Annotated in this window: 54 protein-coding genes and 1 pseudogene (1 of these 55 cut by a window edge); 35 read left to right on the plus strand and 20 right to left on the minus strand. The window is 59.5% G+C overall.

Going from position 1 to position 56,659, the window contains the following annotated elements; all coding sequences use genetic code 11:
• A pseudogene (locus FGW20_RS08840) lies at positions 1-226 on the plus strand (hypothetical protein); the annotation flags it as partial.
• On the opposite strand, the gene FGW20_RS08845 reads toward FGW20_RS08840, so the two are convergent.
• Together FGW20_RS08845 and FGW20_RS08850 are read right to left on the minus strand one after the other, a co-directional pair.
• Positions 117-890, minus strand: coding sequence for a site-specific DNA-methyltransferase (locus tag FGW20_RS08845; RefSeq protein ID WP_301677723.1), 774 nt, complete (start codon positions 888-890; stop codon positions 117-119). The pseudogene FGW20_RS08840 and the gene FGW20_RS08845 overlap by 110 nt on opposite strands.
• A gap of 238 nt (positions 891-1,128) precedes the next feature.
• Entirely contained in the window at positions 1,129-2,280 is a 1,152-nt protein-coding gene (locus tag FGW20_RS08850; protein ID WP_301677724.1) for a type II restriction enzyme NmeDI-related protein, read from the minus strand.
• A 192-nt stretch (positions 2,281-2,472) separates the two neighbouring features.
• Here FGW20_RS08850 and FGW20_RS08855 point away from each other — a divergent pair, with 192 nt between their 5' ends.
• The 4 genes from FGW20_RS08855 to FGW20_RS08870 all read left to right on the plus strand — a co-directional run bounded on the left by FGW20_RS08855 (position 2,473) and on the right by FGW20_RS08870 (position 7,504).
• Positions 2,473-3,318, plus strand: a complete 846-nt coding sequence (locus FGW20_RS08855) for a M48 family metalloprotease (RefSeq protein ID WP_301677725.1) — start codon at positions 2,473-2,475, stop codon at positions 3,316-3,318.
• A 1,345-nt stretch (positions 3,319-4,663) separates the two neighbouring features.
• A complete protein-coding gene (locus FGW20_RS08860; RefSeq protein WP_301677726.1) occupies positions 4,664-5,149 on the plus strand; it encodes a hypothetical protein in 486 nt (161 codons plus the stop codon).
• A gap of 96 nt (positions 5,150-5,245) precedes the next feature.
• Positions 5,246-6,577, plus strand: a complete 1,332-nt coding sequence (locus tag FGW20_RS08865; protein ID WP_301677727.1) for a DnaJ domain-containing protein — start codon at positions 5,246-5,248, stop codon at positions 6,575-6,577.
• A gap of 288 nt (positions 6,578-6,865) precedes the next feature.
• The gene (locus FGW20_RS08870; protein ID WP_301677728.1) at positions 6,866-7,504 is read left to right on the plus strand and encodes a hypothetical protein; all 639 of its coding nucleotides are present in this window, start codon (positions 6,866-6,868) and stop codon (positions 7,502-7,504) included.
• 12 nt (positions 7,505-7,516) lie between these two features.
• On the opposite strand, the gene FGW20_RS08875 is transcribed toward FGW20_RS08870, so the two are convergent.
• Positions 7,517-8,017 carry a shikimate kinase gene (locus FGW20_RS08875; RefSeq protein ID WP_301677729.1) on the minus strand — a complete coding sequence of 167 codons (501 nt, stop codon included), beginning with the start codon at positions 8,015-8,017 and terminating at the stop codon, positions 7,517-7,519.
• Positions 8,018-8,225: 208 nt separating this feature from the next.
• Here FGW20_RS08875 and FGW20_RS08880 point away from each other — a divergent pair, with 208 nt between their 5' ends.
• Positions 8,226-8,456 (plus strand): hypothetical protein, encoded by a 231-nt coding sequence (locus tag FGW20_RS08880; protein ID WP_301677730.1) that lies wholly within the window; start codon positions 8,226-8,228, stop codon positions 8,454-8,456.
• Positions 8,457-8,573: 117 nt separating this feature from the next.
• Here the strand turns inward: FGW20_RS08880 and FGW20_RS08885 are convergent, their stop codons facing one another.
• Complete coding sequence (locus FGW20_RS08885; RefSeq protein WP_301677731.1) at positions 8,574-9,824, minus strand: cation diffusion facilitator family transporter; 1,251 nt, start codon at positions 9,822-9,824, stop codon at positions 8,574-8,576.
• A gap of 736 nt (positions 9,825-10,560) precedes the next feature.
• On the opposite strand from FGW20_RS08885, the gene mgtE reads away from it, so the two are divergent.
• Complete coding sequence (gene mgtE, locus FGW20_RS08890; protein WP_301677732.1) at positions 10,561-11,898, plus strand: magnesium transporter; 1,338 nt, start codon at positions 10,561-10,563, stop codon at positions 11,896-11,898.
• 108 nt (positions 11,899-12,006) lie between these two features.
• Positions 12,007-12,819, plus strand: coding sequence for a flavodoxin family protein (locus FGW20_RS08895; protein ID WP_301677733.1), 813 nt, complete (start codon positions 12,007-12,009; stop codon positions 12,817-12,819).
• Positions 12,820-12,876: 57 nt separating this feature from the next.
• Here FGW20_RS08895 and FGW20_RS08900 read toward each other — a convergent pair whose 3' ends face one another.
• The gene (locus tag FGW20_RS08900; protein WP_301677734.1) at positions 12,877-13,368 is read right to left on the minus strand and encodes a putative immunity protein; all 492 of its coding nucleotides are present in this window, start codon (positions 13,366-13,368) and stop codon (positions 12,877-12,879) included.
• 236 nt (positions 13,369-13,604) lie between these two features.
• Here FGW20_RS08900 and FGW20_RS08905 point away from each other — a divergent pair, with 236 nt between their 5' ends.
• The 6 genes from FGW20_RS08905 (at position 13,605) to FGW20_RS08930 (ending at position 17,073) form a co-directional block, all read left to right on the plus strand.
• Positions 13,605-13,796: a hypothetical protein gene (locus FGW20_RS08905; RefSeq protein WP_301677735.1), complete on the plus strand. Its 192-nt coding sequence runs from the start codon at positions 13,605-13,607 to the stop codon at positions 13,794-13,796.
• Positions 13,797-13,813: 17 nt separating this feature from the next.
• Positions 13,814-14,119 (plus strand): type II toxin-antitoxin system PemK/MazF family toxin, encoded by a 306-nt coding sequence (locus FGW20_RS08910; protein ID WP_301677829.1) that lies wholly within the window; start codon positions 13,814-13,816, stop codon positions 14,117-14,119.
• Positions 14,120-14,399: 280 nt separating this feature from the next.
• Positions 14,400-14,810, plus strand: coding sequence for a VOC family protein (locus tag FGW20_RS08915; protein WP_301677736.1), 411 nt, complete (start codon positions 14,400-14,402; stop codon positions 14,808-14,810).
• A gap of 119 nt (positions 14,811-14,929) precedes the next feature.
• Positions 14,930-15,202 carry an ACT domain-containing protein gene (locus FGW20_RS08920; RefSeq protein WP_301677737.1) on the plus strand — a complete coding sequence of 91 codons (273 nt, stop codon included), beginning with the start codon at positions 14,930-14,932 and terminating at the stop codon, positions 15,200-15,202.
• Between the two features lie 8 nt (positions 15,203-15,210).
• A complete protein-coding gene (locus FGW20_RS08925) occupies positions 15,211-16,575 on the plus strand; it encodes a PFL family protein (protein WP_301677738.1) in 1,365 nt (454 codons plus the stop codon).
• Between the two features lie 105 nt (positions 16,576-16,680).
• The gene (locus FGW20_RS08930; RefSeq protein WP_301677739.1) at positions 16,681-17,073 is read left to right on the plus strand and encodes a VOC family protein; all 393 of its coding nucleotides are present in this window, start codon (positions 16,681-16,683) and stop codon (positions 17,071-17,073) included.
• A 31-nt stretch (positions 17,074-17,104) separates the two neighbouring features.
• On the opposite strand, the gene FGW20_RS08935 is transcribed toward FGW20_RS08930, so the two are convergent.
• Entirely contained in the window at positions 17,105-17,698 is a 594-nt protein-coding gene (locus FGW20_RS08935) for a flavodoxin family protein (RefSeq protein WP_301677740.1), read from the minus strand.
• 111 nt (positions 17,699-17,809) lie between these two features.
• Between FGW20_RS08935 and FGW20_RS08940 the strand changes: the two genes are divergently transcribed.
• The 7 genes from FGW20_RS08940 to FGW20_RS08970 all read left to right on the plus strand — a co-directional run bounded on the left by FGW20_RS08940 (position 17,810) and on the right by FGW20_RS08970 (position 25,636).
• A complete protein-coding gene (locus FGW20_RS08940; protein ID WP_301677741.1) occupies positions 17,810-18,814 on the plus strand; it encodes a YbgA family protein in 1,005 nt (334 codons plus the stop codon).
• 57 nt (positions 18,815-18,871) lie between these two features.
• The gene (locus tag FGW20_RS08945) at positions 18,872-19,720 is read left to right on the plus strand and encodes a class I SAM-dependent methyltransferase (protein WP_301677743.1); all 849 of its coding nucleotides are present in this window, start codon (positions 18,872-18,874) and stop codon (positions 19,718-19,720) included.
• A gap of 122 nt (positions 19,721-19,842) precedes the next feature.
• Complete coding sequence (locus FGW20_RS08950) at positions 19,843-20,700, plus strand: phosphate ABC transporter substrate-binding protein (RefSeq protein WP_301677745.1); 858 nt, start codon at positions 19,843-19,845, stop codon at positions 20,698-20,700.
• Between the two features lie 32 nt (positions 20,701-20,732).
• Complete coding sequence (gene pstA, locus FGW20_RS08955; RefSeq protein WP_301677746.1) at positions 20,733-22,625, plus strand: phosphate ABC transporter permease PstA; 1,893 nt, start codon at positions 20,733-20,735, stop codon at positions 22,623-22,625.
• 1 nt (position 22,626) lies between these two features.
• Positions 22,627-23,388 (plus strand): phosphate ABC transporter ATP-binding protein PstB, encoded by a 762-nt coding sequence (pstB, locus tag FGW20_RS08960; RefSeq protein WP_301677747.1) that lies wholly within the window; start codon positions 22,627-22,629, stop codon positions 23,386-23,388.
• 9 nt (positions 23,389-23,397) lie between these two features.
• Positions 23,398-24,048 carry a phosphate signaling complex protein PhoU gene (gene phoU, locus FGW20_RS08965; RefSeq protein WP_301677748.1) on the plus strand — a complete coding sequence of 217 codons (651 nt, stop codon included), beginning with the start codon at positions 23,398-23,400 and terminating at the stop codon, positions 24,046-24,048.
• 118 nt (positions 24,049-24,166) lie between these two features.
• The gene (locus FGW20_RS08970; protein ID WP_301677749.1) at positions 24,167-25,636 is read left to right on the plus strand and encodes an RNB domain-containing ribonuclease; all 1,470 of its coding nucleotides are present in this window, start codon (positions 24,167-24,169) and stop codon (positions 25,634-25,636) included.
• 197 nt (positions 25,637-25,833) lie between these two features.
• Here the strand turns inward: FGW20_RS08970 and FGW20_RS08975 are convergent, their stop codons facing one another.
• The 3 genes from FGW20_RS08975 to FGW20_RS08985 all read right to left on the minus strand — a co-directional run bounded on the left by FGW20_RS08975 (position 25,834) and on the right by FGW20_RS08985 (position 28,302).
• Positions 25,834-26,157 carry a hypothetical protein gene (locus FGW20_RS08975; protein WP_301677750.1) on the minus strand — a complete coding sequence of 108 codons (324 nt, stop codon included), beginning with the start codon at positions 26,155-26,157 and terminating at the stop codon, positions 25,834-25,836.
• A 392-nt stretch (positions 26,158-26,549) separates the two neighbouring features.
• Entirely contained in the window at positions 26,550-27,371 is an 822-nt protein-coding gene (locus FGW20_RS08980; RefSeq protein ID WP_301677751.1) for a mechanosensitive ion channel family protein, read from the minus strand.
• 238 nt (positions 27,372-27,609) lie between these two features.
• Entirely contained in the window at positions 27,610-28,302 is a 693-nt protein-coding gene (locus tag FGW20_RS08985) for a lactate utilization protein (RefSeq protein ID WP_301677752.1), read from the minus strand.
• Positions 28,303-28,463: 161 nt separating this feature from the next.
• On the opposite strand from FGW20_RS08985, the gene FGW20_RS08990 reads away from it, so the two are divergent.
• On the plus strand, positions 28,464-28,952 hold the full coding sequence (locus tag FGW20_RS08990; RefSeq protein ID WP_301677753.1) for a cache domain-containing protein: 489 nt from the start codon (positions 28,464-28,466) through the stop codon (positions 28,950-28,952).
• 24 nt (positions 28,953-28,976) lie between these two features.
• Here the strand turns inward: FGW20_RS08990 and FGW20_RS08995 are convergent, their stop codons facing one another.
• The 3 genes from FGW20_RS08995 to FGW20_RS09005 all read right to left on the minus strand — a co-directional run bounded on the left by FGW20_RS08995 (position 28,977) and on the right by FGW20_RS09005 (position 32,126).
• On the minus strand, positions 28,977-29,270 hold the full coding sequence (locus FGW20_RS08995; RefSeq protein ID WP_301677754.1) for a hypothetical protein: 294 nt from the start codon (positions 29,268-29,270) through the stop codon (positions 28,977-28,979).
• A gap of 192 nt (positions 29,271-29,462) precedes the next feature.
• On the minus strand, positions 29,463-30,968 hold the full coding sequence (locus FGW20_RS09000; RefSeq protein WP_301677755.1) for a glutamine synthetase family protein: 1,506 nt from the start codon (positions 30,966-30,968) through the stop codon (positions 29,463-29,465).
• A gap of 198 nt (positions 30,969-31,166) precedes the next feature.
• The gene (locus FGW20_RS09005; RefSeq protein WP_301677756.1) at positions 31,167-32,126 is read right to left on the minus strand and encodes a M28 family metallopeptidase; all 960 of its coding nucleotides are present in this window, start codon (positions 32,124-32,126) and stop codon (positions 31,167-31,169) included.
• Positions 32,127-32,405: 279 nt separating this feature from the next.
• Here FGW20_RS09005 and FGW20_RS09010 point away from each other — a divergent pair, with 279 nt between their 5' ends.
• The gene (locus tag FGW20_RS09010; RefSeq protein ID WP_301677757.1) at positions 32,406-32,837 is read left to right on the plus strand and encodes a DUF61 family protein; all 432 of its coding nucleotides are present in this window, start codon (positions 32,406-32,408) and stop codon (positions 32,835-32,837) included.
• Positions 32,838-33,235: 398 nt separating this feature from the next.
• Here FGW20_RS09010 and FGW20_RS09015 read toward each other — a convergent pair whose 3' ends face one another.
• Complete coding sequence (locus FGW20_RS09015; protein WP_301677758.1) at positions 33,236-33,817, minus strand: MerR family transcriptional regulator; 582 nt, start codon at positions 33,815-33,817, stop codon at positions 33,236-33,238.
• Between the two features lie 122 nt (positions 33,818-33,939).
• Between FGW20_RS09015 and FGW20_RS09020 the strand changes: the two genes are divergently transcribed.
• Positions 33,940-34,623 (plus strand): M48 family metallopeptidase, encoded by a 684-nt coding sequence (locus FGW20_RS09020; protein ID WP_301677759.1) that lies wholly within the window; start codon positions 33,940-33,942, stop codon positions 34,621-34,623.
• 7 nt (positions 34,624-34,630) lie between these two features.
• Here FGW20_RS09020 and FGW20_RS09025 read toward each other — a convergent pair whose 3' ends face one another.
• The 6 genes from FGW20_RS09025 to FGW20_RS09050 all read right to left on the minus strand — a co-directional run bounded on the left by FGW20_RS09025 (position 34,631) and on the right by FGW20_RS09050 (position 40,528).
• On the minus strand, positions 34,631-36,187 hold the full coding sequence (locus tag FGW20_RS09025) for a PAS domain-containing protein (protein ID WP_301677760.1): 1,557 nt from the start codon (positions 36,185-36,187) through the stop codon (positions 34,631-34,633).
• Between the two features lie 162 nt (positions 36,188-36,349).
• Positions 36,350-37,024 carry a small multi-drug export protein gene (locus tag FGW20_RS09030; protein WP_301677761.1) on the minus strand — a complete coding sequence of 225 codons (675 nt, stop codon included), beginning with the start codon at positions 37,022-37,024 and terminating at the stop codon, positions 36,350-36,352.
• Positions 36,996-37,520 carry an FAD synthase family protein gene (locus tag FGW20_RS09035; protein WP_301677762.1) on the minus strand — a complete coding sequence of 175 codons (525 nt, stop codon included), beginning with the start codon at positions 37,518-37,520 and terminating at the stop codon, positions 36,996-36,998. The genes FGW20_RS09030 and FGW20_RS09035 overlap by 29 nt, the downstream gene beginning before the upstream one ends.
• Positions 37,517-37,888 (minus strand): Mov34/MPN/PAD-1 family protein, encoded by a 372-nt coding sequence (locus FGW20_RS09040; RefSeq protein ID WP_301677763.1) that lies wholly within the window; start codon positions 37,886-37,888, stop codon positions 37,517-37,519. Before FGW20_RS09040 ends, FGW20_RS09035 begins: the two co-directional genes overlap by 4 nt.
• 93 nt (positions 37,889-37,981) lie before the next feature.
• Positions 37,982-38,899, minus strand: coding sequence for a fasciclin domain-containing protein (locus FGW20_RS09045; protein WP_301677764.1), 918 nt, complete (start codon positions 38,897-38,899; stop codon positions 37,982-37,984).
• A gap of 204 nt (positions 38,900-39,103) precedes the next feature.
• A complete protein-coding gene (locus tag FGW20_RS09050) occupies positions 39,104-40,528 on the minus strand; it encodes a DUF4346 domain-containing protein (RefSeq protein WP_301677765.1) in 1,425 nt (474 codons plus the stop codon).
• A gap of 43 nt (positions 40,529-40,571) precedes the next feature.
• On the opposite strand from FGW20_RS09050, the gene FGW20_RS09055 reads away from it, so the two are divergent.
• From FGW20_RS09055 to FGW20_RS09095, 9 genes are all read left to right on the plus strand, one after another.
• Positions 40,572-41,237 (plus strand): CehA/McbA family metallohydrolase, encoded by a 666-nt coding sequence (locus tag FGW20_RS09055; protein ID WP_301677766.1) that lies wholly within the window; start codon positions 40,572-40,574, stop codon positions 41,235-41,237.
• Positions 41,234-42,046 (plus strand): tRNA pseudouridine(38-40) synthase TruA, encoded by an 813-nt coding sequence (truA, locus tag FGW20_RS09060; RefSeq protein WP_301677767.1) that lies wholly within the window; start codon positions 41,234-41,236, stop codon positions 42,044-42,046. The genes FGW20_RS09055 and truA overlap by 4 nt, the downstream gene beginning before the upstream one ends.
• A 418-nt stretch (positions 42,047-42,464) precedes the next feature.
• Positions 42,465-43,619 (plus strand): glycosyltransferase family 2 protein, encoded by a 1,155-nt coding sequence (locus tag FGW20_RS09065; RefSeq protein ID WP_301677768.1) that lies wholly within the window; start codon positions 42,465-42,467, stop codon positions 43,617-43,619.
• A gap of 37 nt (positions 43,620-43,656) precedes the next feature.
• Positions 43,657-44,736 carry a non-hydrolyzing UDP-N-acetylglucosamine 2-epimerase gene (gene wecB, locus FGW20_RS09070; protein ID WP_301677769.1) on the plus strand — a complete coding sequence of 360 codons (1,080 nt, stop codon included), beginning with the start codon at positions 43,657-43,659 and terminating at the stop codon, positions 44,734-44,736.
• Positions 44,737-44,755: 19 nt separating this feature from the next.
• On the plus strand, positions 44,756-46,129 hold the full coding sequence (locus FGW20_RS09075; protein WP_301677770.1) for a nucleotide sugar dehydrogenase: 1,374 nt from the start codon (positions 44,756-44,758) through the stop codon (positions 46,127-46,129).
• A 79-nt stretch (positions 46,130-46,208) separates the two neighbouring features.
• On the plus strand, positions 46,209-47,417 hold the full coding sequence (locus tag FGW20_RS09080; protein ID WP_301677771.1) for a glycosyltransferase family 4 protein: 1,209 nt from the start codon (positions 46,209-46,211) through the stop codon (positions 47,415-47,417).
• Positions 47,402-48,592 carry a prenyltransferase/squalene oxidase repeat-containing protein gene (locus FGW20_RS09085; RefSeq protein ID WP_301677772.1) on the plus strand — a complete coding sequence of 397 codons (1,191 nt, stop codon included), beginning with the start codon at positions 47,402-47,404 and terminating at the stop codon, positions 48,590-48,592. Before FGW20_RS09080 ends, FGW20_RS09085 begins: the two co-directional genes overlap by 16 nt.
• Positions 48,589-50,736 carry a bi-domain-containing oxidoreductase gene (locus FGW20_RS09090; RefSeq protein ID WP_301677773.1) on the plus strand — a complete coding sequence of 716 codons (2,148 nt, stop codon included), beginning with the start codon at positions 48,589-48,591 and terminating at the stop codon, positions 50,734-50,736. The genes FGW20_RS09085 and FGW20_RS09090 overlap by 4 nt, the downstream gene beginning before the upstream one ends.
• 638 nt (positions 50,737-51,374) lie before the next feature.
• The gene (locus tag FGW20_RS09095) at positions 51,375-51,758 is read left to right on the plus strand and encodes an HNH endonuclease signature motif containing protein (RefSeq protein ID WP_301677774.1); all 384 of its coding nucleotides are present in this window, start codon (positions 51,375-51,377) and stop codon (positions 51,756-51,758) included.
• Positions 51,759-52,287: 529 nt separating this feature from the next.
• Here FGW20_RS09095 and FGW20_RS09100 read toward each other — a convergent pair.
• The gene (locus tag FGW20_RS09100; protein WP_301677775.1) at positions 52,288-53,475 is read right to left on the minus strand and encodes an archaeosine biosynthesis radical SAM protein RaSEA; all 1,188 of its coding nucleotides are present in this window, start codon (positions 53,473-53,475) and stop codon (positions 52,288-52,290) included.
• A 441-nt stretch (positions 53,476-53,916) separates the two neighbouring features.
• Between FGW20_RS09100 and FGW20_RS09105 the strand changes: the two genes are divergently transcribed.
• The gene (locus tag FGW20_RS09105) at positions 53,917-55,380 is read left to right on the plus strand and encodes a phenylacetate--CoA ligase family protein (protein ID WP_437178576.1); all 1,464 of its coding nucleotides are present in this window, start codon (positions 53,917-53,919) and stop codon (positions 55,378-55,380) included.
• A 10-nt stretch (positions 55,381-55,390) separates the two neighbouring features.
• Positions 55,391-56,659, plus strand: the 5' portion of a protein-coding gene (locus FGW20_RS09110; protein WP_301677776.1) for a phenylacetate--CoA ligase family protein. It continues 126 nt past the right edge of the window; the window shows 1,269 of its 1,395 coding nt (coding positions 1-1,269); the start codon lies at positions 55,391-55,393; its stop codon lies off the right edge, out of view.

Here is a 56,659-nt window from a genome sequence, read left to right on the forward strand (position 1 = left end):
GGAACTAAAGGCACGAAAATACTGGTACCAGGTCAAAGAGATCAAGATCAAAGTGATCCTCCATAACCTAACGAAGGCAGTACAAACAGTCGTGATTGTCGTTGTCTGGAAGGAATTCAACAGAGCCGAAGGAACTGTTTATCTTTCGCATAGACAAGCATGTATTCGTGTCCGACTGAAAAGAATTTTGCGTCATTTTTCCTATTTCGATCCCACACAAGGGTAGCTATCCAATTCTCTTCGCCCATTATTTCGTTTAACATTCGCCGTAAATTATAGAACTCAGTATCATCGATACTTACAACAATGAATCCATCTACTCGTAGAAGTTGTCTAGCTACGAACAATCTCGGATACATCATTGACAGCCATGCAGAGTGATACCTTCCGCTGGTCTCCGGGTTGCTTGTCAGAAGATTTCCTTCGCTGTCGGTCTGATTGGTGAACTTCAGATAGGATTCAAGAGGGTCTGTAAAATTATCAGTATAGATGAACTCTTTTCCTGTGTTGTATGGCGGATCAATGTAGATCATCTTCACCCGCCCGGCATATGACTTATAGAGGAGCTTCAAAACCTCCAGGTTTTCACCTTCAATGAAGACATTTCCTGTCGTCTCCCAGTCTACCGACTCTTCAGGGCATGGTTTGAGCGTGGCACGGCTTGGGACTTGAAGAAGGCGGATGGCGTCGCGTTTCCCCGCCCATGTGAAAGAGTAGCGTTCGGCGTGATCGTCCACGATCTCACCGAGCATCGTTTTCAGCATCTCGAAGTCTACCTTCCCCTCTGATACAACTTCGGGGAAGAGGTCCTTCAGTCGATCAATCTGTTTGGCAATGATATCCGGCGAGGTCTGCTCAACACTTTCTGTCTTCCGTCCCCAGGCAGCCATCTTTCACTCATCCTCTCCATAGAATATGTGGGAAATTGTTCGCCCTGTACATCCCCCGGTGAGATAGGACAAGGAAAACAATTTATTACACACATTATCGTATGATGTGATTTATAGATATCAATTTGGAAAAGATGCTGTCGAAAAGGAATAATCGAGTATCCCTAAAACAGTAGCCATATCTTGTGAATGGGTTCCAGATACCTACATAAGTAAAACCCATATCAGGTCCGTGAAATCAAGTGCCATCCTCGGCATCAAAATATTCTGCCATATTCTCCAAGAAATCAGGGCTGAGAGCGCCTGCAAGTCCGAGACCCTGTATGCCTTTAACTTTCTCCATTAACGTAGAAAACGGCAGGTATCCACAGATTGTTGAGAGGGGCTTTGCACGAAGCTCAAAGGTTGGACGGAGAATTTCTTTCTTCACCCGCTCAGACCGGTCATCAGGAGCAACAATGTACAGTTTAATATCGAGGTTCGGCTGGAGAGCGAGCAGATCGCTCATCCGGAGCAGTCCCGAATAGACAGATGTGGTTGATTCTATTTCAAAGGCTGCAACAATGGAGTTGCCTTGTAGCCACAATATGTCGATCAGCTCAATCGTCCTCTGTGTTGCCGCATTAAACTGAGTTGGGAGCGATGTAACCATACGTGGGATAGTGCCCAAGACAGTGCCGTTGAACTCCCTTGAACGATCATTGCTGGCAACCCATACGCCCAGTCCCATATCTGAACCCAGCTTCAAGAGATGATACTGAATTTCGGTATGCAGATAGGAAGGCTGCTTACCTTCATCGTCCTGATGCCCGGGGCCGGGGGTTACTGGCTTATCTTCACCTTCACTCTCCGGAACAGTGACGATTTTCGCCCCCTTCCCTTTCTTTACTTTATAAGTAGGTACTCGTTCCAGCTTTTTCGGATCAACCTTACGATAGGTTGGATTCGCCTTACCATCCTTGAGGAGCGCATAGAGGTATGGACCATCAGGGTCGCTGAACGTTACTGGGCTTTGTCGCAGGAATCCCCGATACCCTCCTTTGTCGGAAGCATCCCGATAAAACGTGACAGATCCCTCTAGATCCTCCATTGGAACACCGTATTCCGGATCGAGCATGATGCAGGGTTTGACATTGAGCCGGGCAGGAAAATCTAAGGGACCGGTATCATCCATACTCCAGATTCGCTCTGTACTTGTGCTTGGCCCAATGACCTCTAGAGCACCTACCCATCGCATAACGCCGGTCACGTAACAGAGAAGGATGTCACCCGGGGCGATCTGTTCAACAGTCCTTCTGCGCCTCTCACGAAACCCGGTTACCTGAGCACCAGCCTTCCGAAACTTCTCCCATGTTGTACCCGTGAATAAGTCCAGCCAATACGTGACCATGCTACTCCCTGTTATGGCATATTAGATAGACAAAGAAAAAGATTGCCGATTTCTTTTCATCGTCGGCGATCAGGCGTCCAGCCATATCAAAAACCGACCCTGTTCTCATGCTTATATATACAAGGGATTGTTCATATCTGGCAATCGCGGTTCTCACTACAGTAAATTTTAAGTGGGACATATATACTATATATGGAGTACTTAGAAACAATCAGTAAAAGACGTTCGTTCCTAAAGCCTATTTTTCTGGGGACCCTGATTATCATAGAACTATTTATCCTTGAGACTTTGTTGGGTCAAACTCATTTTTCGAATCAAATTCACGTTTTCTTGTATTTTATTGGTTCCCTACTGATAATGTGGAGTTTGTATGATTTATTCAGAGTCGATAACAGGAATGCAATTATCGAAGTGTTTGAAGAATTGCAAAAGAAAGAGTTAATTGATACAAAGCGCGAGATTAAATCAGCGTATTTCGTCCCTAATTTTAAATCAGGCATATTTCTCTCGAATACGATATTCTATAGCAAAAAATATGAAGGGCAATATTGCCAGTTAAGTAAGCCAGAATTGCAGTTTATCCTTTTACATGAAGAAGGGCATAAAAGAATACAGCAGAACTCAGGGATTGCTCTTGCATATACAACGGGAATTGTTTTGAGTTCATACCTGCTTATTCATTGCGGCCTTGCCCTTTCTGGCCTACCAGCAGGATCAATCCTGCTGATTGAAAATGGTATAGCCTTAATATTGCTCTTTATCATGTCCGCATCTTTAAGGATATTTGGGAAACCGTTAGAAACTGATGAATATGAAAGTGACTATTATGCCGCAAGAAATCTAAAATATAAACTCAATTACGAGAAACCATCGGAAATAGTCGAAAATACGATGAATTCGCTCATAAAGATCCATGAATTTGAGCCGGAGGAAAAGAGAAGTCTATCGGAGCGACTAATAGATCTTTTCTTTGGCTATCACCCTTCAACGATTGATAGAATTGAGCGTATTGCGAAATATGTCGATGTGAAAAGTTGAATATGCGTTAAACGGTATTTAACTGTGTCCTGCCGATCCTCCAGCAGTAGAAAAGGAAGGGAACCAAAGGAGAGGTAGAGAGGGATACTGCTAGCGGAGAAGTCGTTCTCTATGCGACGCTGCTCCCGCTCTCCTCCATGCAAAAGAGGAGAGATCTGTCTCTGTGGGTTTCGTAGAACTCGTTAAAGGTGGTGATACCTTCCGGGGGCCGGTCCGTTTCATCCTTCCGCGAGGTTCCGGAAAAATCATCAAAGCCTTTTCCGGGGGCAGAATCGGAAACGGGCCGGGTTATGACGTCGCCTTCACACGGCGAAGATCTCGTGTTCGAATCACGACGAGCCCACTCGTTTTTGGGGAAACGATCACAATCGTGACCCGAACCTCCCTTTCCGCATCTTTTGTCCGGCGTTCGGCGAGTCAGGGGACATTCGTAACGTTGTTTTTCAGAAAATCATTCGCTTTCGGACTCAGGGTAATGTACCGCGTAACGCGGTTTTACTCAGATTTTGTGTCTTTTGTCATTTTCTCCCATCTCCGTTTTCTTTTCTCTTATGACCATGTTCGGCCATTTATGACCCTAATTTCGGGTATGCCAAACACTCGGTGTAGGGGGCTTTAAAGAGGTGGCATCGAGGTCATCCCAAAAAGATCTCCGAACCTTCGGTATACCCTAATCAGAGCCCTTAATTCTCAGGTATCCGCCATCTGAGCCACATCCTGAGCCAGGAGGGTGAAACGGCATTCCATAGGGCACCGCCATTCGGGGAGTGCGACCGGAGGGAGCTTGAGAAGCCATCAGGCTTCAAAGTGCGACCGGAGGGAGCTTGAGAAGCCATCAGGCTTCGAAGGGGGTGTCCCCCTCCCGGTAACAGCGTTTCGGGACAACCTCATCCAAAAAGGGGTGTAGGGTCGCGCAGTCAGTAACCCATACCCACCGCGAAATAGATGAGCAGGATGGTAATCAGGACGCTACCCACTAGATTTTTTACTCTCCGATTCTCGATGAAGAACAAGAAGAAACCGGTCAGCATCGAGTAACCCCACGACCAAAAGCAGATTATTAGCACTATTGTCGACAACAGAGATAGTAGAGCGCTACCTGTAGCGGTCGCTCCCCATAACAACAGCATCCACAAAACCAGCGATAGGATGGCAGTGATCCACATCCAGTGTCCAAACCAATCATACTCTTCCATAATCCCAAATCAGTCAGAAGATAATATATCTTCCGCATTTTTCTTTCATAGCACATGGCCCTGTTTTAGCAACGGATGTGGATAAGGGGCGTGTAGGGGTCGTGCGCAAATATAAATAGTTATATGGGTGCAGTCTGATTCTCAATCCAATGAAGAAGAAATTAATCATCCTGCTGATAGTGCTTGTAATCGTGGCCTGTAGTTTTTCGGGTTGTGTGGGTGCTATTAAGAGTCTTCCTAAGGCAGCAATGGCGAGGTTAGCGGTAGGAGGTGCAGCCGCATATATTTCAGATGCTGAAAAGACATATTCTGATTCAGATACGTTACCCTGGAACTGGATGCAGGCATACGAATTATACGGAGAAAAGGGGACTAAATTCAAGATTCATTATGAAGGAAATGCTCCTGTCGATCTGCTGATACTGGATGCCAAGAATTACAACATATATGATCGCGCGCTTGATAGCGGCAGGTATACGACAAAGATCAATGGCAAGTATTGGTCAGATAGGAAGGAGGTAAACATCGCATTTACCCAACCAGATAATCAGCAGTATTATTTTGTTATTGACAATACAGATTTGTTTGGTGCGAAATCAGGAAGATCTGTAACGTATTCTCTGACTCTCAATTAACCCTTTTTGCGCTTCCACCCCGCGCACAAATGTAAATAGTTATATGAGTACGATCCAATTCTCAATTTAGCAATCGGGCAGTTAGAAGATGGTTGAATGAAGGATAAGTATCGCTACTACGAAACATTGGGATTGGATCGCAGCGCAAGTCTCTCTGAAATCAACAAAGCGTATCGAAGTCTTGCAAAAACGTACCACCCCGATGTCTCCTCGCACCCACGGGCCCGTGAAAATTTTCAAAAGATCCAACAGGCATACGAGGCACTCTCCAATCCAGAAATAAGACATGAATATGATGCATATCTTGACGCTTTAGAGGATCTCGCTCCCGATGAAGACACGGACGATGTGCACATCGAAAACGAGTTCTACGTCTATAACGAGCCGATTACCATCAAGGGGAGAGCACGCATCCTCGATTGTGTCCACCACGTGATCGCCGACGGTCAGGAATATATCGAACATGATGGTGAGTTTTTATCCTTCGACAGGGGCTTTTTTCCTTTCGATACGAGAGAGATCGATGGTGAATTTTATGTTCCCAGCGAAGACATCACAATAAACGGGAACGAATACACTTTTAGAAATGCTCACCACGTGAGCATCAGGGGTGAGGAATATATCGAATATAACGGTGATTTCTTGCCCTTCGAAAGGCACGAATATCAGGATACCTCATCATCGAGCGGGGCAGGATTCTTAAAAACGCTGGGGAATCTGATACTGATCCTCGTCGTTGCTCTTACACTGTACCATGGGTTCACTCTTGCGACCTCCGGAGATGCTGATGCAACCCCTTCCTCATCCATCGTCGGCGCAGGGACAGCTACCCCGAAAGCCACCTCCACTCCGGTTACATCGTTCTGGAGTACTCAATCTTCAAAAGTCGCTGAGGCGATGGATTATACCGATCCCACTACCAGAGATTATGCTCTGAGTTTGATCGAGAGAGAACATAGTGGAAAGTACAATATCGCGCAGATATGTGACATGTGGGAAAAACTCTACAAACGATGGACTTACGTGAACGACCCCAAAGGTTCCAACTACTACTCACCCGCAAGCAGGACAGTCAATCTCGGGTTAAAAGGAGACTGTGACGATTTCGCGATCCTCACGGCGTCATCGATACAGGCAATAGGAGGCACCTCCCGGATTATCATAGCATCCAATACTGGTGGAGGAGGACATGCCTACGCGGAGGTCTATGTCTCTTCAAGCAAGAGTGACCTTCAAAACGTTGCAGATTACATCTGCCAGAGATACAAATGCGAGAGCATCGCATACAGAACCACAAACGAAGGTGGACAAACACGGTACTGGCTTAACCTAGACTGGCAGGCCAAGCACCCAGGTGGACCGTATTACCAGAACAGTGGCGAAACTGTCGCAATCTACCCCAACAAATATTGGGTGAAATTGAAGTAGTCGGGCAGACACCCTGGCTACATCCCCTTCCACACACCCCACCGTGATGCCATAGAGGGCCGGGGTCTCCTCGCCGATCTGATGGCGGGGATGCCGTCCCAGAGCATCCCAGCAACGGTGCGCTTGAGATCATGAGGGATACGCGAGAACCTCAATGCTGATCAGAACAGCATCCCGCCCTCCCAGAACCTCTTAAAAATCCAATTGACTCCCCCCACAAATCAAGAACTTCCCATAAACATTTCAAAACCCCTTTCACGCTGCACACGAAAATCCTGTACACGTACCATGAACAACAGGACGACACCCTACCCGGACCGGGAGATCATCTACAGGTGGGCGGTTGCAGAGATCGGCCCCGCCATCTCCCGCGTCCTCTCCGCGAAAGGACTGATGCGGCCGGACGCGGACAGGTGCATCGGCTTCTTCTACGTCGATCACGAGGAGGGGATCACTTTCCGCATCCACTCCCTGTGCCGGACCGGGGCCGGAAAGCCGCCGGAAATCGTGGTGAACTTCGAGAATCACGGCGAGGGGCTGATACTCTCCTCCGATGAAGTCGAGGCGTATACGCTCCTGTCGGATAAAGAAGCGAACCGTCTCTCGCTGCTCGAAGAACAGCGATGGCTCATCTACTACGAACCGGAAGCACTCCAGGCAGTAAGAAAGAGGGTTGACCTCGACAGGTTCAGGGCTCCGGGGTGCTTCGACGACGTATCGGTGATCCTGTACGCAAAAGACCACCAAACGATCCCCGAAGGCGTGTGGGTCCGCCTGGAAGGCCAGTCAGACGACGGCGCGTCGTTGCGGGGAACGCTCCTGAACGAACCCTACTCGGACTTCGGCGTGCACGAAGGGGAGATAGTCACGGTGAGGTTCGCCGAAGAGGAGGAAGGACGGTTCCTGGTCGCAGAAACGGGATCGTAACCCCCGGACCCCTCACAACGCTTCGATCACGCGCCCGACCACGGACTCGAGATCCTCGCCCGAGCACGCGACGGTGAGATCGGCGTACTTCTCGTAGAGCGGGACCCGTTCGTCGTACATCTCGCGGAGGCTCTGGCCCGGAAGGAGGACGATCCCCCGGGTCGTGATGTTCTTGAGCCTCTTTTCCATCTCCGCATACGGGATCTCCAGGTACACGACCACACCTCCCGACTCCAGGTGCGCCATCGCATCGGGGCTGCAGACCACGCTGCCGCCCGTCGCGATCACGGCATTGCGGGGCTGAAGGGAGAGGATCGTCTCCTCCTCGATCCGCTTGAACGCATCCGGCCCGTCCTTATCAAGGATCTCCTGCAGCATCCTCCCGGCCCGTTCCTGGATCAGGATATCCGTATCGACGAACTGCATGCCAAGCGTTTTCGCAAGGATGACGCCCACGGTGCTCTTCCCGGCACCGGGCATGCCGATGAGGACGATGTTTTCGTGGTGGTGCATACCGCTCTCCCGTGACCCGATGGACAGAGGGGTCCTTTATTGGTACTTAGATGGGATTTCGGGGGAGATGAAGGTTGTTTGGCAAAAGGTGCAATCGCCCGGTGTTATCCCGGTCATGTTCATAGCCGGGAATGAATGTCGGGCGGCGTCACGACCCTGCAAAGCGGAAGTTATTTTACCTGCATCAAAGAACGGCGTTTGATCGAGCATGAATGCGAAAGGAGTTGTTGGAACGCTTCTCGGCGTTTTTGTAGCCATCCTCGGCCTGCTATGGCTTCTGCAGGGCACGGGAATTCTTCGGATGCGCCCGATATTATGCATCGCAAACTGCGAGGAGGTCGTCGGCCCATCCCCAACCTGGGCGGCGGCGGGAGCGGTTGCTCTCATCATCGGGGCCATCGTCGTAGCCGTAAGCGTGAGGCACAGCAGAACACCCTGAGACGCAACCGGACCGAAATATCGGGATGCAATAGAAAGGCCAGGATTTTAATTCTCCCTCATGACCTGATACCTCCGGCCGGTTCGAGGCACCTCGCCCGGGTCTATAAACGAGAGATCACCGGGGCGAAGCGCCGGTCTCCTCCCCACGACGCCCGACCAGATCGTCGATCACTTCCGCAAGCGTTGCCGCGGAGGTCGCCCTCATCTCGACCCCCGCCGCCTCAAGCGCGTAGCCGGCCGCCCTCCCAGAGAGCGAGTGATGCACGAAGACCACATCGATCTTTTGCGCGAGCAGCATCTCCGCCACCTGTCCGCCCTTCCGCTTCTCCACATCCTTGAAGGGGTTGTCAACGATATCCTGCCGTTCGAGGCGATTCTTCTCAACGTCATAGTCAAGGATTGCAAAATACGGCGCTTCGCCGAAGTGAGCGCTGACCGACCCCTCCCGGTCCTGCAGTGGCACCACATACCGCAGGTGCGTCTTCTTTTTGGGCTCATAGTGGATGAGGACCCGCTCAACATTCGGCACCTGACGCCGTATCTTCTCCTCGATCCGCTCGATCTCCCGGTGCGCCTTCTCAAAATCCGACTCCGCCATCTCGACCATTGCCTCCACAAAGATGTAGCGGCCGGAGTTGCGGCCCGTGATGCTCTTGATGCCGCTCACCTTCGGATCAGAGAGGATGATGGTATGGATCTCGTTGAGCGTATCGTAATCGACCGAGGCATCCAGGAGGGTTTTCATGCTGTCTTTCAGGATCCCCCAACCCGCCCGGACGATGAAGACGGCGACGATGACAGCTGCAACCCGGTCCAGGGGTAAGCCGAAGAACTGCCCGAGTAGCGCAAAGAAGACAACCGAGGAGGAGAGGACGTCCACCCGGTGCTGCCTGCCGTCCGCGATCAGGCTGGGGGAGTTGTACTTCCGCCCCACGTTCACCTCGTAGGTGCCGAGGATGTAGGGCACCGGGATGAAGGCGGCGACGGCGAGGAGCACCCACCCGCTGTAGGCCCGGGCGGCGGCGTCGCCTGTCACCGCCTCCGCCGCAATCTCGAAGGCGGTGAAGAAGATGAGGAGAGCAATGGCTACCGCAACGACGTTCTCAACTTTGTAGAGTCCGTAGGGGAAATCCCGGCGCTTGCGGGAGGAGAGATACACCCCCACGATCAGGGCAAGCGAGGCGACCACGTCCACGAACGAGTGGATGCCGTCCGCACGGAGGGCAAGGCTCCCCGAATAGATCGAGAGTGCCAGTTTTGCGACGACCAGCCCGGCGTTGACGGCAAGAGAGAGAAAGGCGACACGCAAGATGACGGACTCCGGCGCCCGATCGAACCCCGCCGACTCCTGCACCTCTTCCCGCATACCGGATCGCCCCTTAATGCATTCCTTGGCGCGATGTTTCCATTAATCTAACCATTATACCCCATTTGCCCGGACAGACAGCATAGCGGGAGCCCCTCATGGCGGGGGTACGGCTCCACAGGCACGGGTAAACCGGACATCGTCATCAGATGCGCCGGGACGGATATGGGGTATATACGTAATCAGAAAATAGTCTTCACACTGCGGAGGCCCCGGGTTCGAATCCCAACGAGCCCATTCGTTCTTCGCCAGGATCGGAGATGATTATAGAGCCCGGATCATGCAGAGTTCGGGCTCAACCCGCCGGGCCCGTACACACCAATTTAGTGAACTACCCCGCCCAGAAGGGCGCGGCTTCCTGCTTCATCGAACTTGCCTCGAAAAGGGCTTACACGATCTCCACAGGCGTTGATTATTCTGTTTGGGCAGTCCCTGCCCTACAGCAAATTGTGCATTCCGGTTGCCTGGTTCTCGCAACACAGATATTCCCTATTAGCAGAAATGAGAAGAAAAAACTATCGTCTCGAAACGTATTTCAGGAAGGGCGGCTCCGCTTTCATCCCTGCCCTGAAGGGGGGGTCTTCCCGCTCCGCCCCCTTCACCCCCGCAAGATAAACACACCGGTATACCCCGTGTCCTGCCGGCTGTTCGAACGGGAGAAGTGCAGTCTCACCCGGCAGTGCTGTTGCAGGACAACTCGCCTTCCTGTTGCAGGCTCCTGTGGAGGTGCTCGAGGATGGAGAAACTGAATATCATCGAAGGGTTGTTGCGGCAACAGCGGTGGAGAGACCTCCGGAACTATCTGCGTGGGCTTAACCGCACAGACCTCGCCTGGCTCTTCCTCAGGATTGACGACGCCGACTTCGTCCTCATCTTCCGGCTGCTCGAGAAGGACCGGGCGCTCGACCTCTTCGAGAGCCTGGACGCCGAACAGCAGGCACGGCTGATCGCCCTGATGGAGGATCCGGAGTCACTCCGGATTGTCGAGGAACTCGATCCGGACGACCGCGCCCGCCTCTTTGAGGAACTCCCTGCAAAGGTTGCACGACGAATCCTCGGCAGTATGAGCCCCGGCGCAGTCGCCCAGTTAAATCTCCTCCTGGGCTACCCGGAGGGGAGTGCGGGCCGATACATGACCCCCCGGCATCTCGCCGTCAGGGAAGGAGAGACCGTCGGGGAGGTTCTCGCCGGCCTTCACGCCACCGATCTCAGGCCGGACGAGATGGAGATGATCTATGTGATCGGATCCGGCAGGATCTACCGCGGCCATCTCCGCCTCGGATCTCTCCTCAAGGCCAACCCCGAACAGGAGATACAAGATCTCTCGACCGCCCCGGGCATCTTTGTCAGGACGACGGACCCTCGCACACGAGTCGCCGGGTTGATCCTCGAGCACGACCTGCCTGCAATTGCGGTCGTCGATGCCGAGAACCGGCTCATCGGATCGGTTACGTTCGACGATGCGATGGACGTCATTGAGGAGGAAGGGACAGAAGACTTCCACAAACTCGGCTCAGTGCGGGATCTCGGGATGAACTTCCGGGAAGCGAGCATCGGCCTCCTGTACCGGAAGCGATTCCCCTGGCTGATGTTGCTGATACTGGTCAACGTCATCTCCGGGAGCGGGATCGCATTCTTTGAGGAGACGATCGCCTCAGCCTTCGCCCTCGTCATATTTCTTCCGCTCTTGATCGACAGCGGAGGAAATGCGGGATCGCAGTCTGCCACGCTGGTCATTCGATCGATGGCGATGGGTGATGTGCATGTCAAGGACTGGCTGGCGCTCATGACCAAGGAGATCGCCGTAGCGGCCTCTATCGGCCTGACACTCGGGGTTGCCGTCTCGCTCGTAGGGTTCTGGCGGGGAGGGCAGGAGATCGGGATCGTCGTTGCTCTCTCAATGGTCGCCGTCATTCTCATCGGATCGCTGATAGGGCTCTCTTTGCCGTTTATCCTCACCCGGCTGAACCTGGATCCGGCGACTGCAAGCGCTCCGCTCGTGACGTCGATCGCCGACATCACGGGCGTGCTGGTCTACTTCAGCATAGCAACCTGGTACCTCGGCCTCTGGTGAGGGGAGAGCGACCGGCCTGCGGCCTTTATTCCTGATTCCCATGCAGCCGCACGCACCTGCCGGCACGACGAAAGAAGGTCTATGTATGGGGGTTGCCTTTACTCTTCCATGGAAGATCGGCCCATAAAGGTCCTGGTCATCATGGGCAGCGCCCGGAAGGCGAATACCTACCGTGCAGCCGAACGGATCCGTGAGATCCTCGAGGAGGAGGCAACGGTTGACTGGGAGTACGTCATGCTCGGGGACGTCGGCCTGGAGCAGTGCCGCGGGTGCTACACCTGTTTCGACCGGGGGGAGGAGTTCTGCCCCATCAAGGACGATTCGGCCCTCCTCGAAGAGAAGATGCACGACGCGGACGGGGTGATCTTCGCGACCCCGGTATACGGGTTCCAGGTCTCGGGGCTGATGAAGACGTTCATCGATCGCCACTCCTACATCTTCCACCGGCCGCGGTTCTTCTGGCAGAAAGCGCTCCTCCTCACGACCGTCGGGGTGATGGGGGATAAGGACGTGCTGGACTACCTCAACGCGGTGGCCCGCATCTGGGGCTTCGAGGTCGTCGCCCGGGCGGGGATCGTCTCCCACGCGAAGATGGGGCCGCTCCCCGCCTACCGGCTGCGGGAGAACGAAGAGAAACTGCAGGCGGCGGCGACGGCCTTTCTTGCCGCGCTCCGGAGGGGGACCCGTACGAGGCCGGGACTCTTCGACGTGATGGCATTCCACATCGGGAGAGCGCCCTGCGACGAGTTCGGCGAACTGGGGGCCGCAGACTACGCCTACTGGGCCGGGAAGGGGTGGCTCGAGAAGGGGCGGCGCTACTACGTGGACGTGCCGGTCAATCCAGTCTACCATGCGTTGGGCACGGTAGCGGAGTGGTACCTGCGGCGGCGGGTGCGGAGGGATCTGCGGGAGGTGGGGTGAAGAGAATAATGCAAGAGGTTGAACGCCCCGATCAGAACCGGCAGGGACACGAAACCCTCAAAACCCCTCGACCTTCCTCAGTTTAACGGAAACCACGCCGCCGCGCTCCACAACAACAATCCTCTCCATGATCTCCTCCCGCAGCCCCACGGGAAGCCGCTCCGCCTGCCACGCCCGCTCCCGGGCGACATTCGCCACGGCGTTCGCCGGGTCCGCCGCCGCGATGGCTTTCAGGGCATAGTACGCACCCCCGTAGGCGTGCTGGGGGACGTGAGCGGTCGCCACCGCCTGGCCCGTGGCGCGGGCAGCAAAGCAGGCCGCGTCGTTTCCCTTCGCGTCGCGGGCGGCGGCATGAGCGGCGAGGGATGCCCCGCGGATCTCAGCCATCCTGAAGACGCCTGTCCTGACCCACGTTCGGGCCGTCTCGACAGCTCTCCGCGGCCGGTCGTCCTCCGGGTATGCCCTCTCAAAGAGCGGGAGCACCCGATCGGCGCAGTCCGCGGCCCAGGCCGCCATCGTTGTCTGGTCCTGTTTGCTGTATTTCTTCATGAGTTCCTGACTCTTGGATGTTATTCCTCAGTGTTCTTCAACGACACCGTTAGGTCGCGAGGCTATGCCAACCTTGACGTAGCGTTGATAAACCATCTCTAAGGCAACGTACGTTGACGTAGACCGATGCCTGAACCCGATACCTCCGCCATACCATGCCGGGAACCCGATCCCAAACACAAAGATTGATGGCATGTCCAACCGACCATCCGCATAATTCTCACACAGGATGCATCATGACTGACATCGAAACGGACGTCAGGGAGATTAAAGAGAGCATCAGAGTGCTCACCGAAAAGATCGACGATCTCCTCAATGAGAGGGAGAGTCTCGCAATGATGAAACTCTCCGAGCGGTCGCTCTCCACCTTCCTGGACGAGGAGCCCGATCTCTATGCCGTCAGCGATGTCAGGGTCGTGTATCGATGAAGGGATAGATCGTTCTGATACCGTTTCCTTTCACCGATTTAACAGCGACAAAACTGCGCCCGGCGCTCGTCCTCCATGAGGGCGACCGCGATGTTGTCCTCGCCTTCGTCTCATCAAAAATTCACGCAACGAGTTCCGCCGGAGTTATAATAACCTCTTCACATGCAGACTTTTTGAAGAGCGGTCTCAAAGTCGACTCGGTGATCCGGCTGGACAAGATTGCAACGGTCTTGAAAGACCTGATGGTCGGTGAACTAGGGGAACTTGATGACGGCCTCAAGGTGGAGGTCAATACAAAGCTCGCCGCCCTGTTCAGACTCTGATCGAGGCGAAGGCCGGTAAGGATCTCCGAACAAAAGAAGCACACGACCGGAGGTAACCCTCATCCGCATGCCCACCCGCCGGCTCCACCAGATCTTGAACCACCGGTGCGCACCTCTCCCCCGCGGGGGAGCATATGCATACGGCCCGAGATACATCCGGTCGAGACAGAGTAAGCTGCACTGCAGAGATCAATCCACCGTAAAGATATATCTCCGCCCCGGGTAAGTCAGGGGTCGTACGTAAACCCTGCTGTTCTGCGGCAGAAGGAGGATGAATCACATGAACCGGATAGTGCATTTCGAGATCCATGCCGGGGACCCTGAGCGGGCGGTGAAATTTTACCAGGACGCCTTCGGCTGGGAGATAGAAGAGTGGCGTCCGCCCGGCGTCGAGCTGAGAGACGAAGACCGGTACTGGATGCTGACGACCGGACCCGAGACCGAGCCCGGCATCAACGGCGGCCTCATGCTCCGCCGGGGTCCGGCGCCCGCCGAAGGGCAGCCCGTGAATGCATACGTCTGCACGATCGGCGTCGACGACCTGGACCAGTCCCTCGACGCGGTGCTCAACGCCGGAGGGAGCATCGCCCTTCCGAGGATGGCGGTCCCCGGCGTCGGCTGGCTGGCATACTGCAGGGATACCGAGGGGAACACGTTCGGCGTGATCCAGCCGGACGAAAACACACAGTAGCAGCCTCTCTCCTGAACCCTCCTCTTCTTTAAGAAGGACGTTTTCACCTCCTTCCCGGTGCTGTCCTCATCGGATTAATGCCTGGGGAGAGCCAACACCATACAGGGACGAGAGAGAGCATGAACAAGACAATCATTACCGTCGTCGGGAAGGATGCCGTCGGCATTATCGCGAAGGTCTGCACGTATCTTGCCGAGAACCAGGTCAACGTCGAGGACATCTCGCAGACGATCGTGCAGGGATACTTCACCATGATGATGATCGTCGATACCGGCGGATCGTCAAAACCGTATGCCGGGATGGTGACCGATCTCGACGAACTCGGCGATGCAATCGGCGTCAATATCCGGTGCCAGCGGGAAGACATCTTCACGAAGATGCACCGCATCTGAGGGGTTCCATGATCAATATTCTCGAGGTGAACGAGACCAACAAGATGATCGAGCAGGAGAAGCTCGACGTGAGAACGATCACGCTCGGCATCAGCCTCTTCGACTGCTGCGACGCCGATCTCGATACCCTGAACCGGAACATCTACGACAAGATCACCCGGCTGGCGAGAGACCTCGTTTCGACCGGGAGGGAGATCGAGCTCGAGTACGGGATCCCGATCGTGAACAAGAGAATATCCGTGACCCCCATCGCGCTGGTCGCCGGCCGGGCCTGCAGATCCCCCGAAGACTTCGTGACGGTCGCAGAGACGCTGGATCGGGCCGCGCGGGACACGGGGGTCAATTTCCTCGGGGGGTACTCGGCCATCGTCTCGAAGGGCATGACCCCGACCGACGAAGCCCTCATCCGCTCGATCCCGGCGGCTCTCGCCGCGACCGGAAGGATCTGCAGCTCGGTCAACATCGGCTCGACGAAGACCGGGATTAACATGGACGCCGTGAAACTGATGGGGGAGATTGTGCGGGAGACGGCCGAGGCGACGAAGGAGAACAACTCCATCGGCTGCACGAAACTCGTCGTCTTCTGTAACGCCCCCGACGACAACCCGTTTATGGCCGGGGCGTTCCACGGCGTCTCCGAGGCCGATGCGGTCATCAACGTGGGCGTGAGCGGCCCGGGAGTCATCAAGCACGCACTCGAGGATATCCGGGGCGAAAATTTCGAGGTTCTCTGCGAGACGGTCAAGCGAACGGCCTTCAAGGTCACCCGCGCCGGGCAGCTCGTCGCCCAGGAGGCCTCAGAAAGGCTCGGGATCCCGTTCGGGATCGTGGACCTCTCTCTCGCCCCCACACCCTTCGTCGGGGACAGCGTCGCCGGGATCCTGGAGGAGATGGGGCTCGAGTCGGTCGGCGCTCCGGGGACGACGGCCGCGCTTGCCCTCCTAAACGATCAGGTGAAGAAGGGAGGGATCATGGCGAGCTCCTTTGTCGGCGGACTCTCGGGCGCGTTCATCCCGGTCAGCGAGGACCAGGGGATGATCGATGCGGTGAACCGCGGTGCCCTCACCATCGAGAAACTCGAGGCGATGACCTGCGTATGCTCGGTCGGCCTCGATATGATCGCGATCCCGGGCGATACCCCTGCCACGACGATATCCGGCATCATCGCGGACGAGGCCGCAATCGGGATGATCAACAACAAGACGACCGCTGTTCGGCTGATCCCGGTGATCGGTAAGGATGTCGGCGACAACGTGGAGTTCGGCGGACTGTTAGGCCATGCGCCGGTCCAGAGGATAAACCGGTTCGGCTGCGCCGACTTCATCAACCGCGGCGGGCGGATCCCCGCACCGATTCACAGTTTCAAGAACTGAGGGGGCAGGGGGGTCGTCCTTTTTTTCCCGGCAGGCGGATCGCCGGAAGCGGCCCACAGCAAACCTTTTCTTCGAAGGGGTCGTGCCGACAGAAGGAGATGCGATATGCAGACAATCGATGTATCCGTACAGTACCCCGTCGTCATCACGCCGAACCTCGAAGAGTGCAGGGACTTTTACGTCGACCACTTCGGTTTCGACATCGTCTTTGAGGCAGACTGGTATATCCAGTTAAAGCATGAAAACGGCATCGAGCTCGGGTTCATGAGACCGAACCTCCCGAACCAGCCCCCGTTTCTCCACGCCGCGTACGACGGAAAGGGCATCATCGTCACCTATGACGTAGAGGATGCACAGGAGGAGTACGAGAAGGCGCAGAAGATCGAGGGTTTGGCAATTGTACTCCCTTACACCGAGGAGGAGTGGGGCCAGAAGCACTTCATCCTCAAAGACCCGGCCGGCGTATTCGTGGATATCGTCCAGCAGGCCATTGAATGAGCCTGCCGAAAAAAAGGCCGAACAGTTCGCCTCAGGCCCCGGAGAGCGCCGCCGCAAGGTCCCGGCCGCACCGGTATGCCTGCTCCAGAACCTCCTTCTTCTTCCCGACGATCCCCGGCTCAAAGCAGCTCAAGACCGGGAGCTCGGCAACCACCTCATAGCCGAGCGGCCGGAGCGGCAGGGAGAGCGCTTCAAGTGCAACGCCGAGGTCGGCAGGGTCGGCCTGCTCACCCACCGCGAAGACCACGGCCTTGCGCTCCCGGCCCGCAAGACGGCTGGAGTAGCCCCGGGGGCGCTCATCGGTGAAGTCGTAGAAGGCATAGAGCCGGTCGATGAACGCCTTCATCTGGCTGGTGACGTTGTAGTGGTAGACGGGCGAGCCGAGAACGAGTGCATCCGCTTCCACGATACGGGGGTACAATAGGGTCATGCCGTCGTTGAAGCGGGTGCAGGTCAGGTCGCGCCTGCACCGCTCGCAACCGACGCAGCCCGCAATAACATACTCGGAGAGACTGACGGCGCTCACCTCGCCGCCCGCATCGGAGACCCCGCGGAGAACCTCCGCGAGGAGACGGGCGGTGTTTCCCCGCGCTCTCGGGCTCCCGCTGATGCCAAGCACCTTCATGATCGTATCTCTTTTGGGCGGGTGAATAAGGGTTCCGGATACGGTCCAGCAGGTATACCCGCACCCACCACCAGAAGGATTCATATGCACCCCGCCGTATCGTGATGACCCATGACCCGGGAATACCCGCGCCCCCGCCTCGTCGTCAGCCGCTGCATCGAGTTCGACCCGTGCCGCTACGACGGCTCAAAGATACCCTCCCCCACGGTGGCACGCCTGCGGGAGTATGCCGACTGCATTCCGGTCTGCCCGGAGGTCGAGATCGGGCTCGGGATCCCCCGCTCAACCGTCAGGATCGTGCGGACAGGCGGTTTTGATCACCTCATGCAGCCGGCCACCGGGCGGGACGTCACCGCCGAGATGTCCGCTTTTTCAGCCGGGTTTCTCGATGCGCTCCCCCCTGTCGACGGGTTTATCCTCAAAGGCGGCTCCCCCACCTCCGGAACCCGGAACGTGCGGGTGTACCCGTCGACGGAGAAGTCCGCGGCGATAGCAAAGTCCGCGGGCTTCTTCGCCCGCGAAGTGCTGAAGCGGTACCCGGAACTCCCCGTAGAAGACGAACTGCGCCTGAACAATCAGCGGATCCGCGACCACTTCCTCTCCGCGGCCTTTACCCTGGCGGCGTTCCGGGGTGTCGAGGAAACCCAAAATCGGGAAGCCCTCGTGCAGTTCCACGCGGAAAACAAACTCCTCCTGCTCGCCTTGAGCCAGAAGATGTTGCGGGAGATGGGACGGCTCGTCGCATCCCGGGCGGAGGTTGAACCGGGAGCACTGTATGAGCAGTATCACCGGATGCTCTGCGCGGCGCTCGCACGGGCTCCCCGGTATACCGGCAACGTCAACGTCCTCCAGCATGCCCTGGGATACTTCAGTGGCCGCGTTTCAGACGAGGAGAGAGCCTACTGCATCAGGCTGATTGACCGCTATAAAAACGGCCATGCCACGCTGGCCGAACCCCGCGGCCTGCTCCGGTCGTGGGTGATCCGGTTCGGGGAGCCCTACCTGATGAACCAGTCGTTCTTCGCCCCATACCCCATCAAACTCGTAGATCTCCCGGGGGACGTCACCGATCGCGGACGGGATCTCTGGGATGCCGGAGAAGGGCCGCCACCATAGTCGCATCCCCACTGCTGCGAGCGAGCGCTTATAATATTCCGGGCGAGAGGAACAATCATGCACCGGATCATCGACTGGAACGAGCTCTGGAAGGCGCTCCACGTGGGTTCGCCCGAACGTGCCGAAAAAGACCGCGATCCCGCCGCCCACTGGGACAAACGCGCTGCTGCCTACCGGCGGGTCACCCGGGACGAGAAGAAGGCGACCGAGCACGAACTCGCGATCCTGGATCTGCGGTCGGGCGAGACCGTGCTCGACATGGGTGCCGGGACGGGGAGGCTGGCCGTGCCGATTGCCCGAACCGCCGGTCACGTCACCGCCCTCGACCCCTCGGAGGGCATGCTCTCCGTCCTCCGGGAGCGGATGGCGGCGGAGGGGCTCGCGAACTACTCCACGGTCACGATGCGGTGGGAGGATGCGGTGATCGGCAGGGACATAGAACCGCACGACGTCGTCATCGCGGCGTTCTCGCTCGGGTTCTACGACCTCGCCGCCGCCCTCGAAAAACTCGACGTCGCGGCTCGCCGGGCGGCCTATCTCTTCTGGCACGCGGGCGAATGGCGGAACCCCGACGAGATGGCGCTCTATAGGGCGGTATTCGGAGAAGAGGCGACCGTGCGGAAGGGTTACCCGGACTACATCTACCTCGTCAACATCCTCCACGACGCCGGGATCTACCCGAACGTCACGATCTACCGTGCCGTCTGGGACGCGGTCTACGACTCTCCCGAAGAGGCCGTCCAGACCTGGGTGGCGATGCACAACCCCGGGATGGAGGAACTCGCCCCCGTCAGGGATTACTTCGCCCGGGCGCTCCGGAAAGACGAGTCCGGGAAGTACGTCGAGACGACGGTGCGGCCGACCGCGGCGATCTGGTGGGAGAAGACGAGCAGTCAGCAGTCATGACCCCTCCATCGCAGCCGCACGGCAGGTGCGTCCCCGGAAAAACAATACATCTATTGTGATTATGGATCTCTCTATGTCCTACGTCGGGAACCAATATACCCAATCATATTCTCGTTCATACCATGACAGGAAAGAGTCTGTCTGGTACGACCGCGGTTGCCGTCGCCGGCATCCTCGTGGCATTTCTGATGGCGGCCGGATGTCTCGGCGGCCAGTCTTCCGATACTCCGGGATCCCAGCAGATCACGGTAACGGGCTCGACGACGGTGCTGCCCATCGCCGAGAAAGCAAGGGAAGCGTTCGAAGAGAGCCACGCCTCCACCGGGATTATGGTGAGCGGAGGAGGCTCGAGCGTCGGGGTCAAGGCCGCCGGCGAGGGCACCGCGGACATCGGCACGTCCTCACGGGATCTCAAACCCGAAGAGACCGCAGGTTACCCGGACCTCGTCAAGCACCACATCGCCGATGACGCGATCCTCCTCATCGTCAACCCGGGAAATGCCGTCGACCGCCTCGCGCTTGACGAGGTGCGGGGCATCTACAACGGCACTTACACGAACTGGAACCAGGTGGGCGGGCCTGATGCGCAGATCGTCGTCGTCGGGAGGGACAGCGCCTCGGGGACGCGGGAGTTCTTCTCAGAGTACGTGCTGAAGAACGAGGACTTCGTCAAGACACAGGAGGAGTTCAACTCGAACGGCGGAATCCAGCAGAAGATCTCGCAGACCCCCGGCGCGATCGGCTACGTCGGCCTCGGTTACACCGAAGGCGTGAAGGCGCTTGCGCTGGACGTCAACGGAACCGCCGTCGAGCCCACGCTCGAGAAGATCACGAGCAAACAGTACCCGATCAGCCGGCCGCTCTTCATGCTGACGAACGGAGAACCGGACGGTCTCGCGCGGCAGTACCTCGACTTCGTCATGAGCGGGGAGGGGCAGCAGATCGTGGCGAGCCTCGATTACATACCGGTGCAGGGGTGACCCCGCCTCCCTTTTGATCGACCGGAGCGACCATGAAGAAAGAACAGGCTGCACCGGTTCCGTTCCAGGGCTTCGGACGGCCCGGGGTCGGGACCGATCCCACCTCTGCCGGGGCAAAGAGGCAGCTCGTCGACCGGATCGTCGGCAAATTGCTCTTCTTTGTCGCGCTCTTCGCGATCGTCACCGTCTTTTTCATCATCGTCTTCCTGATCCGCGACGGCTACCAGATCGTTCTCGAGACAGGTCTCTGGAACTTCCTCGCCGGCCAGGACTGGAATCCGGCCGGGCAGAATCCGGCCTATGGCGTACTTCCGCTTATCGTCGGCACGATCCTGGTGACGGCGCTCGCGATGGCCATCGCCATCCCGCTCAGCATCGGGAGCGCCGTCTTCATCGCGGAGATCGCCGCCGCCAGAACGAAAGCGGCTATAAAACCCGCTATCGAACTGCTGGCCGGCATACCCTCCGTCGTCTACGGGTTCTTCGGCCTGATCCTCCTGACCGACTGGATACGCATCGCCTTCGATCAACCGTCGGGGTCGAGCTGGCTTGCAGGCTCGATCCTCCTCGCGGTCATGGCCATACCGACGATCACGAGCGTCGCCGAGGACGCCATCAGTTCGGTTCCCCGGGAGTTCAGGGAAGGCAGCCTCGCGCTTGGAGCGACCCGGTGGCAGACGGTCAGAAACGTCGTCGTCCCTGGTGCTCTCCCCGGCATCAGCGCGGCGATCATCCTGGGGATGGGGCGGGCCATCGGCGAGACGATGGCGGTGCTCATGGTCACGGGGAACGCCGCCGTCATCCCGGACCCGATAACCGACGTCTTCTCTCCCGTGCGGACGCTGACCGGGACGCTGGGCATCGAGATGGGCGAAGTCGCATTCGGAAGCACGCATTACCACGCGCTCTTCGGCGTTGCGGTGGTCCTGCTCTTCATCACGCTCGCGATCAACAGCGCGTCAAGGATCGTCATCAGCCGGATACAGGGGCCGCAGGGGACGGCACGGCCCACGGCGCACCGGGCGCTCGTAGCAGCGGCCTCACGGATTGCCCACGCCGTATCGGCGCCGTTCGGAGGGGTTGTCTCCCCGAGAACGTCGCAGCGATGCGCGTTCTTCCTGATATCCCTCTCGGTCGTGATCGTGCTCGCGGCCCTCGGGATGATCCTCTTCGGGATCGTCGTCAACGGGGCCGGGGCAATATCCTGGGAGTTCCTGACCGGGTCACCAAGAGACCTCGGGAGAGCAGGAGGGATCTTCCCCGCGATCGTCGGGACGTTCTACCTCGTGGGAGGAGGGCTCGCCATCGCCCTTCCGCTCGGGATTGCGACGGCCATCTACCTCATCGAGTACACGGCCGAGACCCCGCTGACGCGGAGCATCCGTGCCGCGGTGGACCTGCTGAACGGGACGCCGTCCATCGTCTTCGGGCTGTTCGGTTTCGCCTTCCTGGTCATCTTCCTGAACTTCGGGATATCGCTGATCGCCGGGCAGATCACCCTTGGCCTGATGATTCTTCCCACGATCATACGGACGACCGAAGAGTCGCTCCGGTCGATCCCCGGCTCCCTCCGGGAAGGAAGTTACGCTCTCGGGGCGACGAAGTGGCAGACGATCTCGCGGGTGGTTCTTCCCCCGGCGCTCCCCGGGATCCTCACCGGAGCGATCCTCTCCATCGGGCGTGCCGCAGGCGAAACGGCACCCATCATGTTCACCGCGGCGATCTTCAGCAGCAGGTACCTCCCGTCGTCACTCTCGGAACCGGTGATGGCGCTTCCTTACCACCTCTTCGTCCTCACCACGAGCGTCCCGGGGGCGTCCGTGCAGAGTTACGGGACGGCTCTCGTGCTCCTGTTGCTGGTTCTCGTGATCTATCTCGCCGCAATCCTCATCCGGCGACGATACAACCGGGCAAAGGTGATGTAAAATGGATGAATTCACAGTTATCGAGACAAGAGATCTTAACCTCTGGTACGGGAAAAAACACGCCCTCATCGACATCTCGGTTAAGATCCCGAAAAACCGGGTTACGGCGTTGATCGGGCCTTCGGGATGCGGGAAGTCGACCCTGCTCCGGTGCTGCAACCGGATGAACGACCTCATCGATTCGTCGAGGATCACTGGGAACGTCCTCTTCAACGGGGAGGACATCTACGACGGCCATGCCGACGCGTATGCAGTCCGCGAGAAGATCGGCATGGTCTTTCAGAAACCGAACCCCTTCCCAAAGAACATCTATGAGAACGTCGCTTACGGCCCTCGCATTCACGGGGTGGGCGATAAGAGGAAACTCGACCGTATCGTCGAGGAGAGCCTGAAGGGCGCCGCGCTCTGGGACGAGGTGAAGGACCGGCTCTATGAGCCCGCGCTCTCCCTCTCGGGCGGGCAGCAGCAGAGGCTCTGCATCGCACGAACCCTCGCGGTCGGGCCGGAGGTGATCCTGATGGACGAGCCCTGCTCCGCCCTCGACCCCATCGCCACGGCGAAGATCGAGGACCTCATCATCCGGCTTGCCCGGGACTACACCGTCGTCATCGTCACGCACAACATGCAGCAGGCGGCGCGGGCCAGCGACTACACCGGGTTCATGTACCTGGGGAGACTGGTGGAGTTCGACAAAACCACGAAGATCTTCGAAGATCCCGGTGAAGAACTGACGGAGAACTACATCACCGGACGGTTTGGGTAGGGAGAGCCAATGGTAACGAAATTTCATGCAGAAATTGCGTCCCTGAAAGGGGATGTCCTCGCGATGGGCCACCTCGCACAGGGTATGCTCCGGCAATCGATGGTAGCGTTAAAGGCCCAGGACGTGACGCTCGCCGAGACGATCGACGAAGAGAAGCAGAAACTCACGGATTACGACGACAGGATCGAGCAGAAATGCCTGAGACTCATCGCCCTCAACCAGCCGATGGCAAAAGACCTCCGGACAATCGCAACCTCGATGAAGGTGATCACGAACCTCTACCGCATCGGCCGTTACGGGAAAGACATCACCATCGTTGTACCCGATCTCGCCGGGGCGCCGCATGTGGGAAACCTCGTCAGCCTCCCCCACATGGGAGAAGTCGTCGACGGGATGATCGCAGATGTGCTGGTCGCGTTCGAACGCGAGGACCTTGCCGTGATAGCCAATATCCAGGAGAGGGAGGAAGTCGTCGACACCCTCAGGTACTCCATATTCCGCGGGTGCCTCACCTACATGATGGAGGACCCGAAGAACATCACGCGATGCACGAACTACGTCATGATCGCCCGCTACCTTGAACGGTGCGGGGATCACGCGTGCAAGATCGCGGAGAAGGTGCACTACATGGCGACAGGGGAGCGGATCGAGATCCGGTGATACGACGATACCCCCTTTACCCCTCCAACAATAGAGATGCAACACGGGCGGGTGAACGACTGATAACCGCCGGAGATTCCCAAGTGGTTTTATACCCGCAAACGAATCTCTCACAGAGATGCAGAACCAGCAGCCCGTCAACCTGAAGGGCATCGCGTGGGCGGCGATGCAGCAGTACGGTTTTACCCCCGGATTCCCGCCGCCCGTCCTCCGTGAGGTCGAGGGGCTGGATGCAAAGGTCTTCCCGGAGACCCTCGACGACCCCCGCGACCTCCGCTCACTCCTCTGGTCATCGATCGACAACCACGACTCAGAAGATCTCGACCAGATCGAGGTCTGCGAAGAAGGGCCGGACGGCGCGATCCATGTCCGGGTCGCTATCGCCGACGTCGACGTCTACGTCCCGAAAGACTCTGAGACCGACCAGCACGCCGCCCACAACGGAACCTCGGTCTACACCGGCGTTACGACCTTCCCGATGCTCCCCGACCGCCTCTCGGCGGGCATCACCTCGCTCCTGCCCGACCGTGACCGGATGGCGGTCGTCATCGAGTACACTGTTCTTCCGGACGGGAGCACGGTGCCCGGCGACGTCTACCGGGCGATCGTCGCGAACCGGGCGAAACTCGTCTACGAGGAGGTCGGCGCCTGGCTGGAGGGGAGTGAGGCCGCACCCCGGACGGTCGCGGAGACGCCGGGCCTCGTGGAGCAGGTCCTCCTCCAGGACAAGGCCGCGGTGCGGATGAGGAAGCGCCGGACAGAACAGGGAGCGCTCGCCCTCGAGACGATCGAGGCCGAACCGCTCGTCGAGGAGAACCGGGTCCTGGGCCTCGTCGTCCAGGAGCAGAACCGCGCCCGGTGCCTGATCGAGGAGTTCATGGTCGCGGCGAACGGAACCCTGACGGCGTTCCTCGCCGCCGCCGGTCTTCCCATGATCCACCGGGTCGTCCGCACCCCGAAGAACTGGGAGGGGATCGTTGCCGAGGCTGCGGAGCGCGGCGAAACCCTGCCCGCCGAACCGGACGCCGAAGCGCTCACCCGGTTCCTTATCCGGCAGAAGGCTGCCGACCCCGACCGCTTCCCCGACCTCTCGCTCACCGTGGTGAAACTGATGGGAGCGGGCGAATACGTGGCGTTCCGGCCGGGCGACGAGCCGATCGGCCACTTCGCCCTCGCCGTCACCGACTACACCCACGGCACCGCCCCGAACCGGCGCTACGTCGACCTCATCATCCAGCGGCTGGTGAAATCCGTCATCCGCGGCGAGCGCGAGCCGCCCTACACGTCTGCCGAACTCGAAGAACTCGCCGCACGGCTCACCGACCGGGAGAAGGCATCGCAGAAGGTCGAACGCTACGTTCGGAAGGCCGCGGCGGCCGTCCTCCTCCGGGAGAGGATCGGCGAGACGTTCGATGCGTTCGTCACCGGCGCCTCCGAGAAGGGGACCTACGTCCGACTGATCGACCTGCCGGCCGAGGGAAGGGTCGTGCTGGGCGAGCAGGGTCTGCGGGTCGGCCAGAGGGTGCGCGTCCGCCTGATGGCGGCAGACCCGTACAAAGGCTTCATCGACTTCGGACGTACCCGGTGAGAGAGGACCGGAGACGGGCGACGGGTATCCAGGAGGACGTACCGCCTCCACCTCGTTGAAACCGGGAAATCCTCCTGGTTCATAGTGAAGATGCAGAAAACGTTAAGATCTTAAAAAAAGAAGGGCAGCCTCTCGTTCATCCCGGGCTTTTCAGCCGCGAGAGTTCACGCTCTGCCGCCTTCATTCCAGGTGAATCCTCAGAGAAGCCCCAGGATACCGATGATGATCGCGATGACACCGATGATCGCCTGGAAGCCGCCCAGCCACGTGCCGAACTTCTCGAGATACTTACCGAGACCCGGGATTACGTGGAACGCACCGGTCAGGAGGATGACCCCGACAAGGAAGGCAACGATACCCTGCAGCGAGAAGATCCCCAGCAGTCCAAGGACCATCATGATGATCCCTATGATGACCTGGAAACCGCCCAGGAACTTGCCTGCCTTCTCAAGGACGCCCCCGAGGACGGGCAGGGCTCCTATAATTCCGGCACACAACACCAGTCCGCCGATTATGTTCATTATCGCGGTTATTGCCACAATTTCACCTCAACCTATCACTTTACAAAGTAGGGTTATAAATAATCCTCTGATATAACAAGTTAATTTAAGCAACACCCGGCGTGAATTTAACAACATATATTGACCCGGCGGACGGGAGGTGTCTGTTTACCGCTTGAACGGCGTCACTTACATGACTCCTCATCCTCTCGCACCGGGAGTTCCCAGGAACATGTTCAGCCCCGGTTCGGCATCCTGCAATACAACCCGGATATCCGGGTGACAGATTGTCCCGTACCGGGAGCACGTCGGTGAGTGTTTCCGGGGAGCAGGGGACGCCAGGCCCTCTGCCGGGCAGAAGGAGAGCCCCCGACCGGAAAGACCCCCGACGTACACCTGCAAAAGAAAGAGATCTACTGGGCCCGGTCCAGGTGGACATCCACCTGCGGGAAAGCAATCTCGATGCCGGCCTTCTTGAACGCCCCGACGATGTCACGGGTCAGATCCCACTGCACATCCCACATATCGGACGTCTTCGCCCATGCCCGGAGAGCGAGGTTCACCGAAGAGTCTCCGAGTTCGGTGACGAGAACCGTAGGTTCCGGCGATGGGAGCACCCGTTCGTGGGCCGCCATCAGGTCGGTGGCGACCCGGACCGCCGTATCGAGATCGCTGTCATAGGCGACCCGGACCTTAACCTCGGCACGACGGGTATCCATGCGGGTGGAGTTGATCACCGGGCTCCCCCAGACCAGGGAGTTCGGGATGGTGATGTAGGTATTGTCGAACGTCAGCAACTCGGTCGCCATGATGCCGACCGAGGTGACCGTCCCGGATATGCCGTTGACCTCGACGAACTCATCCTTATCGATGGGGCGGAACGCCGCCAGCCAGACCCCGGCGGCGAGGTTGGTGACGGTGTCCTGGAGCCCGAAACCGAGGACGAGCCCGATCACCGCCGAGAGCCCGAGCACCATGGAGGATATATCGAACCCGAGCGTTGCGAGGACGATGAGGGCCAGGATCACGTAGAGCAGGATCGAGAAGAACCGAACCAGGAACTCAATGACCAGGACGGGCAGTTTTGATGCCCGGGAGAGCATCTTTGTGAAGACAGATGTCAGCACCTTCACCACAATCAATCCGATGATCGCGACAAGCACGGCGAGAACAACGCTTTCGAGTGTGATGTCGGAGAGTGGAACACTGACGTTGAGGATTTCTGCGATCTCCATGTATAAAGATGACACGGGAGGTCAGATATACTAAACCCTCCGGAGGAGAAAAAAGGGGGAACACCACCACAGCCGCTCCTGCACGGCCGGACAGAGAGACGGTAGAACTCAGGAGAGGGAGGAATACGGCTGACCCGCACCTCGCAAAAAAAAGTGAACCCGGCATGAACCCGCCGTGAAGACGCCGCTCTTTTCCTTCAGCAGGCAGGCCCGGTGCCGCCGCGCGGGGCAGCCGGATTCAGTACCCGAGCGGCTGGCGGATCATGACCAGGGTGACCCTTCCGTCAACGTCTTCGTGGTCGAGGATCACATGTTTGCCGATATAACTCCCGATGCCGTAGACATGCTGCGCACGCTGGTTCTCGAGGGGCAGGCAGTACTCCCGGCACCGCCGGAGGGCATCATCGATGGTCGGCACGACCTTGTTCGTCCCGGAGACGAGGATGAGGTGGGCCGCCGCGTGAGGCCACGCCCCCATCCGGCTCCCGGTCTTGTCGCACCCGACGATCTCGCCCGATTCGGCGATCGCCTGCACCCCGGAGAGGAAGTAGTCCGCGGCAACGCTCTTGCGGCGGAGCGCGTGCCGCTTCTCGGTGTCATCCTCGCCGGTGATGACCGCGTGGTAGTCCCGCCATCCCTTCGGATTTTCTTTGAGCACCCGGTCGAACCCCATCTCGACCAGGGTCGTCGAGTAGCCGTTCATGACCTCGGCTCCTTTGGGGATCAGGTCGACGACGGTCCTGAGGGCATCCTCTGCCGAGTCCACAAGGATTACCCTGACATTCCGGGCCCCGATCGCCTCAATTGTCTTTCTGAGCGTCGTTTCGTCCGGCGTCCGGTTCCACCGCTCCGCATCGGCTCCGGCATCGGCCATCAGGTTGGTCGCACTGTACTCCGTGGCCTTCTCCATTTGCTGGGTAACGTTCGCCATCCAATCACCTCACGGTCGGAGGATACGATCCTACATATACCTCTCGGATGTCGGGCCCTTACCGTTTTCACGGCGAGGAAGGTGCCGGCGTCTTTTATTTGTATTCCAGCACACAGGAGGATATTAACAGGGTTTACCCCACCATTATAACCTTTCTTCGGGTGACCGCTACCGGATACAGCGATAATACCGGATCAGGGGCCGTAGAACAGATCATTGCCCATACAGACCTTGCGGGTTTCGTCCGGGAGGGCGCCACTCACGCAGAAACCGCCGGAGAGGACGCGGCACTTGTTGGATTCAACAACGGGGCGGGCAGGTTCTCGCAGGGAGCCCTCTACGTGTATGCGTACGACTCCAACGGGACGCTCCTTGCCCATCCCCACCTGCAGAACTCGATCGGCACATGCCTGAACGGGCGGCAGGACCCGTACGGGATGGAGAACATCCGGGCGCTCAGGGATACCGCAGAACCAGGAGGAGGATTCATCGCCTTCATCTGGCCGAACCCCGCCCAGGAGAAACGCGACGAACTCAAGATCGGTTACGTCGTCGACGACACCTGGTGGGTCGGGCCGGGGGTTTACCTCTCCGAGATCACCGAAGAGAACGCATCGCCCCCTCCCCGAAACCCAGGAAAACCGTTTTAACAGCCGGAACCGCCTAACAAAAGATCAGGGGGCCTGACCGGCCCCCACCTCCTCGCTGTCCCATACGAGGGTGCTCTTCATCTCGGTCATGATCACCCTTGACCCCGGGGGAACCCGGATCGCGTCGCCGATATCCTCAGGTGCCGACGCCCAGACGACCTGGTGTTTGACATCCCCGTCGGGCAGCAGCACCACGACACTGTAGGTGTTCATACCCTCCTCGGGGGTGCCTTCTTCCTCCCCGGGGGTGACACGATAGCAGGTGAACGTGACCGGTGCCGCTTCTTCCGCCTTTCTCTCTTCTGCTTCGCTTCTCATACGCGTCCCTCATCACCCGGATGAGCGCCGGGCCCTCGCGGGTTTTGAATGCCCCACCAGGGAACCCGCCTCACGTCCGGGAGCCACCTCCTCTGGTGCCCCTCCAGATAATAAGTTTGCCCCGTGCCGCAGCTTCCACGAGAGAGTGGCGGCCCGGTTAATGCCGGCCATCAAAAAAATATTTGCGTACTCTCACGCAACGTGGAGGAACTCTTCAACCAGTTCCCGGATCGCGTCGTTGTTACCATAAAGCCTCTCGCTCAGCCCCTGGTCGTCGAAAGCCTTCAGGTTGGTGATCCGGCTGTCGATCATCCCCGCCGGGAAGATTCCGGCCTCCTCAAATATCGCCCGCTTCACCTCGAGCGCTTCGGCAGACTCGACGCAGGAGGCGGGAAGCTGCCGGAACTCCGCGAGCCGCTCCCTGAACTCAGGGCGGAATATGTTCCCGCTGACGTAGAGTTTCTCGGCCATCTCGAGCGCGCCGGGCATCTCGATCCCGCGGAGCGCCGCCACGACGAGGCCGGCGACGATCAGGTAGGGATCGGCCGAGCCGTCGGCGACCCGATACTCGAATGTCTGCTTCGACAGACGGTTCGGTGTAAGGCCGTTTTCACCGGGGTTGGCGTCACAGGTCATGCCGTTGGCGCCGATCCAGCCGAGAGGCACCCGGACCACGACCGAGCGGTTGCGGTCGCCCCAGCAGACTGTCGTCGGCGCTTCCTGGTGTGGAACGAGACGGAGGTAGGAGGTCGGGATGGTGTTCCCAAAGGCCGTCAGGGCGTCAGAGGCGTCGAGGATACCGGCTATCATCTTCCGGGCGAGCGGGCTCAGCCTGCCTTCCTCGACCAGCAGGTTCTTGCCATCCTTCTCGACGAGCATGTGGAAATGCATCCCGCTCCCGGCCTTGCCGGCGGTGATCTTCGGGGCGAAGCTGATCTCGACGCCGTACTGGTTGCCGAGCATCCGCAAGACCCACTTCGCGACGATCAACTGCTCGACTGCCTGCTCCACCGGCATCGGCAGGAACTCGATCTCGTGCTGCTCATAGTAGGTATCGTCGTTATAGAAACATCCGACCTCAGAGTGGCCGTACTTGATCCTGCCTCCGGCGCGGGCAATCAGCCGCATCGCCTCGTCCCGCAGATCCGCGAACTTGACGAAGGGTTCGGCCGAGTGGTAGCCCTTCTGATCGCGGCCGGGGTAGAGATCGTCCCGCGGGCTGATGACGTAGTACTCGAGCTCGCCGAGCGTCTTGAAGGTGTACCCGGTCCGGCGGGTGAACTCCTCGTTCGCCTTTCGGAGCACGTACTCGGGCGCGCTCTCGAGTGGATTCCCGTCGCTGTCATAGAACGAGCAGAGGAACTCGAGCGTCGGCACCTCGGCGAAAGGACTCACGAACGCCGTGCGGTAACGGGGAATGACGTAGAGGTCGCTGCTCCCCGCCTCGATGAACGAGAAAAGGTTGCTGCCGTCGACGCGCTCGCCATCCGAGAGGACGGTATCGAGGTGTTCCTTTGAAGAGATGACGAAGTTGAGGGTCTTGAGTTTACCGTCCTCTGCGGCGTAACGGAAGTTGACCATCTCAATCCCGTTCGACTCGCAAAACTGTATGATATCCTCTTTCGTAAAGTTCGCCGGATCCTTCTTGAGAAAACGTACCAGCTCATTGGGGTTCATCAGGATCTCAGAATCTTTCATATTTCTTTAACGTTGGCTTCGACCGTATAAAAATGAGTGTTCTCCTCTCCGCATCCGGTTCGCCGAGGACATCATGCTCCTGGATAAGGGAAGGATACATCCCCGGATCGAAGGTGGAAAGGACCTGGTAAGAGGTGAAAGGGACAGCATGATCACCTCACAGCGCCTGCGCGACGAATAACGGCTCCATTCCGATCGTCAACCCACCCAGTCAGGCCAACTGGGGATCTCCCACACCACCATCGGGGTCTTCGGTACGGCGGGACCGGCATCCTCTCCCCGGACCCCGGCCATCTCCGCGAGCACCGCAAGACCAAGCCGGGCATTCCTCTGTGCATACCCAAACGAGACATGGTCGATGGTGTCGTCCGGGGTATGGGCCGGGCCGTGCTCCTCGCAGTGTGTCGTCACGGCCGGGTAGCCCCGTTCACGGAAGGATATGTGGTCCGAGGCGCAGGAATGGATGTTCTCGGTCAGGGCGAAGTTCGTGCCGTAGAGGGCGTTATAGTCCGCCATGAGTGCCGCGATATCCGCAGACCGCTCGTCGGAGACAATGTCGAGCACGGAGCGGTTAAGAGGATCGTAGCAGGCCGAGTCGTAGTTGAGGTAAAACACGATCGGAGCCGCCGCATTGGTGGCGTAGTCGATGCTGCCGAGACATCCGACCTCTTCGGCGTTCCAGAACGCGAACTCGACCGTCCGGTTAAACGAGTGCCCGCTCATCACCCGGGCGAGTTCCAGGACGATCGCGGCGCCGCAGCCGTTATCAGTGGCCCCGGGCGCGCGGGTAAGGTCTGTCGACGTGCTGTCATAGTGCGCCCCCACCACCACGACTTCTTCGGAGCCGTCACCACTTCCCGGGAGCGTGGCGACGATATTGTTGAGTTCGCCGCCTCGCGACTCCACCTCGAGCCCGGGGATGGCGGCAAACCTCGCGGCGAGATATGCGCCCGCCTCCCGGTTCCCGTCGGTGCCGTATGCCCGGGTCGAGAAGTTCTGCAGGGCGTAGGTCGTGTCCCGAAGTTCAGATTCGTCGATCTCCGCGAGCATCGCAGCGATTCCGGGGTCGTACTCATCCCCGGGTATTCCGGTGGCGGCTGCCGGGGGCGCTGCAAGAAGAACTGCTACGCCGGCGACGAGCAGGACAAAGAACGGCATCCCCGGGGAGCGATCATACCGTCGAGTATGCTTTCCGTGCACTGAATCTAATTTCATGCATGTTCACGCAGAAGACGCTGAAGGGAGGGCGAGGACATATATTTTTTCCCGGGCGAACAGAGGGGTATGAGAAGGGAAAAGGGCCATATCCGACCGAAAACGTCGGATCACGACCAGGACATCCGCCTCCGGAGACGCGGTTTTCGGGGCCAGGTATATATCGCATAGCAAAGAGAAGGTCTCTGACCGACCCAGAGAAGGATCGCGATAGGTGCATACATGCCCGATCGACCATCAGCAAGCGACGAGTCGACCCTTTTACGATGGATGCGGCTTGAGATCGGCAGGATCAACGACGGCATCGTCTCAGAACGCAAACGTCTCTCCCGGCTGTTGCGGGAGGAACACCCGTCGTCCGTCACGAAGGGGGGAGACCGCTACGACTTCGACCGCGACGTCCTCCACCGCCTGGAGCGGGCACTCCCGGGCGAGTTGCAGAGACGGCTCCGGCTTCCGATCCTCTTCTACTTCGACTCGACGGTTCCGGGCAGTTTCTTCCTCGCGGACGAGGCCGCGGTGCAGGCCCTCCAGGGCCTCGGGGAGATCAGTTCCCTCAGGAGGATGCAGGGCGGGAGGCTCTGGATCGCAAAACCCCTCGTCTACGCCGTCATGAACCAGTACCCGACGGCCATGCAGATTGTGATGGGGTAGGGGAACGGCCCCCCACGGAAAAGAGGATGAACGCTTCTCCGGCACCCGGTGGCCCACCTGCCGCCTGGTGGCTGACGATGGAATACGCGGCCGGCGAGGCGCTCGCAGGCCGATCGCTCAGGTGCCGGCCCTCAGTGATCGGCGGGACTGTGGGAGATGACCGATCCTGTGTTCCAACAACGATACAGGCTATTAACCCGCCGACAACCAGTATCTGAATGGCGACGGTCAGTAACGTGGCCATCTTCTGCTGGGAAATTCTATCACCCTGCGTGCCGGAGGCGGGGATTTTATTTAAATTTTGCTATTTTTATTCACCTGAATATTATATACTGATACATATGTCATACGAGGTGGCGAAGGGATGGCGGCCGGACGTTCGGCGGCTCACCAGGGCATCACTGGCCGGAACTGCTCTTCTTCACGACCGTCCTCCGGAACCGTTCAAGCACCGGCCGGGTGACCTCGTCCATCCGCCGGTCGAAGTAGTCCACCCATTCTGCGACGAGGGCGAGCTGCTCCTGCTGCGCGGAGAGGCGCTCCTGCAGGTCGTCGACGGTCCTCTGGAGCCGGGCGGCCTCCTCGACCCTCAGTTCGCGCTCCCGCTCGAGTTCCTCTGCCATACGGACGATCCGGCGCTCTTGCCGGGCCAATGTATCCCGCATCACCCCGAGCTCGATCACCACCTCGGGCGGAAGCGGAACGGCGGCCAGGTCGAACTCTTCTGCCGGTTCTTCCGGCGCGGCCGACTTCCTGCCGGATTTGACCTCTTCGGCGATCTCATCGGGCGAGAGCCCTCTCCCGGAGAGCTCCGCGAGTTCCTGGACGATCTTCACCGCCTTCTGCGGGAAGAGCCTGACCCGCCCGATCGTCCGGTAGGCGAAAAGGTTGTCGTAGGTCTGGATGAGTGCCCGGACATCCTGCTCCGAAAGTCCGGTGAGGTGCGCGATATCGCCGATCTTCAACTCTTTCTCGTGCATGCTGCCATCCTCCGCGCCCGCCCGCATCCCGGGGTGGGAACCCTACGTAACTCTTTGTCGTCATCAGGTATAGGTACGTGCCGGATCACGTTTTTTCCCGCCGGCGCCCCAGTACTGGTATTATGGATCGGGGAGAGAGGGAGAGCGTCCCTGACGGCACGACCATCGTTTTGAAGGAGGTGCGGTCCGCCCGCCTCCAGGTGCGGCCGGACGGAACCCTGCGCGTGGTCGCCCCCCCTTCGTTCGACGTCGAGGGGTTCCTGCAGCGCAACGCGGCCTGGATAGAGAAGCGGCGCCGGGAACTCGACCGGCTGGCCACCGAAGGGTGCGGGCGGGAGGACCTGCTCCTCCTGCACGGGCGGTTCTGCCGCGTGGTTCCGGGCGCGCGGTTCATGCTCGATGAAGCCCGCGAAACCGTCGCCTGCCCATCAATCCCCGCTCTCCGGCGAGGGCTCTCCCGGACGCTGAAAGAGGAAGTTCTCGGCCGGCTGAAGGCCTGCCCGGACCTTGTCGGCCGGTGGCAGGGGCGAATCGCAGTGAAGATGCAGAAGACGCGATGGGGGAGCTGCTCGACGCTCGGCAATATAAACGTCAACCTCCGCGTCGTAGCCCTCCCGGAGACGCTGCGTGAATACGTCGTCGTCCACGAGGCCGCCCACCTCCGCGAACCGAATCACTCGAAACGATTCTGGCGTCTCGTCGGCGAGCATTACCCGGATTACCGGGCGGCGGAAGCCGAACTGCGCCGCTACTGGATCATCCTCGAGCGGAACAGGGTATGGGGAGCGCTCACGGATACGGGGTGAATGAGTATCAGGAGTACCTCCGCCAGAACATGGAGAGTCTCCTCGACTCGCCCCACCGCTCGTCAAGCTGGTCGATGATACCGTTGATCCGCTGCACCTGCTGGCGGATCCTCTCCGTCGTCCCGGGATCGTCGAGCAGTTCGGCATGTCCCATGATCGCCTGGAGCGGGTTCCGTATATGGTCGGCCAGCAGGGCGAACTGCTCCATGTTCCGCTCGATCTGAGCGTAGGCTTTCGATTTCAGGTCTTCGACCTCCTTCTGGGCGGTGACGTCTCTCGCGACGGTGACGATCCTCGCGACCTCGCCGTGCTCGAAGATCGGGATCCGCATCTCCCGCAGAATCATGGTTCGGTCACCCGACTTGAGAGACCGTTCCGACGTCAGCGGCCGGCCGGTTCGAACGACCCGCTCGTAGAGCTGCCGCGTCGCAGGAGGGAAGAACGGCACGACGGCGAAGATATCCTTTCCGACGACGTTCGTTTCGAGCCCGAGGTCTTCGCACCAGGCGATGAAGGCATCGTTCGCGAGAAGGAGGGTGAGATGGGTATCGACGACGGTAACGGTGTCGGTGATGGCGTCGAGGACGATCTGGTAGAGGCCTTCCGACTCCCGGAAGACGTACTCGGACTGCTTTCGGTCGAGCGCGCCCGCGATGATATGGACGGCCGCAGAAAGAAGCGCCACATCCTCGTCCGCAAAATGGGCGTTGTCGGCATCCAGGTCGAACCCGATGAAGCCGACGACCGCTCCACTCAGCCGGAGAGGGATCATCAGGGCCGCCGTAGCGCCGTGCCGCTCCAGGAACTCGCGCTCTCTCCTGTCGGGCCGCCCGTCTTCGGACACCCCGTTCACGATCACGGTCTCGCCTTTGAGAACCTGCACGGCCCATCGGGGCGGCTTGCCCTTGAAGAGGTTGCGCGACTCGCCCCGCAGCGGAGCCTGCCCCGCCCGGCACCATTCGTGCGTCGTCCCGAGAAGTGTCCGCAGGTCATTGAAGAGAGCGAGATAGACCCTGCACGCCCCGCACACGCGCCCGAGTTCCTCGAGCGAGTCGTCGATCGCCGGATCGATCGCCGCTGTGTCTATGAACCGGGCGGGCATCGCCGCGACGGCCCGCTCCAGGCTGCGGCGGTGACCGGGCGCATCCCTGACCCCGCGCTTCACGCCGGCCTCGATGCAGGAGAGGAGGAGCCAGACCTCGGCGGTTCCGGGATCGCGGACGGTGCTGAGCGCTATACGGGAGGAAAACGAGGAGGCGTCCTCCCGCCGGGCGGCAATCGTCCCGGTCCACCGCCCGGTGGAGAGAGCGCGGGCGATGCAGTCCCGCCCCTCTTCGGGGGAGAGCCAGAGACGGGTCACCGGTTTTCCGACCATCTCTGAGAGGTTGTACCCCCACATATCAAGCAGCGAAGCGTTGGCAAAAGCGATACACCCCTGCCGGTCGACGATGCAGATCCCGGAGAGCGAGGTCTCGATCACCTGCTGCAGCATCGCAGCGGTGAGACCGGGCGTCGGACCGGAGATCTCGCCGGCCTCCGGGCGGTTCATTGTATTCGAATCCATTCCCAGACCGTCCCGGGCGACTGGACAAAGCCGCCCCTGGCCGTTCCGGGGGGGCAGCGGCACACGACCCCCTCCGGGTGGCCAGGATGATTAATCCCCGGGCCAGATATAATAACTTTTCGTTCGCGCCATGCCGGTTACCGGCCCGCAAAAACACCAGTATCAGGCGTCCGTTTCAGCCCTTTGCGAATAATTCCGATACGTCACGAGAAGTGCGGTGCCGATCAAAAGGAAGACGGCAAGCGACACCCAGAACCCGGCTCCCGCCGGGATGAGGTTCACGACGTAATCGATGCCGAGGGCGATGGCAAAACTGCCGATGAAGCCGCCGATGGCGATGCAGGAGATGACCTCCGTCTTTGTCATCCCGAGCATCCTCCCGATGACGGAACCGACGATGCTCCCCGATCCGTCGAAGGGGAGAGCCAAAAAGGCGACGAGGCCGACAAAGTAGAGCCGCTCAAGCCACGGGCGCCGGTCGAGGAACGTCCTGCCCGCTTCCACAAAGCGGCTAATCCAGGAGCCGATGTAGGGGATGCGTAAGACCAGCGGGAAGTTCCATGCCATAAAAAGTCCGCCGACAAAGTCCAGGAACGCCAGAGCGAACGCGGCCAGCCACCATGGAACCCCACAGAGGATGCAGACCGGGATGATCGTCTCCCGGCCGAGCGGCGGGACGATGTAGGCGACCATCATCCCGAAGAGCAGGAGCCACTGCTCCGCCGGGAGGAAGAACCATACGACGACGAGAAAGATACCGCAGAGCAGGAACGGAACCGTGACCTTCAGCCAGCTCGTCGTATCGTCGTCATCGCCCCACATCTCGATCTGCCGCATGAACCGCCGTCACCTGCGGGTATTCCCCGCACTTTTCAGGATCGGAGTCACTCCTCACCGGCAGGGCCGGTGGAATCCGGGGGGGCCGGGTATTCAGGATACGCTCGATGATCTTCGATGAACTGGCAAGCGAGCCGGGATACCCGGGTATCCGGACGACGTCCGCGTCGAGCCCGCGTTCCCGGAGTTTCTGCCGGAGATGCTCCTCGTTGAAGTGCTGGTTAAACCCAAGCGTAATGATATCGGGCCGGATTTCCGATATCGGCCTGAACATATCGTGGAGGTCGCCGAGGAGCGCGTGGTCGACCGGCTTTAGCGCCCGGATCATCCGGAGCCGCTGGTCTTCCGGGAGGATCGGTCTCGGCTTATGCTTCACGTTCGCGTCGCGCGCCACGATCACGGAGAGTTCGTCGCCGAGGTTCCGCGACTCCTCAAGGTAGTAGAGGTGACCGGGGTGGAGGATATCGAACGTCCCCGTTGCGACCACGTGGATCATTCGACCACCTCAAGGTGGGTCACGCTGCCGTCCGCCCGGTAGCACCGCCAGTCCCGCTTCCCGTAGGGGTAGCCCACGATGATGTGGTACCGCCCCACCGTGGGAAAGAACCTGAGATCCGCCGCCGACGGGGAGAGGACGCCGTTCGGGTGGCTGTGAGCGCTGCCGGACTGGTGGGTGTCCAGCGGGAGCATGTCGATGAAGAACGAGGCGCTCTCTTCCCCAACGATGGTGCCGGGAACCAGGTCGAGGTCCCGGATAACGCCGTCCCGTTCCCGCAGCACGGCGACGAATTCGTTCGGGTGGTGTTCTCGCCCAAGTTCGAAGAGCATCGAAAGCAGATCCCTGCTGATCCCGCATATGACCATTCTACTGAATGGTAGGGGAGGAGGAAACATAAGCCCTCGCGTTGGGCATGCATCCCGGGCCTGCGGAGGGGGTCTCGAGAAAAATGGGATCGGTTAAGGGATGACCCGTTGCTCCTCCACAGGAGCCTCCGGGGTCACGTTCTCCGCAGCGGTCACGTTCCCTTCAGCGGTCACGTTCTCGGGCGGCAGGAGATCCGGCGGCACAAGAACCGTGTCGATGGTGTGGACGATACCGTTCTCGGCCACAAGATCCGAGGCAACGATGGTAGCGTTTTCTACCATGAAACTGTCGTCGACCATGCTGAGGTTGAGGCTGTCCCCGGCGAGCGTTTCAAGAACCGTCTCGTTGGTGGCGTTCACCTCTCCCATCAGGTCTTCTGCGGTGTAGTTCCCCCTCACCACGTGATGCATGAGCAGGGAATCGAGCACCTCCGTGTCGTTTAGGACCGCGGCAAGGGTCGCATTATCAAGTGCCTCGAAGGCGCCATCGTCCGGAGCAAAGACCGTGTACGGACCGCCGGCGTTAAGCACCGTTCGCGTGAGTCCCGCATCCTCGACAGCATCCGCAAAGGAAGTCAGGTTCTCATCACCGGCGACCAGGCCAGCCAGCGTCGCCCTCACCGGTTCCTCCCCGGAAGTTACGTTCTCGTCTCCCTCGATCATCATCCCCTCCGGGACGACGATGACGACACCCTGCATGGGTGTCCGCTGCGTCGAGGCGTTGAGCGTACAGCCGTACGGGTAGGTTCCCGTATCGCCAAACGTGTAGTTGAACGTCTCATTCTGTTCTATTGGCCCGGAGTCGAAGGTACCGCCCGTGCTGGTGACGGTATGGCTCACCTCATCATAATTCGTCCAGGTTACCGTTGTATTGCCCTCGACCGTGAGCGAGGCGGGGATGTACTCCCCGCCGCGTACATCGACGTCGGCGGTCGCCGCGAGAGCCGGCAGGGCGACAAGCCCGATGGCCAGGGCGGCTACGATCCCGAGTATGGTTAAATTCGTTCTCATGCAGTCTCACCACGTTTAAAAGTCCTGGCAGGGAGAACCGCCGGGATCATCCCGGAATAGAACCAGAACGGTTCGGCACTGCTCACCACTGCCACGGGCAGGAAAATAACTACACAATTATATAAGTATTGTTATAAATTTAAGGGAACACCATCCACAACCATCCCCGCCTCCCTCGCAGGAGGATCTACGGGAACAAGCCGTTCAGAACGGCCCGTCCTGTTCGAAACTCCTCTTCATCCGGATGGCGAGTTCCGCCTTGAAGAGTTCTTTTCCGAGGTAGGCGGCATGATCGAGACGGGAGAGGCTTCCATTTGAAAAAAGCGTGTAGAAGACGTCTTCCCAGCAGTTCCCCCGCACGGCGCGATCCTTATGAACCGCGACGATGCAGTCCCCCTCGACACCGATGCGGATGCATCCCAGGGGATCGTAGACAATCTCGTCCGGCACGGGGAGCGCATCCTCGACGTTCTTGTACTCCAGCGGCGGTTCGCGGCGCCGCCGCTTTTCCTTCAGGATCAGGAGATCGAGCCCCAGGTCTTTGGGATACGGCCGGCCGGCCGTAAGGGTCATCATCTCGGTTGCTCGCCGCATCTCCGCAACCGACCCTCGCGTCTTGTCGCTGTGCTCGCTCGTGAAGACGACGGCTGCCCCGACCTCGTGCGCCATCCCCGCGAGCAGGGCGTTCGCCCCGGGAGAGTCGGCGTCCAGCAGTTCTACGACGTTGCCCGCCCCGAAGAAGAGCGGACGGGAAGCGTCGGAGAACCCGGCAAGTGAGTCCGTCAGCCCGGAACCCGCGGGCTGGAGGAGGGGATCGGCGATCAGGCAGCGGATTCCGGCTTCCCGTGCTGCCGCAAGGTTCTCTTCAAGCGTCCGCTCACGCGGCACCACGACCGCCGCCGCTCCAGCCTCCGCGACCGCCCGGCCGACGGCGGGGATATTCCCCTCGTGCAGGGAGAGCACAAGGTCGGCGCGGAAGAGTGCCGCCGCGATGAGATCGGGGTCCTGCGTATCGACGGCGAGCGGCCCTTCGACATCAGCGAGGAGCGAGAAGCACCGCGCGACATCGCCGGGGGTCGCGTCGAACCCGAACCCCAGGTCGACGATATCGGCTCCGTCGGTAAAGAACCGCCGGACGTCGGCGAGGAGATCGTCGCGCTTCTGCGCATCCATAATCTCCGCGAGCACCTTCATCCTCGAACCCCCGCCGACCTTCACGCCGCGGACGATGAACTCCGCCTCCGCCTCCCCTTCCCGGATCGCCACCTGCCGGCAGGCCTCCTCACGGCGGGTCTCTGCGAGGAACTCGTCTGCGGGGACGGTCTTTGAGAGGGGTGCGGCCTCCAGCACCGAGAGAACCGGCACGAGATCGGCCGCATGGCGCGGGCCGCGGTAGACCGGGACGCCGGTCTCGCGCTCGACGTCGGCAAACGACGCGGTGCACATCCCGGAGACGATCGCCATGTCGTAGTTGCCGCCGGCAAGCAGTCTCCGGAGTTCTCCGGGGGCAAGAAACGATGCAATTTCGCCGGTGACCACCACATCGATCTCGTAACGATCGGAGAAGCGCCGGGCCGCCGACTTCACGATGCCGACCGTTGCCGATCCGGTCGGGAGGAGAATGTGCATACACTTCACTTATTATTCAGAGGATGACAAATAATCTGATCTCATGCTGCGGTGCGATCTGCATGTCCACACCAGGTTCTCCAAGGACGGAGAGAGCAGTGTGGAGGAAATTCTCCGGCGAGCGGAGGCGGTCGGCCTCGACGCCATCGCGATCACCGACCACGATACGGTGGAGGGTGCCCTCTACGCCCTCGAGTGCGACACCCCCGTGACCGTGATCCCGGGTATCGAGGTCTCGACAAAGCATGGCCATCTCCTCGCGCTCGGCGTCACGGAACCCCTCCCGGCGGGTCTCGACTTCTTCGAGACCGTCGCCGTCGCACGTGCCCGGGGCGCTCTCCTGATCCTCCCACACCCATACCACCGCTGGCGCCACGGCGTCGGGAGAAGGCTCGCAGCCGGTATCAGCGCGGTGGACGCGGTGGAGGTCTTCAACAGCCGTTACATCACCGGGTCGGCGAACCGGAAAGCCGCAGTCATAGCGAAAAGGTTCAGAAAACCCGGCGTTGCCGGGAGTGACGCCCATAACGCCCGTTACGTCGGATTCGGGGTCACCTACGTCACGGCCGAACCGGATGTGGCCTCCATCCTCTCCGCGATCCGGGGAGGGCGGACGATGGCGGGCGGGAGGATGACCCCGCTCCACACCTACACCCGCCAATCCCTCAAGGGCGCCCTCCGTAGAATCCGGCGGACGGTACACCGATGAACCTGGCGTTCCGCTTCGCGTACTTCGGCGACCGGTTCTTCGGTTCGCAGATGCAGCCCGACCTCCGCACCGTGGAGGGCGAGTTCATCGAGGCCTGCAGGAATCTCGGACTCTTCGACGGCTGGCGGGAGGCGAACTTCGCCACCGCCGGCCGCACCGACCGCGGGGTACACGCCCGGGCCCAGGTCTGTTCGTTCTTGACCGATAAGCCGGATCGGGCGATCGAAGCGCTGAACCGGGTGCTTCCGGCGGACATCTGGTGTACAGGGTGGGCCGAGGCCCCGGAAGGGTTCCACCCCCGCTACAGCGCCGTATCGAGGACGTACCGCTACTACTTCTCTGCCCCCGGTGATGTCGCCGCCATGGACGAAGCGGCGCAGGAGTTTCTTGGGCGGCACGACTTTTCGGTGTTCGCCCGTGTCGGCGACCGGAACCCCGAGCGGAGGATCCTTGCATCACGGGTCTTTGCGGACGGGCGGTTCGCGGTATTCGAGGTAACGGGCGAGAGTTTCCTCTGGAACATGGTCAGGTGCATGGCGACAATGCTTGAGGGGGTGGGAAGAGGCGAGGCTGAAACCGGGGAGATCACACGGCTTCTTACCAGGCCGACGGATCCGAGAGTCGCTGCGGCTCCCCCCGAGGGGTTGATCCTCTGGAACATCGATTACGGGGTTCCCTTTACGCCGCTCCCGATTGACGGAAAGAGCAGCCGCCACCTGGCCGACCGCTATCGTTACCATGTCCTCATGGCGGAGATCTCCGCACACCTTGCACCGGATCGCCGGCAGCCCGACACACCCGGAATATAATACTTCCCAATGGAGCACCATAAAGGAGAGGGGATCGGGAAACCGACCTCCCTAATTATTGCTGTTTTGAAAGGATCAGGCCGCGGACAATGGATCTTCCGGAAGCGGTGCGGCAGGGAAAAAGAGTCGTTCCGCCCATCATCCGGAACTGCTCCACTTAATTCTTCCGAAAAAGAGTATCCGATATTACTGCACGTACCAGAAATCACGGTGTGTGGCGTTCCCGGCCGCCCCCGGCAAAACCTGGCAACCATGCGCTCTTGTGCCGGAACGTTTAACTAGCGAGATACGGGTTTAGGGGCGCCGAGGTAAACCCAATGTAGCTTATTTTATAAAAAGTTAAATAGATTACTTTAATAATAACCTATTAATATATGCCACAACAGTCCCGTTTCAGTACGTCAAGAGGGGAAAGTGGATGTACGACAAGGATCCGGTTCGGGCGAGGCCACCCGCTCACCTGGAGGGGTGGTTCGCTGAAGAAACAACTGTGCCGTTGCCGCAGTACCTGGATGCAGAGAGAGACAGATGGATTGAACGGCATGTCCCCCGGAGCGTCGGGCAGGAGAGCGCGATAGACGTCCCGACCCTCCGCTGTGAGGTTCAGGAACAGATCAACCCACTGAGGACACCGGTGGCTCCGGGAAACCGGCGGGTAATGAACGAAACCGCCGAGGCCGCCGCTGTTGTGTCCCGAAGATCAAGCGGGATGCGAACGCTTGCGGCGATCCCCTGTCTCGATGAGGAGGTTGCGATCGGTTCCGTCGTTCTGCGGGCCCGGCAGCACGTCGACGAAGTCCTGGTGATAGACGACGGGTGCACGGACAGCACCGCGAAGGTTGCCCGAGATGCAGGGGCGACCGTCATCTCGCACGGAACTCAGAAGGGGAAAGGGCAGGGGATCAAGAACGCTGTACGGTATGCAGTCGACCACGACTACGACTGCCTGGTTCTCATGGACGGGGACGGCCAGCACGACCCGGGGGAGATACCTCTCCTGGTCAAACAGATCCGCGCCGATGCCGCCGATCTCGTCATCGGGTTTCGAACCTTCGACCAGATGCCGTTTTACAGGCGGTTCGGCCGGGCGGTGCTCGATATCGCCTCCAGCAACGCGAGTTCAATAACCGACTCGCAGTGCGGCTTTCGGGCGCTGAACAGGAAGACCATGGAATCGATGCTCGGCTCGCTTCGGATGGATGATTTCTCGACTGAATCGGAGATGCTCCAGATCGCCCAGGAGAGACGTTTGCGTATCGGGGAGACGCCGATCAACTGCAAATACGGTGATTTCGATACATCCACAAAGAACCCCCTTTCTCATGGTATGGAGGTGCTCGGATCGATATTCTGGCTTGCCGTGGAGAGAAAACCACTCCTCCACATCGGCCTGCCCGGGATTGCCGCGATGTTCACCGGGATTTTCTTTTTCCTCCAGTTCCTCCAGGGATTCAGTGAAACCGGCCTCGTCCCGATAGAACACGGTATGCTTGCATCGCTCTTCCTGATCCCGGGGACGGTCGCACTCATGCTGGGCCTGACGCTTACCCTCATTGCAAGGATGCGGGAGTGAGCGGGGTGAACGATACGATGCAGAGGAGACGTGAAGAATGATTGGAGTGATACTCGGCACGCGGCCGGAGATCGTCAAGATGTCCCCCGTCATCAGGGAGTGCGAACGCAGGGGTATTGACTACTTCATCCTGCATACCGGGCAGCACTACTCCTATGAGATGGATCGGCTTTTTTTTGAGGAACTCGAACTCCCCGAGCCGGATTACAGCCTCGACGTAGGTTCCGGAACTCATGCCGGCCAGACGGCAAAGATCATGACCGGCGTCGAGGACGTTCTCCAGAAAGAGTCGCCCGACGTCGTTCTGGTGCAGGGAGATACGAACACCGTCATGGCCGCGGCTCTGGCAGCATCGAAGTTGCATATGAGGGTGGGGCATATCGAAGCGGGACTCCGGAGTTTCAACCGCTGGATGCCCGAAGAGATCAACCGGGTGCTCACCGACCATATCTCAGACTACCTCTTCGCCCCGACGGAGAGCGCGAGAGAGAACCTCATCCGCGAGGGGATCGCTGAGCGGAAGATCTGTGTGACCGGCAACACCGTCGTCGATGCGGTATACCAGAATCTCGGCATAGCGAAGAAAAAGGGCGACGTATTGAAAGAACTCGATCTCGAGCCCCGTGAATACTTCCTTGTCACCGCCCACCGGCAGGAGAACGTGGACAACCGGAAACGGCTCAAAGAGATCTTAAAAGGGCTCGAAGTGGTGCAGAAGGAGTTCTCCCTCCCGGTCGTCTTCCCCGTCCACCCGCGAACCGAGAAACGGATCAAGGAACTGGGCTTCGGTGTCGACGGGTTAAACCTCACCAAACCCTTCGGGTTCCTGGAGTTCCTGCAGCTGGAGTCGCAGGCGAAACTCGTGCTGACCGATTCCGGCGGCGTCCAGGAAGAGGCCTGTGTTCTCGGCGTTCCCTGTGCAACGATGCGCTACGACACGGAGCGGCCCGAGACGCTGGACGTCGGATCGAACATCCTGGTCGGTGCTGACTCAAGAAAAATACTCGAAGCGGTTCGTTCCGCAGAAACCTGGAAATCCGGGTGGAAGAACCCCTACGGCGATGGAATTGCCGGGAAAATGATTGTCATGGTCTGTGCCGCCGCACGGCCCCAATGATTGCCCGAGGAGAATGCAAATGAAGATCTGCGTACTGGGATTAGGATACATAGGATTACCGACTGCACTGTTGTTTGCGGCTCGTGGAGCGGATGTTGTGGGCGTTGACGTGAAGCAGAGCGTTGTGGATTGCCTCAATCGCGGGAGCCTGCCGTTCGGGGAGCCAGGGCTCGACGCCCTGTACAGCGAGGCCAAAAGCCGGTTCCTCGCCAGAACCGAGCCGGAGACCGCCGACGTCTTCCTGATTGCCGTGCCGACACCCCTGGATCCGGCAACAAAAGTCTCCAACCTCTCCTACGTCAAGAGCGCAGCCGACATGATCGCCCCCCATCTTCGCGGAGGGAACCTGGTCGTCCTCGAATCGACCGTCCCTCCAGGAACCAGCGAACGGGTCATCATCCCGAGACTCGAAAAGAGCGGTGTTGCCGCCGGAGACTTCCTCTACGCCCACTGCCCCGAGCGGGCGATACCAGGGCGAACCCTGCAGGAGATGACGGGCAACAACCGCATCATCGGCGGCTACGACCGGGACTCCACCGACCAGGCCACCGCGATCTACCGAACCTTCGTCCGCGGGCAGATATACCAGACCGACACGAGGACGGCGGAGTTCGTCAAGTTGATGGAGAACACCTGCCGCGACGTGAATATCGCGCTCGCAAACGAGTTCGCCCAGCTCGCGGAAGAGTGCGGGATCAACGTCTGGGAGGCGATCACTCTCGCAAACAAGCACCCCCGGGTCACCGTCCTCAACCCCGGTCCGGGTGTCGGAGGGCACTGCATCGCCGTCGACCCCTGGTTCCTGACCGAGAACTCAACCCGGTGCAGGATGGTCTCCACTGCGCGGGAGATCAACGACTCCATGCCGAACTATGTGCTGCGTATCGCACGTGGCCTTCTCGCCGGCGTTCAGGATCCGGTGATCAGCATCCTCGGCGCCGCCTACAAGGGCAACGTCGGCGATACCCGGGAGAGCCCGGCGTTCAAGTTCATCCAGCTCGCCGAGAACGAGGGATACGCTATCCGGTGTCACGACCCGTATGTAACAGAGTTCGCGCACCCCCTCATGGATCTCCCAAAAGCAACCGCCGGTAGCGACTGTATCGTCATCCTCACCGATCACGATTGTTTCCGGGAACTTGACCCAGCAGAACTCCAGGTGAGGACGAAGTTCGTCATAGATGCCCGGAACATCCTCGATCACGAGAAGTGGACCGACCAGGGCTTTACCGTCCGTGTGCTGGGTGACGGTTCATCGGTGCAGCAGACGGTTCCGGGAGAGATCGCGGCTCCGGCAGGGCTGTATTCTGCAGGCGCCTCGCGGCCGATTGCGTCCTCATCGCCGCCCTCCGTATCCCTGCTCTCTCCGAACGGGCGGGAGGGCTTCCTTTAGTCCTCCCGTACACGGTTTCGCAAAGCAGGGACCGCCAGCCGGTCCCCCACGACCCCATTCAGATACTACGAGGAGTTGCATGAAACAGGTATGCATCGTATCACAGCACTTTCCGCCGGAAAAATCAGGTAACGCATCAAGAATCCATGACACCGCCGCACACCTTGCAAAACTGGGGATCGGCGTGACTGTGCTTGCGCCGCACCCCACGTTCCCTACCGGCTCGTTCTCCCGTACCTGGAAGCGCTCGGACGTGCAGGAGGTCGATGGGATCCGGATTGTCCGCCTCTGGACCTGGCAACCGGGCACCGGCGATCCGGGGTTTGTCAGCAGGATGGCCTACTACCTCTCCTTCCCGGTGCATGCCGCACTCTGGCTGCTCTTCACCCGGAACCGGTTCGACGCAATCATGACGTCGGCGCCACCGCTCTTCACCGGGATCCCGGGGTACGTCCTGAAACGGACGTCACGGGTGAAGTGGATCCTCGATATCCGCGACCTCTGGATCGATGCATCGATAGGCCTTGGTTTCCTCAGGGAAGGAAGCCTCTACGAGAAAGTGAGCCGGATATTCGAGCAGATGTGTCTTGACCGGGCCGACCTCGTCGGGGTCACGACGGAAGAGCTCGGGCGGAGGATCTCGGCGCGCTATCGGGTTACCGCTCCCATGGAACTGATGCCGAACGGCGTCAACACCGACTTCTTCCGTCCCGCGAACCACGGGAAGAAGCGGCAGATCATCTACGCCGGAAACGTCGGGCACGCCCAGGATCTCGACAAGGTGGCTCTCGCCGTCAAGTCGATGAACGGCACCTACAACCTGAAGTTCGTCATCGTCGGCGACGGCGACACCAGGAAGAGTCTTGAGAGGCTGGTGAAGGCGGAGAGCCTGACCGACTCCGTCGTCTTCACGGGCACCCTTCCCCGCGAGGAGATCCCGCGGCTGCTCTCGGAATCACTCGTGGGGGTGGCGCCCTTAAAGAGGCTCGCGAACCTCGAATACGCCGCCCCCACCAAGGCCTACGAGTACATGGCGTGCGGGATACCCTTCGTCGGCTGCGGGAACGGTGAGATCGCCCATCTCGCGAAGAAGTCGGGTGCAGGGGTCATCGCCGAGAACACACCGGAGGCGATCGCCACGACGCTTTCCGCGCTTCTCGACGATCCAGAGAAGATAGAGGAGATGGGGCGCCGTGGCCGGGAGTACGTCGCGGAGCACTACGACCGGCGATCGGTTGCCCTGAAACTGAAACACTACATTGAGAGGATGACATGGACGGGCGCATAAGATCGCTTCTCTCCCGCGTTGCCGGGGAGGTCAGGGAGCTCGCCGTCGTCGACGGCGAGACCGCGTACATCCGCGACCCGGTCTTTCCGGTCATCCGGAACCGCGTGCACGCCGAGGTCGCAAAAGCGATGCTCCGGTCAGGCGGCGACCCGCTCGTGGGCCCGATCCTCGACTACACTGTCGGGTGCCAGAACCAGGACGGATCCTACAACGAGGTTCACGTGAACTACAACGAGCCTTCGGCCCTGATCACGGCGTTTATCGGCGACGCGCTCCTGGAAGCGGCGGAGCGGTATCCGCACGAGGAGGCGCTTTCAAAGGCCCGGGACTATGTCCTCGCCGCCGAGAGGAGCCGGGGATGTTTCCTGAAGTCCCGGGGCTACACCGCCGACCACCTGAACGTCGACGCCTCCTGCGGGGCGTTCCTCGCCCGGTATGCGGAGCGCTACGACGATGAGGAAGCCCGTGCAGCCGCGTTGCGGGCGGCGGAGAACGTCGTCCGCCACCAGCGGCGCGACGGCGTCTACCCCTACGCGGTCGATAAGGGGACTTATCCCTACGTCTTCAATCTCCCCTGCGTGCACTACCAGGGGGTGACGATCTACTACCTCGCAAAGGCAAACGATGCCCTGTGCGACGAGCGGGTCGACGGAAGCATCGCGAAAGGCGTGCGGTGGCTTGCGGACGCCCAGCGCCCCGGCGGGCGGTTTGACTGGTCGAGGAGCGGGCTATCCTTCGCCTACTACCTCTCTGGGGCGTACGCGTTCGCCCTGGCCTCGTTCGTCTATGCGTCGCGGACGGACGAGCGTTACCGCGAACACGCCGACCGCTGTCTTGAGCAGCTCGAGCGGGATGTGCAGGGGCTCACCCCCCGGTGGGAGCCCGGCTCCTGGGCAGGTCTCGTCCCGTCCGTCGCCACGGCGGCGAGGGCGGCGTCGCTCGGGAACTACCCGTTGCGGCACCGGGCGTTCCGGTTCGGCTACGGCATGTATCGCGAGATCGCCCGCCGCCGGTACGGAGAAACCCCGGAGACGCGGTCGTTCGAGGCGCTCTGCCGACTGCTCGGGATCCGAACTTCAACCGTGGAACCGTCGAATAACTTCCCCGATCTCTTCATGACCTCGGAGGTGCTCGACTGCCTCAGTCAGTCGAGAGTCTGGGAGAACCACATATGAAACAGGTATTGCTCGACCTGCAGTCAGGGTCCATCCAGGTGGAGAACGTTCCCGTTCCCGCCGTAACGAGGGGGGTGGTCGTCGAGAACGCCTACTCCCTCATCAGCGCCGGCACGGAGTCGTCGCTGATCAACCTCGCACAGCAGTCGCTCGTCGGCAAGGCGAAGGCACGCCCCGACGATGTGAAAAAAGTCATCCAGAAAGTGGGGACGGACGGCCCTCTCTCGGCCTACCAGCAGGCGATGAGCCGCCTGGCGAAACCCGAACCACTCGGCTACAGCTCTGCCGGCACGGTGGTGACGACCGCGTCCGACGAGTTCGAGGTCGGCGACCGCGTCGCCTGCGCCGGAGCCGGGTATGCGGTGCATGCCGAGTACGTCTCGGTTCCAAAGAACCTCTGCGTCAGGATCCCCGACGGTGTCGAGTTTAAGGAGGCGGCGTTCACGACCGTAGGAGCGATCGCGATGCACGGCGCGAGAAACGCGAATGTCACCGTGGGCGAGAACGTCGCGGTGATCGGGCTCGGTTTGATCGGGCTTCTCACCGTCCAGATCCTCAAAGCCGCAGGGTGCCGGGTGATCGGGATCGATATCGACCGGGAGAAACTTTTACTCGCAGAATGCCTCGGTGCGGACGTCGTCTCGAACTACGACGGCCTCTTCGAGAGGGCGCGGGCGTTATCGCCGTTCGGGGCGGACGCGGTCGTCATCACCGCCGCCACCCGGTCAAGCGCCCCAATCGAGGCCGCCGGCCGCCTGGTCCGGGATAAGGGGAGGGTCGTGGTCGTCGGGAACGTCGGCATGAACGTGCCCCGGGATGTCTTCTACGCAAAAGAGGCGGAGGTCGTCGTCTCCCGGTCATACGGCCCCGGCCGCTACGACAGGAACTACGAGGAGCGGGGGATCGACTACCCGATCTACGTTCGGTGGACGGAGAAGAGGAACATGGAGGCGTTCCTTGAACTGGTGCGCCAGAAGAAGATCGACCTCGACCGCCTGATCACCCATACGTTCCCGCTCGACGACGCACCGGGGGCTTACGACCTCATCAACACCGGAAAAGAACGGTTCATCGGGGTTCTCTTGCAGTACAGCCCGAACGGTGCGGGTGCCTCCGGCACCGTCGTCCGCTTCCCGGGGCCCGGCGCACGGACACGGAAGGCTCCGGCCGCGGCCCGGACGCTCGGGTGTATCGGCGCCGGGGTTCACGCCCAGAGCGCCCTCTACCCGCACCTCTCCGCCCTTCCAGTGAACCTCGGGGGGCTCGCGACCGCGACGGGACTCTCGGCGCAGACGGTCGCGAAGAAGTACGGGTTCGCCTACTGCACCACCGACCACCAGAGGATCCTCGACGACCCCGATATCGACGCAGTGATGATCGCGACCAGAAACGATCTCCACGCACCGATGGCGATCAACGCGCTGCGTGCCGGAAAAGACGTCTTCGTGGAAAAACCGCTTGCGACCGATATCGACGGCCTCCGGCGGATCGTCGAGGCCAGAAACGAGTCCGGGCAGCGGCTGATGGTCGGGTTCAACCGCCGCTATTCCCCGCTTGCGGTGAAGATGAAGAATTTCTTCGCAAACCGGGCAACTCCCGCCGTCCTGCACTACCGGGTCAACGCCGGGCAGATCCCGCCCGAACACTGGGTGCACGACGACGAGCAGGGCGGCGGCATGCTGATCTCGGAGTGCTGCCACTTCATCGACTTCATGCAGTACATCACCGGGGCACGGCCGGTCCAGGTCGTTGCCCGGGCGATCGAGCCGACCGGGACGCTCCAGAAGTACGACAACTTCCAGGCGACCCTAACCTTCGACGACGGGTCGCTCGGCACCGTCACCTACACGACGCTCGGCGACCGCTCCTACCCCAAAGAGACCGTCGAGGTCTTCGCCGGCAACGCTGTCGGGAGGATCACCGACTTCCGCGACCTCGAACTCCGGCGGGAGGGGAAGGCATCGCGGGAGAGACGGTGGCTCGCCCAGGAGAAAGGGTTTGCCGAGGAACTCCTGGCGTTCGTGAAGGGCGAGGAGCCGGAATTCGCCGCAAGCGTCGCAACGACGCTTGCAACGTTTGCGGCATGGGAGTCGATCGATACCGGGACAGCGCAGGAGATCGATCCCGGGCGGGTGGGGTTGTGAAGCAGTTCAACCAATTTTTGCGATGTCTAAGGACGGGCCCCTTTACGGCCTTGATAGCGAAGCCGTCCCAAAAAGCCTCTTCCCTGAGGGAAGATATTTGAAAGGGGCATAAAAGCGATATAAAATCATATACTCAAATTTCCGATAACGCATGTAAAAAGCTTTGAACCATGAGGATCTGTAGTCGCCGAATACTGTTCGGGCGACTTCAGTTACTAAAATAGCAGAGATATGCGCAAAGGTAGAAGTTGTCCCAAACGCTATTGCCGGGAGGGGGACACCCCCTCCCGGACTCTCCCCCGAGTGGCGATATCCAATGGAAAGCCGTTTCACCCTTCTTGTTCAGAATGTGGCTCAAATGGTAGATAACTGGGAAGTAAGGGCTCCGGTTAGGGTATGCCGGAGGTTCGGAGATCTTTTTGGACGAACTCGTATACTGTTAAGGTGGGTTATTCACACTGCCCGTTATGGTAGGGGTATTGCTGGAGCTCACCTTTATTTCAAGGATTCAATTTAAAAAAGGCTTTTCAAGGCTAAAGGTTAATTTCCCACATTCATTTTGCTGCGTATTCTATTCCCAAACAATTCCGCGAAATAAGCATCGACAAGTATTTGGTATGGAATAATGATTTCTCATCATGGTGATAAATGAGACAAAACGCGAATCATACGTAAAGCGACTTTTCTTAGGGGAGAAAAAACGTGTCGACTCTGGAGAAAGGAAAAAGAAAGAAAGGATAAGCCCTGACGATGCACAAGGCAAAGAAATCGTCCGTAAGTATAAAGCAAAATGTGACGTGTGCAGTCTGCCTTATACGGATCCCCACCAATTTGCCATTCATCATATTAATGGGGATCCAGAGATCACAATTACTCGAAATCTGACTCTTCTGTGCAGTAACTGCCATAATGGCATTCACGGTACCGTAGATAGCCAGATAAAGGATTATAAAAATAATCAGAAGAAAATCGCTGGTGAAAAACAGAGTTTGTCAATAAAACCTAAAAAAAACCAAAGTTAAGTGTGGGTTTTGCAGGGGTAGTGGAAAGGGATTAACAGGATTTTACCATTGTCCAGTGTGCCAAGGGGAGGGGCAAATCGAAGTCTTCAGTCCGCCAGAGAAATGCAGAGTCTGTAAAGGAACTGGAAAGGATTCTCTTGGCATAACAACGTGCCAGAAGTGTGGTGGCACAGGATATACCAACACCACAAAAAGACTTGACTGAAACTGAGAATCTGGCTATCTTTGATTCTCAGGCCTCAGGTGGAGTAACTGTCATTTCTCGGAACACCGAGAGCCCTATTCCACCGGCTATCGCCACGCACTGCCCCCGCCCCCGGGGCGGGGGAGGAGGCCGAAGGCCGGGCGGGGTGGGGGCTACAGGCAGCAATCTATGAGCAGGGGGCGGAGAAGAAGCAGGCCCCTCCCCGCGAGCCGCCTCCCCTATTAGCGATATCACCACGTGCTGCTCTCGCTCCGAAACATCGCACCAACAGAAAAAAAACACCCGGGGAGAGCCCGGGCCCCCCGCCTGATACCGGCTCAGCGTTTACGGGGACGAAATCCGGGCGTTTCGGACATACGCCAGCTGCTCGCGGATCCTCTCCGGGACGGTGCGGGATTCCTCCACCGAAACGCCCTCCTTCCACTCCTCGCGGCACGAGCAGTCCAGGCTGTCGAACTCCGCCGTGTCGAAATAGGAGTTGTAACGCTGGATCGCTTCCGTAATCTCGGCATCGCACGTCCCGCAGTTCCGGGCCCAGTCGAGCGACTCGACCGAGTAGTTCCAGGGGCTGACGTAGACATGGGCACGGTTCCCGAACCGCTCCCGGCACTGCTGCAGGAGTTCAATGAGCGTCCAGAGCCACGGCGGGCGGTAGAGATCGTTCTTCCAGAGTTCGTGTACGACGGTGTTCTTCTCGACCGTCGTCACCTCGAGGTCGACGTAATCGATCCCGCGCGAGACGCAGTAGGAGATGGTCTGCAGAATATCATTTATTGCTTCTCCTTCGGTAAGGAACGGCGGTTTTACCAGGAGGAGCGGTTTCGTCAGCACGCCCATCCCCCGCATCCTCGAATGGAAGAGATCGAAGTTGTTCGCCGAGAACCCCTTGTTGATGCAGAGGTTCATCACCTGGGCGTTTGCAGACTCGAACCCGAACGCCACCTCGAGCTGCCGCCCGTTCAAGGCTTTCTTCATCTTTGCCACGTGCTCATCGGGGGAATAATCGATCCTCGACTCGACGACCACCTTTTTGATGTTTTTGTAGCCGTCGATGTACGAGCAGATCTTCTCGATGGCGGCAACCGGCATCTCGCGTTCGTTAAAGATGTTGCCGTCGTTGTAGATCGAGACGATCGGGTAATCCTCGAGATCGACGGTATCCATCACGTACTCGAACTGCGCAACGTACTCGTCCGCCGATATCTCCCTGCCCCGGGACGTTGCACAGTAAAACCCGCACATGGTGCACCCCCCCGTCTTCTCGACCCACTCGCACCCCGTGGAACGGAGGAAGATGATCAGCCGCCTGATGGGCTGATCGTCGAGATGGCCTATCCGCTCCTCCCATCCGATGGGAACCGTAAAATCGAGGTCGTGCGGAGCGTCTCCATTCCGTTTGCGCAGCCCGCCGGCCAGTGCCCGGATCTCATTTAGAATATCATTTTCCGTTGAGGGACCCGTAAAGGTCTCTGCGCTGCTACTGCTATCAGGTACGGCCCTATCCAGAATCATTATCCCCCCTGTTCCGGGCATGCACCTTCATGCCGAAGGCGCGCATCCCCGGTGACTGTCGCCTTATCTTAGCAAGACATACCCCTGATAGGGCTCCGCATATTTATAACTTATCCAATCGGCCAGGTTATCGGGCTATGTTTGCGAAAAGGTATTCTTTGACAGGAAATCCAGAAAATCAGGCAATCTGTTGAGATGACTCGGATCCGGACTCCTGCCGTATTTCCCCAGGAGGCTATCCATTCGTCCATAGAACCCTGATCCCGAATGGGAGAGATGACAGCATGCCAATTTTTATATACGTTGTTCGGGGGTATAGTATCGCGATGCACCGGCGAGCATTCATCCGGGCGGATCACCCGAAGAACAGCCGGAAAGCGACAGTGGAGACTGAAAAGCAGTGGGACGAAGAGGCGGCGTGACCGTCCGTTTTCGGTGGATATGGAAGAAGAGCGCGTAAAGAAGGGAACGAAGATCATGGTTCGTCTGGGAGAGAGGATCTGCGGCAGGGAATCGTTCACTGCAAAAGCTCTCGGGCTCCTCCCGGCTTATAACACCTATCGAAAGACCTACGCCCTTCTCCAGGAGTCCCAGGGGTGGAGCCGGGAAGAACTCGCGGCCCACCAGGCCAAGGCGCTCTCGCGTCTGCTCGACCACGCCTACGAGAATGTCCCTTACTACCGCCGGGTCTTTCAGGAGCAGAGCCTCGTCCCCGAGGACATCCAGACTCCCGAAGACCTGGTGCTCCTCCCGTTCCTGACCCGGGCAGACCTCCAGACCAACCTCCCCGACTTAAAAGCCCAAAACTACCCGGAGTCCGCCTTCGAGTACGTCACCACCGGCGGCTCCACCGGTATCCCGGTCGGGTTCTACTACGAGAGAGGGGTCTCCCGCGCCCGGGAATGGGCGTTCATGAAGACCCAGTGGGACCGCGTCGGCTACCGGTTCACCGACCGTTGCGCCGTCCTCCGGGGCTACATCGTTGGATCGGCAAAAGAAGGTGTCTACTGGAAGAAGACCCTCTGCGGCCGGTGGCTGCTGATGTCTTCCCATCACATGGCCGAGGAGACGCTGCCCGCCTACATCGACCGGATCAAGAGGTTCAAACCCCGCTTCATCCAGGGATACCCCTCCACGGCCGTGATCCTGGCACGGTACATGCGGGAGCACGGGATCGAACCGTTCCCGACCGTCAAAGCCGTCCTCTGCGGGTCGGAGAACCTCTACCCCTGGCAGCGCGACCTCCTCACCGAGGCCTTCGGCTGCCGCGTCTTCTCCTGGTACGGCAACTCCGAACAGACAGTGCTTGCCGGCGAGTGCGAGGAGAGCTGCCATTACCACATCTTCCCCGAATACGGGATCGTCGAACTGATCGGGCGAGATGGACAGCCCGTCCAGGGGCCGGGGGCGATGGGCGAGGTGGTCGCGACCAACCTCACCAACTTCGTCTGCCCCCTCATCCGCTATCGCACCATGGACCTTGCCACAGCGGGCAGGGGCCCCTGTACCTGCGGCCGGAGTTACCCGATACTCGAACGAGTCGAGGGGAGGGTTCAGGACTTCATCGTGACAGGTAAAGGCGAACTCCTCTCCGGAATTGCCATGAACATTGACACCGATGCGTTCGATAACGTTAAACAGTTTCAGTTCTACCAGGAGAAAGTTGGGGAAGTCATACTGAATGTCGTGAGAAAACCGGCCTTCAGCAAGCAGGACGCGGAGTACCTCTACCGGGAAGTGAGCAGGAGTTGCGGTGACGACGTTCTGATCACCATCAGATACGTCGACAACATACCGCTCACCGCCCGCGGCAAGTATCGTTACTTCGTTCAGGACCTGCCGATACACTTCAGCGAACGAGAAGGGGGGATTGTCGAACATGCTTCCCCCGACCTTCTCGCCTGACCAGGGAGGTATGCATACGAAGGCAGGTCTTCACCGATGGGCGTCACGCGCAAACCCGCTCACCGTAAAGGCACTCAGCCTGGTGCCGTCTTACCGCACCTACCAGCAGATGTATGCGCTCCTCCAGCAATCCCAGTGGTGGAGCCGCGAAAAACTCGCGGCCTACCAGGCGCAGGCACTCTCGCGCCTGCTCGACCACGCCTATGAGAATGTCCCCTACTATCGCCAGGTTTTTCAAGAACGCGACCTCATCCCGGAGGACATCCAGGGCCCGGCGGACCTCGAACTCCTCCCGTTCCTGACCAAGGAGATCGTCCAGGCCAACCTCTCCGACTTAAAAGCTCAAAACTACCCGGAGTCCGCCTTCGAGTACGTGCGCACGTCCGGCTCCACCGGCACCCCCATGGGGTTCTACTACGAGAAAGGGGCCTCCCGCGCCCGGGAGTGGGCGTTCATGAAGACCCAGTGGGACCGCGTCGGTTACCGGTTCGGCGACCGTTGCGTCATACTCCGGGGGCACGTCGTGGACACGGTACCCAGTGGCACCTACTGGAGGCGTGCGCTCTTCGGCCGGTGGCTGATCATGTCCTCCCACCAGATGACCGAGGAGACCCTGCCGGACTACATCGACCGGATCCGCTGGTTTAAGCCGCGGTTCATCCACGCCTACCCCTCCACTGCCGTGATCCTGGCACGATATATGCGGGAGCACAGGATCGAACCGTTCCCGACCGTCAAGGCCGTCCTCTGCGGGTCGGAGAACCTCTATCCCTGGCAGCGCGACCTCCTCACCGAGACCTTCGGCTGCCGCGTCTTCTCCTGGTACGGCAACTCCGAACAGACGGTGCTTGCCGGCGAGTGCGAGGAGAGCGCCCACTACCACATCTTTCCCGAATACGGGATCGTCGAACTGATCGGAAGGGACGGCCGACCCGTCCAGGGGCCGGGGGCGATGGGCGAAGTGGTCGCGACGAGCCTCATCAACTTCGTCTGCCCCCTCGTCCGCTACCGCACCATGGACGTCGCGGTCACCACGGAGAAGCGGTGCTCCTGCGGGAGACAGTACCCCCTGCTCGAGAAGGTGGAGGGGAGGCTCCAGGAGTTCATCGTAACCCGGAGCGGACACCTGATCTCCGTCACGCCCATCAACTACGAATCCGAGGCGTTCGAGAATATACGGCAGTTCCAGATGTACCAGGAGGAGGTGGGCGAACTCATCATGAAGGTCGTCAGAAAACCGGCCTACACCGAGAAGGACACCCGGCAACTGACCGCTGAA

The organism is Methanoculleus methanifontis (assembly GCF_030464365.1).
GTDB lineage: Archaea > Halobacteriota > Methanomicrobia > Methanomicrobiales > Methanoculleaceae > Methanoculleus > Methanoculleus methanifontis.

Coding starts and splice junctions, on each gene's coding strand:
- FGW20_RS09095 (WP_301677774.1), top strand. CDS start 51,375: ATGGTGATAAATGAGACAAAACGCGAATCATACGTAAAGCGACTTTTC.
- FGW20_RS08850 (WP_301677724.1), bottom strand. CDS start 2,280: ATGGTCACGTATTGGCTGGACTTATTCACGGGTACAACATGGGAGAAG.
- FGW20_RS09045 (WP_301677764.1), bottom strand. CDS start 38,899: ATGAGAACGAATTTAACCATACTCGGGATCGTAGCCGCCCTGGCCATC.
- FGW20_RS08895 (WP_301677733.1), top strand. CDS start 12,007: ATGGAAGATCGGCCCATAAAGGTCCTGGTCATCATGGGCAGCGCCCGG.
- pstB (WP_301677747.1), top strand. CDS start 22,627: ATGGATGAATTCACAGTTATCGAGACAAGAGATCTTAACCTCTGGTAC.
- FGW20_RS09035 (WP_301677762.1), bottom strand. CDS start 37,520: ATGATCCACGTGGTCGCAACGGGGACGTTCGATATCCTCCACCCCGGT.
- FGW20_RS09065 (WP_301677768.1), top strand. CDS start 42,465: ATGTACGACAAGGATCCGGTTCGGGCGAGGCCACCCGCTCACCTGGAG.
- FGW20_RS08975 (WP_301677750.1), bottom strand. CDS start 26,157: ATGAACATAATCGGCGGACTGGTGTTGTGTGCCGGAATTATAGGAGCC.
- FGW20_RS09080 (WP_301677771.1), top strand. CDS start 46,209: ATGAAACAGGTATGCATCGTATCACAGCACTTTCCGCCGGAAAAATCA.
- FGW20_RS08905 (WP_301677735.1), top strand. CDS start 13,605: ATGACTGACATCGAAACGGACGTCAGGGAGATTAAAGAGAGCATCAGA.
- FGW20_RS08970 (WP_301677749.1), top strand. CDS start 24,167: ATGCAGAACCAGCAGCCCGTCAACCTGAAGGGCATCGCGTGGGCGGCG.
- FGW20_RS09055 (WP_301677766.1), top strand. CDS start 40,572: ATGCTGCGGTGCGATCTGCATGTCCACACCAGGTTCTCCAAGGACGGA.
- FGW20_RS08865 (WP_301677727.1), top strand. CDS start 5,246: ATGAAGGATAAGTATCGCTACTACGAAACATTGGGATTGGATCGCAGC.
- mgtE (WP_301677732.1), top strand. CDS start 10,561: ATGGAGAAACTGAATATCATCGAAGGGTTGTTGCGGCAACAGCGGTGG.
- FGW20_RS09075 (WP_301677770.1), top strand. CDS start 44,756: ATGAAGATCTGCGTACTGGGATTAGGATACATAGGATTACCGACTGCA.
- FGW20_RS09085 (WP_301677772.1), top strand. CDS start 47,402: ATGGACGGGCGCATAAGATCGCTTCTCTCCCGCGTTGCCGGGGAGGTC.
- FGW20_RS09010 (WP_301677757.1), top strand. CDS start 32,406: ATGCCCGATCGACCATCAGCAAGCGACGAGTCGACCCTTTTACGATGG.
- FGW20_RS08995 (WP_301677754.1), bottom strand. CDS start 29,270: ATGAGAAGCGAAGCAGAAGAGAGAAAGGCGGAAGAAGCGGCACCGGTC.
- FGW20_RS08945 (WP_301677743.1), top strand. CDS start 18,872: ATGCACCGGATCATCGACTGGAACGAGCTCTGGAAGGCGCTCCACGTG.
- FGW20_RS08915 (WP_301677736.1), top strand. CDS start 14,400: ATGAACCGGATAGTGCATTTCGAGATCCATGCCGGGGACCCTGAGCGG.
- FGW20_RS08935 (WP_301677740.1), bottom strand. CDS start 17,698: ATGAAGGTGCTTGGCATCAGCGGGAGCCCGAGAGCGCGGGGAAACACC.
- FGW20_RS08900 (WP_301677734.1), bottom strand. CDS start 13,368: ATGAAGAAATACAGCAAACAGGACCAGACAACGATGGCGGCCTGGGCC.
- FGW20_RS08880 (WP_301677730.1), top strand. CDS start 8,226: ATGAATGCGAAAGGAGTTGTTGGAACGCTTCTCGGCGTTTTTGTAGCC.
- FGW20_RS09040 (WP_301677763.1), bottom strand. CDS start 37,888: ATGGTCATATGCGGGATCAGCAGGGATCTGCTTTCGATGCTCTTCGAA.
- FGW20_RS08925 (WP_301677738.1), top strand. CDS start 15,211: ATGATCAATATTCTCGAGGTGAACGAGACCAACAAGATGATCGAGCAG.
- FGW20_RS09005 (WP_301677756.1), bottom strand. CDS start 32,126: ATGCCGTTCTTTGTCCTGCTCGTCGCCGGCGTAGCAGTTCTTCTTGCA.
- phoU (WP_301677748.1), top strand. CDS start 23,398: ATGGTAACGAAATTTCATGCAGAAATTGCGTCCCTGAAAGGGGATGTC.
- FGW20_RS08870 (WP_301677728.1), top strand. CDS start 6,866: ATGAACAACAGGACGACACCCTACCCGGACCGGGAGATCATCTACAGG.
- FGW20_RS09090 (WP_301677773.1), top strand. CDS start 48,589: ATGAAACAGGTATTGCTCGACCTGCAGTCAGGGTCCATCCAGGTGGAG.
- FGW20_RS09100 (WP_301677775.1), bottom strand. CDS start 53,475: ATGATTCTGGATAGGGCCGTACCTGATAGCAGTAGCAGCGCAGAGACC.
- FGW20_RS09050 (WP_301677765.1), bottom strand. CDS start 40,528: ATGCACATTCTCCTCCCGACCGGATCGGCAACGGTCGGCATCGTGAAG.
- FGW20_RS09020 (WP_301677759.1), top strand. CDS start 33,940: ATGGATCGGGGAGAGAGGGAGAGCGTCCCTGACGGCACGACCATCGTT.
- FGW20_RS09025 (WP_301677760.1), bottom strand. CDS start 36,187: ATGGATTCGAATACAATGAACCGCCCGGAGGCCGGCGAGATCTCCGGT.
- FGW20_RS09105 (WP_437178576.1), top strand. CDS start 53,917: ATGGAAGAAGAGCGCGTAAAGAAGGGAACGAAGATCATGGTTCGTCTG.
- FGW20_RS08930 (WP_301677739.1), top strand. CDS start 16,681: ATGCAGACAATCGATGTATCCGTACAGTACCCCGTCGTCATCACGCCG.
- FGW20_RS08940 (WP_301677741.1), top strand. CDS start 17,810: ATGACCCGGGAATACCCGCGCCCCCGCCTCGTCGTCAGCCGCTGCATC.
- pstA (WP_301677746.1), top strand. CDS start 20,733: ATGAAGAAAGAACAGGCTGCACCGGTTCCGTTCCAGGGCTTCGGACGG.
- FGW20_RS08845 (WP_301677723.1), bottom strand. CDS start 890: ATGGCTGCCTGGGGACGGAAGACAGAAAGTGTTGAGCAGACCTCGCCG.
- FGW20_RS08920 (WP_301677737.1), top strand. CDS start 14,930: ATGAACAAGACAATCATTACCGTCGTCGGGAAGGATGCCGTCGGCATT.
- FGW20_RS09030 (WP_301677761.1), bottom strand. CDS start 37,024: ATGCGGCAGATCGAGATGTGGGGCGATGACGACGATACGACGAGCTGG.
- FGW20_RS08985 (WP_301677752.1), bottom strand. CDS start 28,302: ATGGCGAACGTTACCCAGCAAATGGAGAAGGCCACGGAGTACAGTGCG.
- FGW20_RS08855 (WP_301677725.1), top strand. CDS start 2,473: ATGGAGTACTTAGAAACAATCAGTAAAAGACGTTCGTTCCTAAAGCCT.
- FGW20_RS08875 (WP_301677729.1), bottom strand. CDS start 8,017: ATGCACCACCACGAAAACATCGTCCTCATCGGCATGCCCGGTGCCGGG.
- truA (WP_301677767.1), top strand. CDS start 41,234: ATGAACCTGGCGTTCCGCTTCGCGTACTTCGGCGACCGGTTCTTCGGT.
- FGW20_RS08950 (WP_301677745.1), top strand. CDS start 19,843: ATGACAGGAAAGAGTCTGTCTGGTACGACCGCGGTTGCCGTCGCCGGC.
- FGW20_RS08980 (WP_301677751.1), bottom strand. CDS start 27,371: ATGGAGATCGCAGAAATCCTCAACGTCAGTGTTCCACTCTCCGACATC.
- FGW20_RS09015 (WP_301677758.1), bottom strand. CDS start 33,817: ATGCACGAGAAAGAGTTGAAGATCGGCGATATCGCGCACCTCACCGGA.
- wecB (WP_301677769.1), top strand. CDS start 43,657: ATGATTGGAGTGATACTCGGCACGCGGCCGGAGATCGTCAAGATGTCC.
- FGW20_RS08885 (WP_301677731.1), bottom strand. CDS start 9,824: ATGCGGGAAGAGGTGCAGGAGTCGGCGGGGTTCGATCGGGCGCCGGAG.
- FGW20_RS08860 (WP_301677726.1), top strand. CDS start 4,664: ATGAAGAAGAAATTAATCATCCTGCTGATAGTGCTTGTAATCGTGGCC.
- FGW20_RS09000 (WP_301677755.1), bottom strand. CDS start 30,968: ATGAAAGATTCTGAGATCCTGATGAACCCCAATGAGCTGGTACGTTTT.